The following is a 55,111-nucleotide window of genomic DNA, read 5'->3' as shown; positions in this document are numbered from 1 at the left end:
CGCAGCGCATAAGTGTTTGCCGTCGTTTTCTTGTGATCCAGCCGCTGGGCCGATACCACGAGATTGGCACCGTGATGCATGATGATCTGTTGAGCCCGGACCATAGCCCAGGTCTCCAAGTCTGCTTGCCGTTCCATGTCCGCCACCTCAGCTAAATCATTTAGCCTGCGAGACTTTCTCGAATCAGTCTCTATTGGGCAGAGTATTCGATTATGCGCATTTGATAAATCGCCGACCAAAAAAGGTCAGGCAAGAACCGAGCCAGTTCCGCTTGTTCTAGTCGTCAACGGGCCAAAGGGCCAATGGGTCAGCGGGTCGCCGCGTCGCCTCGGCCGCCGCCGAGCACCGTCTGGAACAGCAGCTTGATGTCGCCGGTCAAAGTCTGGCTTTCGACGTAGCTTCGGTCTGCGGCGGCAAGGCGCGTTGGCTCCGACATGTCGATGCCGGCAACCTGGGCGGGGCCTGTTATGCCGGGGCGAACCGAAAATACGCTCTGGGCGCGGCGTGCGGCAATCACATCCGCCTGATTTGGAAGACAGGGTCTTGGGCCGACAAGGCTCATTTCACCTTTCAGCACATTGAAAAGCTGCGGCAGTTCGTCGAGCTTATAGGCGCGCAGCCATCGGCCGGTCGGGGTGATCCAGCTTGTCGACGCGGCATGCGAGGCAACGTCAGGTGTGCCGGTCGCCATGGTCCGAAACTTCAGGCAGGTGAACGGTTCTTCGTTGCGCCCAACGCGCGTCTGGGCAAAGAGCGCCGGGCCTGGAGATGTTCGACGGATCACGATGGCGAGGATCGCCATGATCGGGCTTGCGATGATCAATCCAAGCAGTGCGGCGATAATGTCGAAGAGACGCTTCAGCATGGGTTCACGCGGTGATTGTTGGCGCGGATGATCTGGCATCGGCGCGGAGCATGATGGAAATGGCAAAGACGGCAGCACCGGCCAGCAGGAAGAAACTTTCGCCGATGGCAAGGCGATTGTTCGAATTTGAAGCCATGGTGATGAAGAAAAACAGGCTCATGCTGAACAGATAAAGCATGAGACTGGAAGGGATAATGCCGCGCTTCCATGCTTGCCTGATACGGTAAAATGCAGTGCCGACAAAGACCAGTAGCATCGCCATTCCGAACAGACCATGGCGTACCAGGATTTCGAGATAACCATTGTGGATCAAGGTGTAGTTTACGTCCGCGTATTTTGCTTCTCGCCACTTTGCCAGCCAGAGATTGCCTGACCCGATGATGGGCGATTCCAAGAAAATATCCAGGGCATTGGTCCAGAGCATCAATCGCTCGCGCATCGATTCCGGCGTGTCTGCCTTGCTCACGGTGTTTTCCATGGCCTTTTCAATCTCCTCCTCGCTCACAGCCTGTTCGGAGAGATGCAGGGCGGCTGCGATGGTGGGGCCGGCATAATGTTTTACGTTATCGAGGGCGACGAAGGCGCCAACCCCGCAGAGCAACAGGGCGATTGCGCCCGGGACAAGCATATGACGGCGACCATAATGTACGACAGCCGTGATGCTCATGAAGCAAAAGACAAGTGAAAAGGCGAGCCAGACGCCTTTTGATTTTGCGCCGAAGATGCCGACGAGACAGAGAACGGCGGTTGCAATCGCCGTGGCCGCGAGCACTTTTCCGCCGATGGTCTTCAGGATGGCGGTTTCTGCGGCAAAGGCGAGCCAGTAGACACTGCTGATGAACAGCAATCCGCAGCCGACGGCAGCGTGGATCGGATTGTGATGGTACAAGGGGCTGAACCGTTCGCCGTGCACGAGTGCCGAGACATCAAGTGTCAGCAGAAGGCCAATGAAACCGGCAACCATCAGGAATGTGACTGCGGCGAACAGACGATCACGCGTGGCATAGAGGCAAGCTCCAAGCCAGGGTATCAGCAGCGGGAAGACATAGAGCCATTCGGACGCGCCTTTTTCTCCGTGGACTGCCATGCCCCAGACAAAGCGGAGAAACGCATAAAGAGCCCAAAGGAGACACAACCAGGCGAGCCAGTCACCCCCGATGCGCTTGAAATCGTCGCGATGGGCTATCCAGCAGAAGACCAAGAGAGCAATAGCCGCGTAACGGTAAACGTCGCTTTCCAGCAGCATTGCGGATGCCAAAAACGCCCATGCTAGAGAGACGATAAGGGGCAGATACGGCGCCTGTTGCAGGCTCATCGGTCGGCGAATGCGTTTCAAGATAGACAATATCGTATCCTGCGGATGTAATCCAAGGCGCGGAGCAGATGGGTAATCGTGCGGCGAGGCCCGCGGAACTTGCCCTTTCGATAGTCGTCGCGTGTGGCGATTTCGGTCGTCTTGCTTGCCGGGCTCAGGTTCAGCACGTTGTCGCGGACGGTAAAAACAGCAAGGCCGCTATGCCAGCCGCGCTCGAGTGCCACATCCACCGGATAACACATGACTTCAAGCGTCTTGAGGATCTTGTCGGCGCCCGAGCGTGTAATCAGATAACATGCGGCTGATCCCTGGGGCCCGTGGACGCTGCGTCCGATTTCGTCGCCCAGGCGGCTTGTTGCCCGTGGGCGGAACCATTTTGTCCGATGATTGAGCAGCTTGACCAGTTCGGCGTCCGGGACCGCCTCGAGAATGGCCGCAGCCCTCTCGACAAGATCTGCCGCCAATTCTACATCGTCTTCCAGAATGAGTGCTGCATCATAGTCACTTGATCGGAACGTCGAGACTGCGAGCATGTGGCTGCGATAACAGCCATATTCGCCCGATAGGACAATCCGGCCGTTCTCGCGCAGGAAGCGTTTCATGTCGAGATCGGTGCGGGTTCCCGTTGCGAGTGCGGCGCCATCGACACCTTCGACCCGCTCCAGCGCGATGCCGAGTTCGCCAGCTTTCTGGCTCAGGCCATCCCAGCGTGCGCGCGATCTCGCGAGATTAATGACGTAGACGCCGATCTTCATGTTTTCCGCTCGGTTGGTGTCCGGCCTTTCGGCCCAGGCCAGCATTTCCATAATGTCCGCTGCTTGTTTTAGCAATCGATTGCGGTTGTAGTGCCCGCGTAATGGCGTTGCAACGCCTCGTTGTCCTGTTTCAACCGGACATTTCCGTCAGGCCCTGGTCGATGGTGTAAGGCGGCGTCCAGTTCAGGAGCGCCTTGGTCTTCGACAGATCCGCTTCAAGATATCCCGCCAGGCGTTGGTACATCTCTTCCCGGCCAAGAATACGTGCTGCGCTGTGCAGGAGTACAGAAGGGACGGGCAGCAGAGCGCTTGTTCGGCCCTCCAGCCTGCGAATGCGCCGAACCAGTTCAGCGACGGAGACGTCCTCACCGTCGCTGGCGAGAAAGGTCTGGCCCGCAGCCATGGGATGATCGAGGCAAACGGCGATGAGGTTGCTGAGGTTGCCGACATACAGCAATGAACGACGGCCTTCCAGCCTGCCAAACGGCAGCGGGAGGCGGGTGCGTGCCAGACGGTGGAGCGCTGCGAAGTTGGCCTTGACGCCCAGGCCATAGACAAGGGGCGGCCGAATTATGACGGTCTCCATGCCTGTGTCGCGGCCGATTTCGGCCAGTCCCTGTTCGGCCTCCCATTTGGAGATCGCGTATGCGTCTTCCGGGTGGGGCGTGTCGTCTGCCCGGAAAGCATGGCCTGGACGGGTTTCCTCACCGTTGACCTTCAGTGTGCTGATGAAGACAAAACGGCGAACCCCGGCTGCGGCTGCCTCGCGGGCCAGATTGAGCGTTCCGTCGCGGTTGACGGCGCGGAATGCTTCCAGCGGGTCCGATGCGCTATCCTTCATCATATGGACGCGGGCGGCCAGATGCACGACCGTGTCGATCCCGTCGAGGGCTGCGGACCAATTCGTGCGACCGTCGAGCGCATCGATGACGATATCCGTCGAATGCGGTGTCCGGCCGACCGTCCGGATGATCCGGCCCTGTGCACGCAAATCTGCGGCCAGGCGATGGCCAACGAAGCCATTGGCTCCCGTGACGAGGATCATCACAGGCGCCCGTAGCTGGTGTTATCCGGATTGGGGAGCTGTATCGAATCCTCCACCTGCTCGGCATTGCGCAGCACGACAAGATCGACCACGTCGGCACTTGGCCTGTAGCCGGTGACCAGCGATGCCAGAATTGCCCGGCTTGCTGCCACGTCGCCCGCATCCATTGTCTGTTCCAGTTGCCGCAACTTTTCCTCAAGCGTTTTCCAGGGGAGGAACTCGTCGCGCGCCTTCATGATCAGGGGATGCGACGTGGGCCCGGGGTTTTCGCCGATCAGCAGTTCTTCATAGAGCTTTTCCGCCGGACGAAGACCCGTCATAACGAATGCGATGTCGCCATCGGTGTTTTCAGCGTCCTGAACCGTCAGGCCGGACAGTTCGACCATTCGCCGTGCAAGGTCGATGATCTTGACGGGTTCGCCCATGTCGAGCACGAAGACATCGCCACCTTCCGCCATTGCTCCGGCCTGGATTACCAGCTGCGAGGCTTCCGGGATGGTCATGAAAAAACGGGTAATGTCAGGGTGAGTGAGGGTGATCGGACCACCGTCACGGATCTGCTGGCGGAAAAGCGGGACGACGGACCCGGACGAGCCCAGCACATTGCCGAACCGCACCATGCAGAATGTCGTAGTCCGGCTATTTTCGGTCAGGGCCTGAAGCAGCATTTCGGCTATGCGTTTGCTCGCCCCCATGATGTTGGTCGGGCGCACGGCCTTGTCGGTGCTGATCAGGACGAATTGCGGTACGCCCATTTCGATTGCCGCTTCGGCCATGACCTCTGTGCCAAAGACATTGTTCTTGATGCCTTCGATCGGATTGTGTTCGACCAGCGGCACATGTTTGTAGGCAGCGGCGTGATAGATCGTGTCGACCGGCCAGGTTTGAAGGATCTCGCGGATGCGACGGCGGTCGCGCACGGAGCCCAACAAGGGCAGGATTGCCTCGGCCTTTTCGCCAAAGTCGCGTGTCAGTTCGGCGTGGATGGTGTAGAGGGCGTATTCATTCTGCTCGACAAGCAGCAACCGGTCGGGCCCGACAGCCATGATCTGCCGACAGAGTTCGCTGCCGATCGAGCCGCCCGCACCGGTCACCATCACTGTCTTGCCGGCAATATTGCGGCTGAGAAGTTCCGGGTTCGGGGCAACTGCGTCGCGCCCAAGAAGATCCTTGATGTCCAGCTCGTGAAAGTCCGACAGATTGACCCTGCCTTGCGCGATTTCGCTGACGCTGGGCACCAGCCGGACTGCGACATGACCGCCACGCAGGCTTTCAATGATCGCGTTGCGTCTGGCGGCCGATATGTTCGGAATGGCCAAGAGCACGGTTCGAACATCCAGCTTTTCCACGATCGCGTTCAAATGGGCCGGATCGTACACCCTTGCGCTGCCGATCATCGAACCATGGAGGCTCTTGTCGTCGTCCAGAAATCCCTTCACCTTCAAGTCTGCGCCATTGTCGAGCGCGCTCGCCAGTTGGCGGCCCATCGTGCCGGCCCCATAGATCAGAACATGGGAGCGGTTCCCTTGCCGCAACAGGCGGCGGTAGGAATCGCCGAGCATATAACGGGTCACGAGACGCGAAAGCCCGACCGCAAGCAGAAGCAAGAGCGGTTGAAGAATGCCGACGGTGCGGGGAATTCCGGGAAAGCTGATCATCGTGAAGATGGTCATGTAGATCAGGCCATACAGGGAAATCGCTTTCAGGATCGACAGGAAGGCTGCCCAGCCGATGAAACGGAAAATCGCGCGATAAAGTCCAAGCCTGATGAAGATCGGGATAGCGATGGCGATCGAGACCGGAATGGTCAGCCATTGGATGCCCGACAGGACCACCCATTGGTCCAGGCGAAAACAAAACGCAAACCAGACCGTCAGCGCACAGAGCGCCATGTCGACCACAAGCGCTAGCGAGCGCTTCAGCCAGCGCGGCAAACGCAAGATCTGACCTATCAATTCGTCCGGCATCATACCCAATACCAACTGCCTTCCGCGCGATCATGCCGCAGAGGGCAACACTTGCAAGGATCCCATCATATCCCTGCCACCTGCACCACCGCAATGCAACGGTTGGGCGGGTTTTTCCCAAGCATCGTTCGTGGTTTTTGCCGTCGTTTTTCCGCGGCTAGGCCGAGGGTGCAATCAAGCAGGTAACCCCCGCTGATTCCAGTGCTCCGGTGATATCTGCGGGCGGCGGACCGTCGGTGACGAGATGGGTCAGGTCGCTGAAGTCGCAGACCTTGACCAGGCCACTGCGGCCGAACTTGCTCTGGTCGGTGACGGCGACCCGCCTTTCGCCGCGGGTCAGCAGGATGCGGGCGAATTCGGCTTCCTCGAAGTCGAAGTCCAGAATGCCCGAATGGGCGCTGACTGCGCCCACCGAGATTATCGCATGCAGGACGTGGAAACGGCTGATGAAGTCGATCGCGGTCGAGCCAAAGGCGGCGCCGTTGTCCGGGCGCAGTTCGCCGCCTGCCATGTAGACACGGTTCTCATTGCTGGTTGCCAATGTTCTGGCGATGTCGGACGAGTTGGTAATGACCGTCAGTCGGCGATGCCCCAGCAGTTCGCGTGCCAGAATACTCGTCGTTGTTCCTGTGTCGAGCATGACGGAATCGCCGTCGCGGATGGTAGATGCGAGTTCCCTGGCAATGGCTTTCTTTGCCTCGGGGTTGTCGCGCAGGCGTCGTTCAAAAGGTGCCTCCCCGAGCATCGAGGGCAGGGCGACGGCACCGTGCATCCGGACAATCGCGTGGCTGTCGGCGAGCGGGCGCAAGTCGCGACGCACGGTTTCGAACGATACACCAAGACGACCCGCCAGCTCAGCGATCGAAAGGGTGCCGTTCTGCTGCAGGAGGGTGAGTATGTCCCGATGTCGTTTTGATTCCGCCATGCTGAAATCCCGGTGCTGTTGCGTGCTAGCGATGCAATCGGGTGCGTCAAAAGTAAAGTCACAAAATCGGTCAAGTAGCCACAAATATCCACATAGTCGATTGACAGCTTGATCTGGCTGCACGAAGCTTGGTCATCCTCCGGGTCTCCAAGAAAAACACATGGGAACGGATCCCGAGGTTGGACTGAAACCGTTTGAACCGCTGGGAGGTTTGGCGTGCTGTATCCGAACAAGGCGTCTCGCCAATGAGCGTGACGGACACTATGGCGGGCCAGGGTGACGACGTCGTTGCCAACAGGGACCGGATCCCGCTGTTGCCGTGCTGGCAAGGTCCGATCCAGATCGCTCTTCTCAAGGGTGGCATCAGCAATGAAAGTTATGTCGTGACGGATGCGGCCGGTCGGCATGCTGTGCGTTTCGGGGTGGATTATCCTTTTCATCATGTCTCGCGGCAGCGCGAGTTGATGGTGGCGCGCAGTGCCCATGCTGCCGGTTTCGGGCCGGAGGTGCGCTATGCCGAGCCGGGCGTGATGGTCACGGCGTTTCTCGGAGCCAAGACCTATGGTCCCGAAGACGTCGTCGCCAATGCGGATGCTGTTGCTCGGCTGCTGCAGCAATTCCACGCAACAATGGCGCGCCATGTCAGCGGCAGCGCCTACCTGTTCTGGCCGTTCCATGTGGTGCGTGACTATGCGCAGACCCTTGCCGCCGGCGGGAGCCGTATGGTGGCGCTTCTTCCGGACTATGTGGCGCTTGCCGAGGAGTTGGAGCAGGCTCAGGTGCCGCTGCCGATCATCTTCGGCCACAACGATCTCCTGCCTGCCAATATTCTCGACGATGGCGAAAGGCTCTGGCTGATCGATTTCGAATATGCCGGCTATTCGACGGCGATGTTCGATCTTGCCGGTGCAACCTCGAATGCCGGCTTCTCCGATCCGGCAAGCGTCGATTTTCTGGGCCACTATCTTGGCAGGACGCCCGATCCTGATTTTCTGAAGGCGTTCGCCGCCATGCAGTGCGCGTCGCTGCTGCGCGAAGCGATGTGGAGCATGGTGTCGGAGCTTCATCTCAATGCGCCGGGTGCCGACTATTTCAGCTACACCGATGAAAATCTCGTCCGCCTTGAGACGGCGCTTGATCGCTATAGATCCCTCTATGGAAAGACATCCCGATGACCACGCTTCCTTCCCATGCCCAGATCGTCGTCATCGGCGGCGGCATCATCGGCTGCTCGACGGCCTATCATCTGGCGCGAGACCACAAGGCCGACGTGATCCTGCTGGAGCAGGGCACGCTGACATCGGGCTCGACCTGGCATGCCGCTGGTCTGGTCGGCCAACTGCGCTCGTCGGCCTCGATCACCCGGGTGCTCAAATATTCCGTCGATCTCTACAAGGGGCTCGAGGCCGAAACGGGTCTTGCCACCGGCTGGAAGATGACGGGTTGCCTGCGGCTGGCGACCAATCAGGACCGCTGGACGGAGTTCCGGCGGCTGGCGACGACCGCCGGCAGTTTCGGCATGGAGATGCATCTTGTGTCGCCGGAGGAGGTGAAGCGGATGTGGCCGCTGATGAATGTTGACGATCTGGTCGGCGCGAGCTGGTTGCCGACCGATGGACAGGCGAGCCCGTCCGACATCACCCAGTCACTTGCCCGCGGCGCGCGTATGCATGGTGCAAAAATCGTCGAGAATGTCCGGGTCACCGGCTTCGAGATGCAGGATGGCCGCATTCTCAAGGTCAAGACGACGCTCGGCGACATCGCTTGCGAAAAGGTGGTCAATTGCGCGGGTCAATGGGCGCGACAGGTTGGCGATATGGCGGGCATCAACGTGCCGCTGCAGCCGGTCAAGCATCAGTATATCGTCACCGAGACGCTGGATGGCCTGTCGACCGATGCGCCGACGATCCGCGATCCGGACCGGCTAACCTATTTCAAGGAAGAAGTCGGCGGTCTGGTGATGGGCGGCTATGAGCCTAACCCGCAAGCCTGGACGACGGGCGACGTGCCGGACGAATGGGCGTTCCGGCTGTTCGACGACGATTTCGATCATTTCGAGCAGCATATGGTGCAGGCGATCGAGCGCATTCCGGCGCTGGAGCATGCCGGCGTCAAGCAGATGATCAACGGCCCGGAGAGCTTCACGCCCGATGGCAATTTCATTCTCGGCGTGGCGCCGGAATGCAAGAACATGTTCGTCGGTGCCGGTTTCAACGCATTCGGCATTGCGTCGGGCGGCGGGGCCGGCTGGGTGCTGGCGCAATGGGTCATTGACGGCGAGGCGCCGCTAGATCTCTGGGTGGTCGATATCCGTCGTTTTGCCGGCATGCACCGGGATCGGCAATGGGTGCTCGATCGCACGCTGGAGGCCTATGGCAAGCACTACACGATCGGCTTTCCGCATGAGGAATACCAGAGCGGCCGGCCAAGGCTTGTTTCGCCGCTCTATGATCGGCTGAAGGGACAGGGTGCCGTCTTCGGCTCCAAACTCGGCTGGGAGCGGCCAAACTGGTTTGCTCCGCCCGGCGTCGAGGGCAAGGACGTCTATTCCATGGGCCGGCAGAACTGGTTCGACGCGGTCGGCCAGGAGCATCATCATGTGCGCGAGGCTGTCGGCATATTCGACCAGTCCTCGTTTGCCAAATATGAGATGCGCGGACCGGATGCGGCCAAGGTGCTCGATCTCATCTGCGCCAATGACGTGACAAAACCGGTAGGGCGGCTGACCTATACACAGTTACTCAACACCCGCGGCGGCATCGAGGCCGACCTGACCGTCGCCCGCATTGCAGAAGACACGTTCTACTTGGTCACCGGTACGGGTTTCCGGACCCATGATTTCGGCTGGATTGCGGATCATATTCCCGCGGGTTCAAAAGTAAGCTTCACGGACGTCACCGAGGAATGGGGCACGTTGTCCTTGATGGGGCCGCGGGCACGTGATGTGCTCTCGGCGGTCACCAAGGCCGATGTCACCAATGCAGCGTTTCCATTCGGGCACGTCCGTCAAATCGACATCGCCGGCAATCCGGTCAGGGCCTTGCGCATTACCTATGTCGGCGAACTTGGCTGGGAACTGCATGTACCGATCGCTGCGATCGGTGACATATTCGATGCGCTGATGGCAGCAGGCGCTGCGCATGGGGTGAAACCTGTGGGTTACCGTGCGCTGGAATCCCTGCGGCTGGAAAAAGGATATCGCGCCTGGGGCTCCGATATCACGCCCAACGATACGCCGTTCGAAGCCGGGCTTGGCTTTGCCGTCAAAATGAAAGGTCATGCCGATTTCATCGGTCGATCGGCATTGTCAGCGGTTGCGGACCAGCCGCTCAAAAAGCGCCTGATCGGTTTTACCGCCGGACCGGACGTTGTTCTGCTCGGACGCGAGACCATTTTGCGCAATGGCGAACCCGTGGGTTACCTGACCAGCGGCGGCTACGGCTATACGCTCGGCAAGGCGATTGGCTATGGCTATGTGCGCAATTTAGAGGGTGTCTCGGACAACTACCTGACGGGCGCGCGCTATGAACTCGTGGTCGCCCTGGAAAAGGTTCCGGCGCAACTGCATCTCGGCCCGATGTTCGATCCGGCGATGGTTCGCATAAAGGGATAAAGGTGCCGGGAGGCGCGTTCTCCCGGCGCGCGTGGCTTCAGGCAACTGCCTTCTTGCCCGGGCGGAAGCTGACCAGTCGCGATGGGTCGGTGCATTGCGGCATTCCGGCTTCGGTGGCGGCGGCAATGAAAGCCGCCCGCGCCAATTCTGTCGTTTTCGGGCTGCGTAACGTGTTGCGGCACAGCAGCACAGCGTGCTGATAGGCAAGGCCCCGGCGCGTCGGCCACTCCGCCTCGAGAAAATCGAGGGCGTCATACGCATTTGTAAAGCGTCTCGTCAGGCCGCTATGCAGTTCCAGTTCGACGGGTGTGGCCCAGGTGAAATCGGCTTCGGTCATGCAATCCTCCATATCGATCCCACGAACTCGCGAGTTGGCTTGGAGGTTCCCGAGCCGGGCGCAAATAATCCTGCTATTGATTTGAAATTTCTGTGAACATCGCCTCACGCTGCAACAGCCATTCTGCGGTGGAACGGCTGGCATCCAGGGTCGCTGACGTGATTTCGCGGCCTTTGAGGAGACCATCGAGCAAGGCGCCGCTAAAGGTGTCTCCAGCGCCGATCGTGTCTCTCACGTTGACATGTAAGGGCACCGGAATGCGCTGCTCCGTCTCGCCGTCAAAGATCGAGGTGGGGTCGGGCCCGTCGGTCATGACCAGATGGCGAAGCCGCACCCCGGCAAGGGCCTTGGCCTCCTCCCAGATCACGCTCAGGGCTTTGCCCGGCATATCCGCCTTGGAGCCAACGATGACATCGGCGGCACGCGGTCCGCCGTCGCGCAGCGGCAGTTGCGAGATGACCAGAGGCGCGGCATCGAGAGACTGGCGGACTGTATCGGAGAGATGCGGGCCGTTGATGTAGAATGCATCGGCTGTGGCGGGCTCGGCCAGCGCGAAGGTCCGGGCAAGGCGCCGCTCATTGGAGAGGATGGTACGTTCACCCGTGGGATCGAGCAGGATATCGGCAAAATCCGTTTCGCCTTCGCGCTCGGTAATCAGGCTCGTGTCGAAACCCGTATCCGCCAGCGAAATCATTGCCTTTCTGCCCGCGTCGTCGGCCATGAGATTGGACAGGATCCGGACACGGTGACCAAAATCAAGCAGTCGCCGGGCGGTAAAATAGCCGCCGCCGCCAAGCCTCGCTTCGCGTGCGCGCCAAGCGATGCGCCCGCCGGCCCGCAGCGGCTCGGTCAGATGCCAGATTCGGTCGTGGTTGATGTGTCCGATGACGATGATGGTCTTGGCCGTCGCGTTGGTGATCATGCAGACATATCTCGTGGTACCGGCTTGGTGGAGTCTCTGAGGATCAGTTCGACCGGCCACAACTCCCGGATCTCGATCGGGTCGCCGTCGGACAGGATGTGTAGCAGCAGGTCGGCGATGCGGGCGCCGGCTGAGCGGATCGACGACCGTGTCGTCGAAAGGGATGGTGCCATGTTATCGGCGGTCAGATAGGGAAAGACGTCGTCATGCGCGATCACCGACAGATCCTTGCCGACAGCAAGGTTCATCGCGCGCGCAGCCCGGTAGACGCCTAGAGCTGTCATCATCGAGCCGGCGACCATTGCCGTCGGTCGCGGGTGCTGTTCCAGCGACGCGCGGGCAAGGCGGAATCCGACCTCGTCGGTAAAATTACCATGGCCGACAATGCCGGCGTCGTATGGGATGTCCCGTGCCTGCAGCGCCGATCGATAACCGAGATCGCGATGGGTGGTGAAGGTCAGGCCCTCCAGGCCGTTGATAAGCGCGATGCGCCTGTGGCCGAGGTCGAGCAAATGCTCTGTGCTGCGGCGAATAGCACCCTCGTTGTCGATGTCGAGCCAGGCATGCGGGACTTCCGTTTCAGACCGGCCATGCACGATGAAGGGCATCTTCAACTGGTGGAGCAGGGCGATGCGGGGGTCCTTCGGTCGGGGAGAGTGAATGACGATGGCGTCGACCCTGCGGCTTTCGGCCAGCCTCCTGTATATCTGAAGTTCGTCGCGGGGATCCTCTTCGGCCATGGGCGTGACGAGAATATCGATGTCTTCGCGACCCAGTCGCTCTGCCATCCCGCTCATGAATTCGGAGAACTGATATTCTCCGGCCCGGCTCATCACCACACCGATTGCGCCGGCCCTGCCGGTCGCCAACCGCACGGCGTTGATGTTCGGTCGATACCCCAGACGGTTGGCCTCCTCCAGCACCCGCGCACGCGTCACTTCGCTCACCTCGGCATAGCCGCCCAAGGCGCGGCTGACAGTGGTCGGGGACAGGCCGATCCTGAGGGCAAATTCCTTGAGCTTCATCGCCTCTTTCATCGTTTGATCTGGACGGTTGCCGATTCATGATTTGCAAGATTTTGACCGGGGAGCAAGGAAAAAGACTGACCGAAAACGCTTTCAAATTTTGCTGGCATCAATTTTTACTGCAATGCAGCTTTTAGGTTTTTTGTCGTGATAAAGTCAAAATTACGAGGTTCTTCTTTTGACAGATATCGATCGATTTGGCAGGTTGCCGACATCCAAAGCGGTTTCAATTCTTAACGTGAATGGACCTGTTGTCCGGGTGGAACATTGGTAGAATCGTCAGATGCAGCAGATTTGCGGCATGCCGAAAAGAGGAGAATGTTAGGTGCCTATCAGAACAGTTGTCTGGGGAGAGAATATCCACGAGAGGGAAAACGCCGTCGTTCGTGGCATTTATCCCGATGGCATGCATGCGACGATTGCCGCTAGTCTCAATGTCGATGGCGATATCGAGGCGACGACCGCGACGTTGCAGGAACCGGAGCACGGACTTTCGGCCGAGCGGCTGGCGGAGACCGACGTGCTGGTCTGGTGGGGTCACAAGGCCCATGGTGACGTCTCCGACGACATCGTCGAGCGTGTGGCCAAGCGCGTTTGGGAGGGCATGGGTCTGCTTGTCCTGCATTCGGGACATTTTTCCAAGCCGTTCAAGCGGCTTATGGGCACGCCCTGCGCGTTGAAATGGCGCGAGGCCGGTGAGCGCGAGCGGCTATGGACGGTCAATCCCGGGCATCCGATCGCTGCCGGTATTCCGGAAAATTTCGTGCTTGAGAACGAAGAGATGTATGGCGAGTTCTTTTCCGTTCCCGAACCGTTGGAAACCGTGTTCATCTCCTGGTTCGCGGGTGGCGAAGTCTTCCGCTCAGGCCTGACCTGGCGGCGTGGCGCCGGCAATATCTTCTACTTCCGCCCCGGTCACGAGACCTATCCCACCTATCATGACGCCAATGTGCAGCAGGTCATCCGCAACGGGGTGAAGTGGGCCTATAATCCGATGCCAAGTTACGGCGCTGTGCATGATGCGCCGAACGTGCCGGTTGAACATGCGCTGGAGCCGATCACCGAACGCGGGCCCCGTCTGCATCAGGCCGGTGAGGAAGGTTACAAATGATGAAGCCGATCCGTCTTCTGGTGCTTGGCACTGGCGGCATGGCCAACAACCATGTGATGCATTTTTCGACGATCAGCGACGTGCAAGTCGTCGCCGCAGTCGACGTCGACATAGCCACGGTGCGTGCCTTTGCGACACGTCACGGCATTCCCAACACATTCACCTCCCTGGACGAAGCCATCGCCTGGGGCGAGTTCGATGCCGTCACCAATGTAACACCAGACCGCATCCATTATCCGACAACGCTGCAGCTTCTGGCGGCGGGCAAGCATGTGATGTGCGAAAAGCCATTGGCGGAAAGCTATGCGAAGGCTGATGAAATGGCGACGGTGGCGGAAGCCTCCGGGCTCGTCAACATGGTCAACCTGACTTACCGCAATGTGGCGGAGGTGCAGAAGGCACGGCAGATGGTGATCGGCGGAGATATTGGCCGCGTGCGCCATATCGAAGCGTCTTATCTGCAAAGCTGGCTGGTGTCCAAGGCCTGGGGTGACTGGGCGACGGAGAGCCAGTGGCTGTGGCGCCTGTCGACCAAGCACGGTTCGAATGGTGTACTGGGCGACGTCGGCATTCATATCCTGGACTTTGCCGGCTATGGCGCGGCGACCGATATCGATCATATCTTCGCGCGGCTGAAAACCTTCGAAAAGGCACCGGGCAACAAGATTGGCGAATATGACCTCGACGCCAATGACAGCTTCACCATGACGACCGAGTTTACCAATGGCGCCATGGGGGTCATCCATGCGAGCCGTTGGGCGACCGGGCATCTGAATGAGCTCAGATTGCGCGTGCATGGGGACAAGGGTGCGCTCGAAGTGATCCACACGCTGGAGGATTCATCGCTTCGCGTCTGCCTGAACGAGGATGTGGAAACGGGGCTCTGGCGCGAGATCGAGGTTGATCCGGTCGAGACGAACTACCAGAAGTTCATCGCGGCAATCCGGTCGGGCAACACGCTGCAGGAACCGGGCTTCCGTCATGCCGCCAATCTGCAGAAAATCCTCGATCTTGCCATGATCACGGAAGTCGAACGCCGCGAACTGGCTGTCTGATTGCATGAGGTCCTGCCGATGACAAAAACGCCGCCCGAGGAGGTTCGGGCGGCGTTTCTGTTTGGCGCGGTCGAAATGTCCGCACCAGATTTGCGGATGTTCGAGATCAGTAGGCGACGGTGATTGCCGTCTTTTCCTTGGCGGCCTTGATGGCTGCGTCGGCGAGCGCCAATGCGATCAGGCCGTCTTCGGCTGACGGCGCCATCGGGGTTCCCTGTTCGAGGCTGTCGATGAAGGCCGAGATCTCAGCGGCGTAGGCCGCCGTGTAGCGGGTCATGAAGAAATCGTGCAGCGGCGGACGGGTGTAACCGTCCTTGTTGGCAACCTCGATCGAGACCGGGCGCTGGTTTTCGGCCGAGACCGAGCCGAGCGAGCCGTGTACTTCGATGCGCTGATCGTAGCCGTAGGAAGCACGGCGCGAATTCGAGATGATCGCCTGGCGGCCGCTTTTCGTCGTCAGGATCAGCGATGCGCTGTCATAGTCGCCGAGTTCGCCGATCTTCGGGTCGACGAGCACGGAAGCCGAGGCCTGGACCGTCTCGATTTCCTCACCGAGCAGGAAGCGGGCCATGTCGAAGTCATGGATGGTCATGTCGCGGAAGATGCCGCCGGAGACCTTGATATATTCGGCCGGCGGCGCGCCCGGGTCGCGGCTGGTGATCGTCACCATCTCGACCTTGCCGATCGAGCCCTTGTCGATTTCCTTGCGCACGGCCTGGAAATGCGGGTCGAAACGGCGGTTGAAGCCGAGCATGACCTTGCCGCCGACGGCGCGCACGGTTTCCAGGCAGGCCTTGGCGCGGGCCACATCCAGATCGATCGGCTTTTCGCAGAAGATCGCCTTGCCGGCCTTGGCGAAACGCTCGATCAGGTCGGCATGGGTGTTGGTCGGCGTGCAGATAATGACCGCGTCGATGTCCTTGTCCGCCTCGATCTCCTCGATCGTCATCACCGCGCAGCCGGTCTGGGCGGCAATGGCGTTGGCAGCGTCGGCAAAGGCGTCGGCGACGGCAACCAGCTTGGCGCGCTTGTCTTCCGCAATGGCTTTCGCATGTACCTTGCCGATGCGGCCTGCGCCCAGAAGGGCCAATCTCGTGACCATGTCATTTCCTCCCATGCTCGCTCTGCCGAGTTCCATCGGCGGCGGCCTCGTTGTTGCAGCGGACCCGGTTTTCGGCAGGGCCCTCCTCGTGGCTGGTCCCGACGTTCATCTCCTCGATGACTATCCCAGATCCGTATTTGGAATATACGTTCTATTTTGCTAGATTGTGATACGGTTTGTGTCAAGCGTGGTTCGCGGAAAGGAACTGAATGGAAGAGATCGGCGGGCCGGCAACGGTGAAGGCGTTCGAGGAGCGGTTGCTGGAGGTTTCCGGCAGCCTGCCGAAACGGCTTCGGCAATGCGCAGATTATGTCGCGGCCAATCAGGATCGCATTGCTGTGTCCACCGTCGCCGAGATGGCGGACGGGGCAGGCGTGCAGCCCTCGGCCTTTATGCGGTTCTGCCAGATCATGGGTTTTTCGGGTTTTTCAGAGATGCAGCGGCTGTTTCGCGACAGCTTTGTCGGCGGATGGCCGGACTATTCGACGCGGCTCGATCACCTGCGCGAAAAAGCCGAAGGCAGCCCCTCGGCACTGCTCGGCGAATTTGTCGAGGCGGGCCGGCTATCGCTGGAAAATCTGCTGAAAACCGTTGATCCGCAGGCCCTGGACAAGGCTGTCGCAACGCTTTCCTCCGCGCATATGATCCATATCGTCGGTCTTCGGCGATCCTTCCCGGTGGCAAGCTACATGGCATACGCCTTCGAAAAGATGGGTGTGCCTGCCATGTTGCACAGCGTGGTCGGGCGGTTGGAAAATCATCATGCGATCCGGGAAGGCGATGCGCTGCTGGCGATCACCTTTGCTCCCTATTCGGCCGAGACGATCGATCTGGTCGAGCAGGTTTCCGGGCGTGGCATTCCGGTGGTTGCGGTAACCGACACGGCGGTCAGTCCTTTGCGTCGGTTCGATGCGATTGCGCTCTCGGTTTCCGAGGTCGATTTCGGCGCCTTCCGGTCGCTGTCTGCCACGCTGTGTCTGGCGATCACGCTATCCGTTGCTGTCGGAACGGCGCGACAAGATGGCTGAATATTTGTGTTGAAAGGACTAAAAATAGAATTTATAGTCCATTTCGGAAGAGGATTTTGATCGGCGTTCCATGTGAGCGCGATCGACAGCGGCAGGCGAGGCTTTGAGACCTCGCGACCGTCAGGGAGGTTTCAGCGTGGCATCACTCGATCTCATCACGATCGGCCGATCATCCGTGGACTTGTACGGCGCCCAGGTCGGCGGCCGTCTGGAAGACATGGCCTCGTTCAACAAATATATCGGCGGTTCTCCGACCAATATCGCGGCCGGCACCGCGCGGCTGGGGTTGAAGTCCGGTCTGATCACCCGCGTCGGCAACGAGCACATGGGGCGGTTCATTCGCGAGCAGCTGGTGCGCGAGGGGGTCGATGTGCGCGGCGTCGTGACGGACCCTGAGCGACTGACGGCGCTGGTACTGCTCGGCATACGGGACGAACACCAGTTCCCGCTGATCTTCTACCGCGAAAACTGTGCCGACATGGCGCTCTGCGAAGACGATATTGATGTCGACTTTGTTTCCGAGGCGCGCTGCGTCTGCGTGACCGGCACGCATCTGTCCAATCCGCGCACCGAGCAGGCGGTGCTGAAGGCGCTGGAGATTTCGCGCCAGCACGGTGGGCTGACTGCGCTCGACATCGACTATCGCCCCAATCTCTGGGGCTTGGCAGGCCATGGCGACGGCGAGAGCCGCTTTATCGAATCCGCCAAGGTCACGGCCAAGCTGCAGTCGACCCTGCATCTGTTCAACCTGATCGTCGGCACGGAGGAGGAATTCCATATTGCCGGTGGCTCGACCGATACAATCGAGGCGCTCAGGGCCGTTCGCCAGGTCTCGCCCGCGACTTTGGTCTGCAAGCGCGGTCCGATGGGTGCCGTCGTGTTCGAAGATGCCATCCCCGACAGTCTCGACGAGGGGCAGACCGGGGAGGGGTTCCCGATCGAGGTGTTCAACGTGCTCGGCGCCGGCGACGGTTTTATGTCGGGTCTGCTGAAGGGCTGGCTGACGGGCGAGGACTGGCCGACGTCGTTGAAATTCGCCAATGCCTGCGGTGCCTTCGCGGTGTCGCGCCACGGCTGCACGCCAGCCTATCCGAGCTGGGAGGAGCTGCAATATTTCTTCCGGACCGGCATCCAGAACAAGGCGCTGCGCAAGGACAAAGCGTTGGAGCAGGTGCACTGGTCGACAAACCGCAAGGGCGACTGGTCGAAGATGCGGGTTTTCGCCTTCGATCACCGCATGCAGCTCGAAGCCATGGCCAAGGAGGCCGGTGTCTCCGACAGCCGGATCGGCGATTTCAAGAAACTGTGCCTGAAGGCGGCGCTTAGTGTTGCCGATGGCAAGCCCGGCTATGGCATTCTCTGCGACAGCCGTGTCGGGCGCGAGGCGCTTTATGCGGCAAGTGGCACAGGTCTGTGGATCGGTCGTCCGGTCGAATGGCCGGGTTCGCGGCCTTTGACCGTGGAACCGGAAATCGGTCCGGATTTCGGTGGGCTCAACGAGTGGCCGGTCGAAAACGTCGTCAAGGTTCTGTGCTTCTACCATCCCGACGATACGGCCGAAATGCGCGCCGATCAGGAGCAGACGGTCGTCCGTCTCTTCCATGCGGCGCGGCGCAACAATCTGGAATTCCTGCTCGAGATCATTCCGTCCAAGGTCGGGCCGGTCGATGACCATACTGCCGCCAAGATCATCGAGCGTTTCTACGAGCTCGACATCTATCCGGACTGGTGGAAGCTCGAGCCGATGAAGACGAAGGCGTCCTGGGCGAATGCCTGTTCCGCCATCGAGCGCCACGATGCCTATACGCGCGGCATCGTCGTGCTCGGCCTCGATGCGCCGCAGGCGGAGCTGGAGGAGAGTTTTGCGCTGGCGGCCGGCTTCGATCTGGTCAAGGGCTTTGCCGTCGGCCGGACGATCTTCGGCGATGCGGCCCGCAAATGGTTGTCCGGTGCGATCAGCGACCAGGACGCTATTGAGGATATGGTGAAGCGCTATCGCAGTCTGTGCGAGGTCTGGGACAAGGCTCGTGCAGGGGCTCGCAGCGGAGCACGCGCCGCCAAGGGAGAGAAGGCATGAAGACGGTCAGACTGACGGCGGCGCAGGCGCTGGTGCGCTATCTCGCCAACCAATATAACGAGCATGGCGAGACCTATATCGCCGGCGTCTGGGCGATCTTCGGTCACGGCAATGTCGCCGGCATCGGCGAGGCGTTGCATGGCATCCGCAACGAATTGCAGACCTATCGCGGCCAGAACGAGCAGTCGATGGCCCATGCGGCGATCGCCTATAGCAAGCAGATCGGCCGTCGCCGAGCGATGGCGGTGACCTCGTCGATCGGTCCTGGCGCGCTCAACATGGTGACGGCGGCGGCACTCGCGCATGTCAACCGCCTGCCGGTGCTGTTCATTCCGGGCGATGTGTTTGCCAATCGCGGCCCCGATCCGGTTTTGCAGCAGATCGAGGATTTCGGCGATGGCACGATGTCGGCCAATGATTGCTTCAAGCCAGTCAGCCGCTATTTCGACCGGATCATGCGCCCCGAGCAATTGCTGACGGCGCTGCCGCGCGCGTTGCGCACGATGACCGATCCGGCCGATTGCGGTCCTGTCACGCTTGCCTTCTGCCAGGACGTGCAGGCGGAAGCCTATGACTATCCGGAAAGCTTCTTTGCCAAAAAGGTCTGGCACCAGCGCCGTCCGGAGCCGGATGCGCAGGAATTCGAGGCGGCAGTCGCAGCGATCAAGGCGGCGAAGAACCCGGTTATCGTTGCCGGTGGCGGCGTGCATTTTTCCGGAGCGACCGAGACGCTGAAGGCTTTTGTCGACAAACATCAGATCCCTGTCGTCGAGACGCAGGCCGGCAAGTCGGCACTGGCCTGGGATCATGGTCTCAACTTCGGCCCGGTTGGCGTCACCGGTGCCGAGAGCGCCAATGCGGTTTCGGAAAATGCCGATCTGGTGATCGGCGTCGGCACCCGTTTCCAGGATTTCACCACCGGCTCCTGGGCGCTGTTCAAGAACCCGGCGCGCAAGATCCTAGCCCTCAATGTGCAGCCCTATGACAGCGCCAAGCACGAGGCGATCCCGCTGACGGCCGATGCCAAGGTCGGTCTTGAAAAGCTCAGCAAGGCGCTCGGCGACCATCGCTTCGGCGCGCCGGATGCTGGATTGAAGGCGCAGTGGTTCGCCAAGGCCGATGCGGTGACCGCTGCGCCGAAAGACGGCAATGCGCTGCCGACCGACATGCAGGTGATCGGTGCAGTCCAGCGCGCCTCGCGCGACAATACCGTCGTGATGTGCGCCGCCGGCACGATGCCGGGGGAGTTGCACCAGTTGTGGAAGGCCAAGCTGCCGCTGTCCTATCACATGGAATACGGCTTCTCCTGCATGGGCTATGAAGTGGCCGGTGGCCTCGGCATCAAGATGGCCGAGCCCGATCGTGACGTGATCGTCATGGTCGGCGACGGTTCCTATATGATGATGAATTCGGAACTGGCGACGGCGGTCGGCATGGGGTTGAAGATCACCCTGGTGATCACCGACAACCGTGGCTACGGCTGCATCAACCGGCTGCAGATGGGCACCGGCGGCGCCGAGTTCAACAATCTCTACGCCCATAGCAACGTCAACCCGATCAGTATCGATTTTGCCGCCCATGCGGCGTCGATGGGGGCCGTGTCGCACAAGGTCGCGTCGATCGCGGAGCTGGAAAAGGCGCTCGATGCGGCGCGCGAAAGCACGGCCACGACGGTCATCGTCATCGACACCGATCCTTATCCAACGCCCGATGCCGGTGGTTACTGGTGGGATGTCGCGGTGCCGGAAGTCTCGGTCCGTCCGGAAGTCAACACGGCGCGCGCCGCCTATGAATCCGCGCTCAAGGAAAGAACCTGATCATGATCCTGTTTGGTACCAATCCGATTGCCTGGACGAATGACGATGATCGCTCGCTCGGCGCCCATATCAGCCTCGACCAATGCCTGGACGAGACCGGCAAGATCGGTTTCGACGGCATCGAGAAGGGCCACAAGTTTCCGCAGGATCCCGATGGCCTCAAGGCTGTTCTCGAGCCACGCGGCCTGCGCTACGTCTCCGGCTGGCATTCGCTCAACCTGCTGACACATTCGATCGAGGACGAGAAGGCCGCGATGCAGCCGGCGCTCGATCTTTTGAAGGCCATGGGTTCGAAGGTGATCATCGTCTGCGAGACGTCGAATGCCATTCACGGTGCCGACGATACGGCGGTGAATGATCGCCCGAAGCTCGCAGACGCCGACTGGAAGGCCTTCGGTGCCGGTGTCGAGGCGCTGGCCGACTATGCGGCAGCCCAGGGCATAACACTGGTCTACCATCACCACATGGGCACGATCGTCGAAAGCCCCGAAGAGATCGACAAGCTGATGGCCCATACCGGTCCGCATGCGAAACTGCTGCTCGATACCGGCCATTGCCTGTTCGGCGGCGGTAATCCGGAAGAACTGGCCAAGAAGCACATGGGCCGCGTCGGCCATATCCATGCGAAGAATGTCCGTCCGGTCATCGCAAAGCAGGTTCGCGACGAAAACCTCTCCTTCCTCGAAGGCGTGCGCCGCGGCGTGTTCACGGTCCCCGGCGACAGCGAAGGCGGCGTCGATTTCCCGCCGGTCCTCAAGCTGGCGGCTGAAAACGGCTATCAGGGCTGGATCGTCATCGAGGCGGAACAGGATCCGGATGTCCGCAATCCGTTCGAATACCAGAGCCTTGGCCTGAAATCGCTGAAGGCAATGGCCAAGGATGCCGGCCTGACCTGACCGACGCAATCGACGAAGGCGGTGCCGATGGACTGCCTTCGCCTTTGACACAGTGCAGGTTTGCGGACTACTGCAGATCAGTTTTCCGCGACCTCCAGGAGCCGCCGTGCAGATTCTCGACCCGAAACATCCGTTTTTCAAGCCTCTCTGGCGGCGCATTCTGACCGTTCTTCTGCCGGCAGCCTGGGGCGGTGTCGAGCTTTACAACAATGCCATGGGCTGGGCCGTCGTGTTTTTCGGCGCGTCCGCCTACGCGGCCTACGAATTGCTGTTCATGTACGGCCACACAATTGCGAAAGCCAAGGCGGCTGAGGATGCCGCCAAGGCTCGACAGGAAGACGAGGGAGATGACGATGACGGATCTGCTCCGCAAGCCGGTGGCCAGGACCGGTAAAGTCCACGACATCACGCCGGCCAGTGCCAATTGGGGCTATGTCGGCTTCGGGCTCTATCACTTGAAACCGGGTGAAAACGCGTTTGAACAGACCGGCGAGACGGAGGTCATTCTAGTGCTTGTCGAGGGCAAGGCGACGGTGTCCGGCGGCGGCAAGAGTTTCGGCGAACTCGGCGACCGCATGTCGGTCTTTGAGAAGAAGCCGCCGCATTGCGTCTATGTGCCGGCCGGCTCCGAGTGGTCGGCGACGGCGACCACCGACTGCGTGCTTGCGGTCTGCACAGCACCGGCCATGCCCGGCCGCGAAGCCCAGCAGATCGGGCCGGAGGGCATTGCCTATGTCCAGCGCGGCAAGGATGCCAATACCCGCTATATCTATCCGATCGCCATGGAGGACCGTGACGTTGCCGACAGCCTGCTGGTGACGGAAGTGTTCACGCCGTCGGGCAACTGGTCGTCCTATCCGCCGCATCGCCACGACGAAGACAATTATCCCGAGATGACCTATCTCGAGGAGACCTATTATCACCGGCTGAACCCGGCGCAGGGCTTCGGCTTCCAGCGGGTGTTTACCGAGGATGGTTCGCTGGACGAGACCATGGCGGTGTCGGATGGCGACGTGGTTCTGGTGCCGAAGGGGCACCATCCCTGCGGCGCACCCTATGGCTACGAGATGTATTATCTCAACGTCATGGCAGGCCCCTTGCGCAAGTGGCGCTTCGAGAACCATCCGGATCATGACTGGATCTATCAGCGCGACAATCCGCCGTCCTGACAGGTGACCGGTCGGCGCGATGATATTTTGATCGCGCCACGACAAACCGGGCGATGGCCGTCTGCGTACTGGATGCACACTGCACCAGTCATGGAGACGTTCAATGTCCAAGGTCGGATTTGCCCTGTTCGGGCTAGCGCTGAGTTTGATGTCGTCCGCAGGCAATGCCGCGGACAAATTCACCTTCGAAGATTATTTCACCGGACGCACGGAGGCTGTTGGATCGTTCCGGGCGATCAACGGCGTCAAGCGCAGCTTCACCGTCGATCTGACCGGCAAATGGGATGGCCGGACGTTGACGCTGCGCGAGGATTTCGTCTTCGATGACGGCACGAAGGATCGCAAGACGTGGCGGTTCGTGAAGACGGGTCCGGCGACCTATTCCGGCACCCGGGAGGATGTGATCGGCGAGACAAAAGTGACGCTCAATGGGCCGGTCGCGAAGTTCAACTATCTGGTCTATCTCGATTCCGCCAAACAGGCGAACAAGGTGCATTTCTACGACAAGATGGTCTTGCGCGCCGATGGCACGGTGTTGAACACCGCGCTGGTGACAAAATTCGGTTTTCCAGTGGCCAAGACCACGGTCGAGTTTCGCAAGCCGGGGTCGAGCGCAAAGTCGGCGTCCCGGTAAGGCCGAGCGACGCTCAATTGGGCTCGAGCCAGGTTGCGATGCCTTCGGCGGCTGCCTTGCCGGTGGCAAAACAGGCCGTCAGCAGATAGCCGCCGGTTGGCGCCTCCCAATCGAGCATCTCGCCGGCGACAAAGGTGCCGGGCCGTGTTTTCAACATGAAATGGGGATCGACGGCCTCAAAGGCGACGCCGCCGGCAGATGAAATGGCCTCGCCGATCGGCCGTGGCCGGGTAACCCTTAGCGGCAGGGCCTTGATCAGGCTTGCCAAGGCCTCTGGCGGCAACCGGTTCGCATCGGGTTCGACCTCACGCAGCAGCGCTACCTTTACGCCGTCGAGGCCGGTTGCCTTCTTCAATCGCGTCGCAAAACTTGCCTTGGCATCCTGCCTTGCCAGATCGCGGGCAAGGCGGGCCTGATCCCGACCGGGTGCCAGATCGAGCGACAGAGCGGCTTGCCCGGTGTCGATCAGCGCATCCCGTAGCGCGGCCGCATGGGCATAGATCAGGCTGCCCTCGATGCCGCCGCGGCTGATGACGAATTCGCCCTGGGTGGTTCCGGCTGCCGAGGTCGCCTTGACGGATTTGACCGGCACGCCGGAAAATCGGCTGTTGAACATTGCGCTGAAATCGCAGTCAAAGCCGCAGTTTGCCGGCAGGAGATCGCGGATGGCAACACCTTCTGCGCGCAGGGGTGCTACCCAGGCCGCATCCGATCCCAGTTTCGGCCAGCTGGCGCCGCCGAGGGCAAACAGCGTCGCGTCGGGCTCGATCTGCACAGGGCCATCCGGCGTTTCGAATGTCAGGGCCTTGCCGGCAAAGCCGGTCCAGCGATGACGGGTGAGAATGCGAACGCCTTGTGCCTCGAGCCGCTTCAGCCAGGCGCGCAGGAGGGGGGATGCCTTCATGGCTTTCGGGAAGACACGTCCCGAAGTGCCGATGAAGGTCTCCGTGCCGAGTGCTGCAGCCCAGGCTCGGATATCATCCGGTGTCATCAGGTCCAGTGCGTTGCTTAGCCAATCGTTGGCCTTGCCAAAGCGCGTGACGAAGCGGGCATAGTCCTCGGCGTGGGTGATGTTGAGACCTGATTTTCCGGCGAGCAGAAACTTGCGCGCGACCGTCGGCATGGCGTCGTAGACGGTCACGGCATGGCCTTTGCGGTTGAGCGTTTCCGCCGCTATCAGGCCCGCCGGTCCGCCGCCGACAATCGCGATCTGCCGTCTGCTCATCCTCAATCTCACTCCAAGGTGAAATTGGCGAGACGGGAGGTCAGGCCGCGGATCGTTTCGCTATCGGCATTGGCAAAGGCGAAACGCAGATAGGCCTGCTGACCCTCGCCGAAATAGGCGCCGGGAATGCAGAGAATGCCGGCGCGTTTTGCCAGCTGTTCCGCCACCAGTGCCGAAGGCTGTCCTTCGAAAGGATGGCGGATGAAGGCGAAATAGGCGCCGAGCGAATCCATCTTCCATGCCGGAAGCTCGGCCATCACGCCCTTTAGTGTTTCTGCCCGGGCGAGGATTTCCGCCCGGTTGACCGCGCGCCAATCGCGAAGCGCCGGAATAGCCTTGGCCACGGCCGCCTGCGGCGCGCGCGGTGCGCAGATCTGCAGATTGTCCATGACCTTGGCGATTTCGGCCACGGCGCGCGGGCCGGCGGTGATGGCGCCGAGGCGATGTCCGGGAATGCAGAAGGACTTGGAGAAGGAGTAGAGCAGGATCAGATTGTCTTCCCAGCCGGGGACGGACAGAAGGTTGTGCGGGTGTTCGTGACCGGGCAGGAAATCGCGATAGGTCTCGTCGAGAATGAGGAAGGCGCCGGCGTCCCGGCAGGCCTCGAAGATGTCGCGCAGCAGATCTGCCGGATAGATCGCGCCGGTGGGATTGTTGGGCGAGACAAGGGCTACCGCTTTCACGCCTTTGGCCAGGACAGCCTCTACCGCCTCGATGGTCGGCACGAAGCCGGTTGCCGGATCAAGCGGCAGAAGCTCGCGACGAATGCCCAGCATGCCGAGCGTCGTTTCCTGGTTGAAGTAGAAGGGTTCGGTCAGGCCGATGCTGTCGCCGCTGCCGGCAAGGGTCATGGCTGCGGCGATGAAGGCCTGATTGCAGCCGGCGGTGATGTGGATGTTTTCGAGCGTGACCTCGGCACCATAGATCACCTGCTGTTCGTTGGCATAGGCGGTGCGCAATTCGCTCTCGCCTTCGATCGGACCATAACCGGCATAGATGCGTGATCCCGCAGTTTCCGCAAGCCATGCCAGCATGTCGGGATGTGGCGGATAGCCGGGAACGGCCTGCGACAGGTCGATCAGGGGGCCATTTTTGCCGCCATAAGCCCGTCCCCAGGCAAAGACCGAAGGCACTGGTGGAGGCGAAAGCTGAGAGACGAGGGGGTTAAAGGAAGCAGCAGGCATGGTTTCGATCCTTATGCGGTCATTCCCCGTCTTCTACAGACTGGGGGCTGGTTGCGCGGCGGCGTGGTGTCGGGACGATGGTGCGGGCGGTCTGGCGGGCGATCGGTCGTGGCTGTACGGCGCGTTCTGTTTCAAGTGTGTCGAAAAGCCAGTCGATGAAGACCTTGGCGATCGGTGCGCCGCGGACTTCGTTGCGGGCCGCGACATAAAAAGCGTCGGCTGCGGGGACAGCGAGATCAAAGGGAATGATCAGTTCGCCGGCGGCAATCAGGCTGGAGGCGGTGATGCTGTCGCCAAGGGCCACGCCCTGGCCATGGCGGGCAGCCTCGGTCGACAGCCTTGCATCCCCCATGAAATGTTCGCGCGGATGCGGCATGTCCAACTGGTCGGCGGCGGCCAGCCAGCTGCGCCATTCGCGGCCGTCATCGCCATGCAGCAGCACATGATCCTGCAGGTCGCGCACCGAACGCAGAGGTCTTGTGTTCAGCAGCGTCGGGCTGACGACCGGAAAAAGATCGAACGTGCTCCACAACCGTGTCCAGCAATCGCGCCAGCCGCCGGCGCCATACAGGATGGCGATATCGATTTCCGGCGAGTAGATCAGCTCGGCGTCATTGCTGGAGGTCAGTGTCAGGCTGATTTCCGGGTAGCGATCGGTGAAGGATCCCATGCGCGGCACCAGCCACAGTGCCAAGAGGGCCGGCACGCAGCTGATGCGCAGATTGCCGCTCGTCGAGGGGCGGTCGAGCAGAGCGGTCGCGGCCGCTATGCCGTCGAACGCCTGGCTGACGGCAGGCAGGAGCAGCGCACCTTGCGGGGTGAGCTTCAGGCGTTTGCCACCACGTTCGAAGAGCGTGGTCTTCAGCGTTTCCTCTAGGCTCTTGATCTGATGCGAGATGGCGCCGTGCGTGACGTTGAGCTCGCGCGCCGCGGCCGAAATCGAGCCGCGACGGGCGGCGGCCTCGAATGCGCGCAAGGGATTCAGCGGTGGCAGGCGGTTGGCCATGGGGGTCAATCGTTGTGAATTTTTCTCATATATAATGCTATAACATCGTGAATTGATTTTCCAAGAGGCTTGCGGATTAATGCTCACAATAAAGGCAGCGAAAACAGCTGCCGCAAAAACAGCCTAGGTGGCGGCGTCTGTTGCCACTCCAAAGCAGGGAACAGTTTCATGGCATTCGACGCGGAAAAGCTTGCGGCATTGCGGGCAAAATACGGTGAGAGCCGCAATGGCGAGATTTTCGATGCCGACTTCAGCAAGGTCGGCGACAAGATCTTTTCCAAGGGCACGCGTGCTGCACCTTTCTCGGGCCTGCCGACCTTTCTCTCTGCACCTTACCGCGAGGTGGCTGCACAGGCGCCGGATTTAGGCGATCTGCAGGTGGCAATCACCGGCGTGCCGATGGACCTCGGCGTCACCAATCGGCCGGGATCACGCTTCGGGCCGCGCGCCTTGCGGGCAATCGACCGGATCGGGCCTTATAACCACGTTCTCGGCTGCGCGCCGGTGCATGAACTGAAGGTTGCCGATATCGGCGACGTGCCGCTGCGCAGCCGCTACCGGCTGGAAACGGCCCATGAAGATATCGAGCGCCGCTTCAACCAGATCGTCGATGCCGGCGTCACACCGCTTGCCGTCGGCGGCGACCACTCGATCACCTATTCCATCCTGAAGGCGGTCGGCAAAACGGCGCCGGTTGGCATGATCCATATCGACGCGCATTGCGATACCAGCGCGCCGTTCGAAGATACCAAGTTCCATCACGGTGGCCCGTTCCGCCAGGCAGTGCTCGACGGTGTTCTCGATCCGACGCGGACTATCCAGATCGGTATCCGGGGATCGGCCGAATATCTCTGGGAATTCACCTACGAGTCCGGCATGACCGTCATCCACGCCGAAGAGGTGACCGGTCTCGGCATGCCGGCGATCATTGAAAAGGCGAAGGCCATTGTCGGCGATGGCCCGACCTATGTTTCGTTCGATATCGATAGCCTCGACCCAAGTTTTGCGCCGGGTACCGGCACGCCGGAAGTGGGTGGTCTCACCACCCGCGAGGTGCTGGAACTGCTGCGCGGTCTGAAGGGTATCAACATCGTCGGTGGCGATGTCGTCGAAGTCGCGCCACAGTATGACGCGACCGCGAATACAGCCCATGCCGGTGCGCAGGTGCTGTTTGAAATCCTCAGCCTGATGGTCTTCAGCCCGCATGTAACGGCGGTGCGTTGATCTTGCATTCCCGTCGACCGAAAAGGTCGGTGGTTGGCGGCCGGATTGCCCGCATCACCCAAAGCAATGTCCGATAAAGGGGAACAAAAATGAACATCAAAACCGCAATGAAATCGACGACGTTCGCCATGCTTATGCTCGGCGGTGCCGTTCTTGGCTTCGCATCCTCCGCGCATGCAGATGCGATCGATGACATCACCAAGGCTGGCGTGCTGAATGTCGGCGTGTTTGCCGACTTCCCGCCGTTTTCCTCGGCCAGCGCCGACATGAGCCTCAAGGGCTATGACATCGATGTGGCGCAGTACATTGCCGATGCGCTGAAGGTGAAGCTGGTTCCCGTGCCGATCACCGGCCAGAACCGCATTCCTTACCTCACCGAAAAGCGTGTCGATATGCTGGTCAGCGTCGGCTACTCGAAAGAGCGCGCCGAAGTCATCGATTTTGCCGCAGCTTACGCACCTTACTACATCGCGGTGATCGGTCCGGCCGCCATGGAGGTCAAAGACAAGGAAGACCTCGCCGACAAGAGCATTGCCGTCAATCGCGGCACGCTGGAAGACACCTCGCTGACGGAAGCGGCACCCAAATCTGCCGACATCAAGCGTTTCGACAACTACAATTCCGTCATCCAGGCCTTCATTTCCGGCCAGACGGACCTGATGGTGGTTGGCAACGACGTCGGCGCGCAGGTTCTGGCCCGCCAGGAAGCCCTTAAGCCGGAGCAGAAGTTCCAGCTTCTAACCTCGCCATCGCATATTGCCCTCAACAAGGGTGAGGAGCGTCTGAAGACGGCGATCAACGATGCGGTTGCCAAGATGCTGGCCGACGGCAAGCTGAACGAAAGCTCGGAAATGTGGCTGAAGACGCCGCTCAATCCTGAAAACCTGAAGGATTGATCCTTTGGGCTATCAGCTCGATTTCGGCTGGCTCACCGACGCGATCCACCTGATCGCGCAGGGTGCAGCCATGACGATCTTCCTGATTGCGGTGTCGGCGGTTGCCGGCATCGTTCTCAGCGTGCTGGGCGCGGCCGCCCGGCGCAGCCGGTATGCGGTGCTGCGCCGGATGATCGGCGCCTATGTCGAGCTGATTCGCAATACGCCGTTTCTGGTGCAGTTGTTCTTCATCTTCTTCGGTCTTCCAAGCCTTGGCATTCGCCTCGACCCAGTGGTCGCGGCAATCCTCGCGATGACGCTGAACATGACGGCATACACGACCGAGATTGTGGGTGCCGGTCTCGATGCCGTGCCGAAGGGGCAGAAGGAAGCGGCCTTGTCGCTCGGGCTTCGCCCGCGTCAGGTCTTCTTCAAGATCGTACTGCCGCAGGGGCTGAAAGTGATCTTTCCGGCGCTGACCAGCCAGATCGTCATCATGATGCTGGAATCGGCCGTCGTCTCACAGATTGCCGTACGCGAACTGACCTATGAGGCGGATATGCTCCAGGCGCGGACCTTTCGCGCCTTCGAGACCTATTTCGTCGTGACGCTGGTTTATCTGGCTTTGAGCATCGGGCTGCGCCGGCTGCTGGTTGCGGGTGGCAACCGAATGCTGGCGGGAGGTGTCACGTGATCGAATTCACCTTCTGGGACATCGTTCGCAATCTTTTGCTCGCAGCACGCTGGACCATACTCCTGTCGGTCGTTGCCTTTATCGGCGGCACTCTGGTCGGTGTGTTGATCCTGCTGATGCGGATTTCCGAGCGCCGCCCGCTCCGGCGGTTCGCCGAATACTACATCGGCCTGTTCCAGGGCACGCCACTCTTGATGCAGCTGTTCCTGCTGTTCTTCGGGCTGCCGCTGATCGGCTTTCGCATCGAGGCCTGGACGGCGGCCGTGATCGGATTGACGCTGTTTGCCAGCGCGTATCTGGCGGAGATCTGGCGAGGTGGTGTTCAGGCGCTGCCGCTCGGCCAATGGGATGCCGCCAGCAGTCTGGGACTGCATTACATTGCGAAATTGCGCCTGGTCGTCTTGCCGCAGGCCTTTTCCATGACCCGTGCGCCAACCGTCGGATTTCTCGTCCAGCTGATCAAGAGTACCGCATTGACGTCGATCATCGGCTTCGAGGAACTGGTGCGAACCTCGAACGCGATCAACAATGCGACCTTCGAGCCATTCAAGGTTTATGGCATGGTCGCATTGATCTATTTTGCCCTCTGTTTTCCGCTGACGCGGTATGCGCGGGCCCTCGAACTTCGTGCCGCCAAATACGCATGAGCGCAGCACGCAGCCTCTCTTAAAAACGGGAACCGGCCTTTGGCCGAAAACAAGGAGAAACGAAATGAAGGATCTCATCAACAAACCGGTCAGCCGCCGCAGCGTGCTTGCGGGTTCGGTGGTCGCAGCCGGCACATTTGCCATGCCGTCGATCCTGCGCGCGCAGGACAAGTCGCTGAAGGTCGGTGTCTATGGCGGCTACTTCAAGGATTCGTTCGACAAGAACATCTTTCCGGACTTCACCAAGGCGACCGGGATCGCAGTGGAATCGATCGCCGAACCGACTGGCGAAGCCTGGCTCGTGCAGCTCGAACAGGCAGCCAAGGCCGGCCAGGCTCCGGCCGACCTCTCGATGATGTCGCAGGTGTCGATGCTCAAGGGCCAGGCGACCGAGCTGTGGGCGCCGATCGACATGGCAAAGCTCAAGAACGCTTCCGGCCTGATCGATCGCTTCGTCAACAAATATCCGGACGGCCGTGTCGCCGGCGTCGGCGCCGTTGCCTGGTACATCACCCTGGTCACCAACACGGATGTCTTCAAGGAAGCGCCGACCTCCTGGGAAGCGCTGTGGGATCCGGCAAATGCCGACAAGCTCGGCCTGCTTGCCTTGGTGTCGAATTCCTTCCTGCTGGAAGTCACGGCGAAAACCTTCTTCGGCGGTACCAACGCGCTCGATACCGAGGAAGGCATCCTCAAGGCCTTCGACAAGCTCGCCGAAGTGAAGCCGAATGTACGTCTGTGGTACCGCGACGAAGCACAGTTCGAGCAGTCGCTGAAGTCGGGCGAAATCCCGATGGGCCAGTACTACCACGACGTTACCGGTCTGGCGGCTGCCGATGGCCAACCGGTCCGCTCGACCTTCCCGAAGGAAGGCGGCATCCAGGACAGCGGTTGCTGGGCGCTGTCGCGGGCTTCGACCAAGACGGACGAGGCGCATATCTTCATGGACTACATGTGCCAGCCGGCGATCCAGGCGACCCTGTCGCGCAAGGTCGGCACGGCGCCGACCGTTAAGCGCGAGCTGCTCGACCTGACCGATGCGGAATTTGCTTCCGTTTCGTCCGACATCGAGCCGATCACCCCGCGTTACGATCTCTACCAGACCAAGTCGGATTGGCTGAACCAGAAGTGGACGGAGCTGATCGTCGGCTGATGGTTGGGGGCTTGCCCCTCATCCGCCCTGCCGGGCACCTTCTCCCCGCTCGCGGGGAGAAGGACACAAGCTGAACGCTCGGCGTCCTCTTACCCTCTCCCCGCTTGCGGGGAGAGGGTAGGGTGAGGGGCAGATTATGACAGGCTTTGTGGCATCCCAAGGCACATGCTAGGATCACAAAAGGCAGCTACACGGAGACGAGATCATGACGACGGTCAGCGTGCGCGATGTAAACACTGATCTTTCGGAACTGGTGGATGAGGTGATCAAGGGCGGTAGCGTCACGATCACGCGAGACGGCAAGCCGGTGGCGACGCTGGTGCCGGTCGAACAAACTGCAAAGACCCCGGTTGAGCCTAAAACGAAGCGCAATTTCCTTGAGCATCTGATGGCTTTCCCGGAACCCGGTATGGTTTTTGAACGCAATCCCTCACGCGGGCGAGACGTCGATCTTTGAGTGGCTATCTTATTGACACGAATGCGATTTCCCTCCTCTCTGCCAGCAGGGCCTCGGCCTCATTCGTGGGCTGGTTGAAAGAGCAACAGCAACGGAACTCGTTGTATGTTTCGTCGATAACGCTGCAGGAAACTGAAAAAGGCATCGTGAAACTGGAGCTTGTGAAGGCGGGAAATCCGGCAAAGGCGAAGCGCCTGAGGCTATGGCTGGAGACGGTGATGTCTGATTTTCAGGATCGTTTCCTGCCGGTTGACACCACGGTAGCTTTGGCTGCAGGACGTCTCGAAGGCGCTGCGCTCGCCCGTGGGCAAAATTTCGAACTCGCCGACATCCTTATCGCCGCAACGGCTGTCACGCACCACCTCACGGTCGTGACTGCCAATGTCAAAGACTTCGAACCTTTAGGCGTCGAGTGTCTTGCACCCTTTTGAACAATCTTGTCTGTGATTGGAAACCAACAGCCCATGTCTGGACTATCTCTCAACGCCGTTACCAAGCAATTCGGCCCGTTTACCGCCGTCGATCAGGTGCAACTGACCGTACCGCATGGCACTTTCGTCTGCATGCTTGGTCCGTCCGGCTGCGGCAAGACCACGCTGCTCAGGATGATCGCCGGGCTGGACCTGCCGACGGGCGGCGAGATCGTGCTCGATGGGCAGGACATTACCCGCATGCCGACGCACAAGCGCAATCTCGGCATGGTTTTCCAGTCGCTGGCGCTGTTTCCGCATCTGACCGTCGGTGAAAATATCGCCTATCCCTTGCGCATTCGCGGCGTCGGCCGCGAGGAGCAGATGAAGCGCGTGCAGGAACTGCTGGCGATGATCCATCTGACGGGTTACGCCGACCGGCCGGTCAACAAGCTGTCCGGCGGACAGCGGCAGCGCGTGGCGATCGCCCGGGCGCTGGCGATTTCGCCGAAACTTTTCCTGCTCGACGAACCGCTTTCGGCGCTCGACGCCAAGCTGCGCGAGGCGATGCAGGTCGAGCTGCGCAAGCTGCAGCAGCAGCTCGGGATCACCACCATCGTCGTCACCCATGACCAGCGCGAGGCGATGACCATGGCCGATACCGTCGTGGTGATGAACGGCGGCAAGATCCGCCAGGCGGCAAGCCCGATCGAGATCTATCGCCGTCCGGCCGATCGCTTCGTTGCCGACTTCATCGGTTCGACCAATCTCCTGCCGCTGAGCGTGCAGGGGGGCAGGACGCTGGTGCTCGGTCAACCGGTTTCCGGCATCGCGGCCCCTGCCGGCCAATCGTCCTGCAGCCTTTCGGTACGTCCGGAAGACATTACCCTATTGGCTCCCGGCGAAGGCCGGTTGACCGGACGCGTGACTTTCATTCGCGATCTTGGCGGCATGATCGAGACCTTCCTTGATGTCGCCGGCACCGAGGTGATCGCGGTGTCGACGCCGCGCGAGCGACCGGTCGTCTCCGTCGGCCAGGAGGTCGGCGTGGCGATCGATCCGGAAAGTGCCGTGGTGCTTGCCCGATGAGACGCGAACCACCCAAAACCGCACTCGATTTTGCGCCGCTGGTCTTCCCGGCAGGCATGCTGATCCTGTTCTTCGTCGTGCCGTTCGCGACGATGATCGCCGTGTCCTTCTTCAAGCGCGATCCGGCCGGTTTCTATTCGACCGCCTTCGTCTTCGACAACTATGCCCGGTTTATCTCCACTTTCTTTGCCGGCGTGCTCGGTTTTTCGCTGATGCTGGCGATTGCCGTTGCCATCGTCTGCGTGGTGCTCGGTCTGCCATTCACTTATCTCCTGGCGCGCATGTCGCGCAAAGCGCAGGTGATCTGGCTGGTGGCGCTGCTGTCGGTCCTGTCGCTGTCGGAAGTCATCATCGGCTTTGCCTGGTCGACGCTGTTTTCACGCACGGCGGGCATCACCAATCTGCTGGTGATGATCGGGCTGATGGCAAAGCCGGTCGCGCTGATGCCGAATTTCGGCGCGGTGCTGACCGGCATGGTCTACCAGGCTCTGCCCTATACGGTTCTGGTGCTCTATCCTGCCCTGGTCCGGCTTGATCCGACATTGACGGAGGCGGCCCGCACGCTCGGTGCCTCGCCGATTAAGGCCTTCTTCACCGTCGTCGTGCCGGCGCTGCGCAATACGCTGATCGCCACCCTGATCATGGTGTTCATCTTCGCGCTCGGCTCTTACCTTTTGCCGCAGATCCTCGGCCGGCCGCAACACTGGACGTTGTCGGTGCTGATCACGGACCAGGCGATCTACCAGTCGAACATGCCGTTCGCCGCTGCCATGGCGGTCTTTCTCGTTCTCGTCACGCTCGGCATGGTGGCTTTGACGCTGCTTATTGGCCGCAAGGGAGAAGCCGCATGAACAAGCTTCTCATCCGCGTCTATTTTACCCTGATCGCGATCTTCCTGGCTGCCCCGATCGTCGTCGTCGCCGGCGTTTCGGTGAATGCGAAACAGAGCCTGAATTTCCCGCCGCAGGGTTTCTCGCTTGCCTGGTATGGGGCGATCTTTACCGATGCCGGCTGGCGTTCGGCGCTGTTTGCGTCGCTGATCCTGGCGCTTTCGGCGGCAGCGCTTGCCGTCGCTATTGCGCTTCCACTCGCCTGGTTCCTGTGGCGCCGGCTGGCGCCTTGGGCGCAGGTCTTCCAGTTGCTCGGCATTGCGCCTTTCACGTTGCCGCCGGTGATCACCGCGCTCGGGCTGCTGACCTTCTGGGCGACGACCGGCTTCTACGGCCAGCCCTGGACGGCGGTGATCAGTCACGCGATCTTCTTCGTCACCCTGCCACTGGTGACGCTGTCGCTCGGCTTTACGGCCATCGACCGCTCGCTGGTCGAGGCCGCATCGACCATGGGTGCCGATGACCGGACGATCTTCCGCACCGTCGTCCTGCCGCTGATCATGCCCTATCTCGTCTCCGGCTATGCCTTCGCCTTCGTCCTGTCGCTCAACGAATACATCGTCGCCTACATGACCGTCGGCTTCACCATGGAGACGTTGCCGATCAAGATCTTCAACGCTCTGCGTTACGGCTATACGCCGGTCATGGCCTCGGTGACGGTGCTGTTCGTCGTGATGGCAGCGCTGATCTTCGGCCTGGTGGCGCGCTTCGGCGACCTGCCGAAACTGCTCGGCGCAAATGCCGCGGACGACAAGTAGGCGGATGCGAGATCAGCTGTTCTTGAGCCTGCCCTCCAGCAGATCAAGAACAGCGCGGGCCGCATCCATGACATTGGTGCCGGGTCCGAAGACCGCAGAGACCCCTTGCTCGATGAGGAAGTCATAATCCTGGCGCGGAATGACACCGCCGACCACGACGATGATGTCGCCGGCGCCTCTTGCCTTCAAGGCTTCGACCAGTTGCGGGGCGAGCGTCTTGTGACCGGCCGCGAGCGACGACATGCCGACGACATTGACCTTCTCCGCGATGGCCAGATCGGCGGCCTCGTCTGGGGTCTGGAAGAGCGGGCCTGCCACGACATCAAAGCCGATGTCGCCGAAGGCCGAGGCGATCACCTTGGCGCCGCGGTCGTGGCCGTCCTGACCGAGCTTGGCGACAAGCACACGTGGCTTGCCGGAGGCCTTGCCGTAGTCGATGAGTCGGATCGACAGCGTCTCCATTTCCGGATCGCCCTCATAGGCCTTGCCGTAGATGTCATGCACCACTTCCGGCGTTGCGACGTGATCGCCGAAGACGGCGCGCATGGCATCCGAAATTTCGCCGACGGTGGCACGCGCCTGCGCGGCGTCGACGGCGGCTTCGAGGATGTTGCCTTGACCGCTCTCGGCGACCTCGGTCAGCCGGGCGAGTGTTTCGCTGACCCGCTTCGGGTCGCGCTGGCGGCGCGTCTGCTCGATGCGCTTGATCTGCGACAGGCGAACGGCAGTGTTGTCGATCTGCAGGATATCGATCGGCTCCTCGTTTTCGAGGCGGTATTTGTTGACCCCGACGATCACTTCCTCGGCGCGGTCGACTGCGGCTTGGCGACGGGTGGCTGCCTCCTCTATCAGGCGCTTCGGCAAGCCGTCATCGACGGCCTTGGTCATGCCGCCCAGCCGCTCGATTTCCTCGATCAAGGCCCAGGCCTTCTCCGCCATGTCGTTGGTCAGGCTCTCGACATAATAAGAGCCGGCGAGCGGATCGACGACCTTGGTCACACCCGTCTCGTGCTGCAGGATCAATTGCGTGTTGCGGGCAATGCGGGCGGAAAATTCCGTCGGCAGGGCAATCGCCTCGTCAAACGAATTGGTGTGCAGCGACTGGGTGCCGCCGAGTACCGCGGACATCGCCTCGAAGGCGGTGCGGACAATGTTGTTGTAGGGGTCCTGTTCGGCAAGCGATACACCCGAGGTCTGGCAATGGGTGCGCAGCATCAGGGAAGATGCCTTCTTTGGCTCGAATTCCTGCATGATGCGGGTCCAGAGCAGGCGGGCGGCGCGCAGCTTGGCCGCCTCCATGAAGAAGTTCATGCCGATCGCAAAGAAGAAGGAGAGGCGGCCGGCGAATTCGTCGACATTGAGGCCCTTGGCGATGGCCGCGCGGACATACTCTCGACCGTCGGCGAGCGTGAAGGCGAGCTCCTGGACCAGCGTCGCACCGGCCTCCTGCATGTGATAGCCGGAGATCGAGATCGAGTTGAATTTCGGCATCTCCTTCGCCGTGTATTCGATGATGTCGGCGATGATCCGCATCGAAGGTTCGGGCGGGTAGATATAGGTATTGCGGACCATGAACTCCTTGAGGATGTCGTTCTGGATCGTGCCTGAAAGCTTGTCGCGCGAGACACCCTGTTCCTCGCCGGTGACGATGAAATTGGCCAGAATCGGGATGACCGCGCCGTTCATCGTCATGGAAACCGAGATTGCTTCCAGCGGAATGCCGTCGAAGAGGATCTTCATGTCCTCGACACTGTCGATCGCCACGCCGGCCTTGCCGACATCACCCTCGACGCGCGGATGGTCACTGTCGTAACCGCGGTGGGTGGCGAGGTCGAAGGCGACCGAGACGCCCTGCTGGCCGGCGAGAAGCGCCTTGCGGTAGAAGGCATTGCTTTCTTCCGCCGTCGAGAAGCCGGCATATTGGCGGATGGTCCAGGGACGGCCGGCATACATGGTAGCACGCGGACCCCGGGTGAAGGGCGCGAAGCCCGGCAGGCTGTCGAGATGCTCGATGCCGGCGATGTCGTCAGCCGTGTAGAGCGGCTTGACCGAAATGCCCTCGGGGGTTTGCCAGGTGAGCGTGTCTGGCGGACGCTTCAGTTCTTTTTCGGCCAGGGCTTGCCAATCGGCGCGTGTCTTCTTGGTCATGGTTGTGATCCTTTTCTCAAGGCAGCGCGTGTCGGCGGTTCGCCGAGGGAAGCCAATTTGACGGGATTTCGGGTCCTGGCTATTCTCGCAAGTCTAACCGGAGTGCCTTGCCATGACCGTGGAAGCCTCTGTCTCGCTCTCGCCCCAGCAGGAAGAATTTGCCCGCAATCTGGTCGAGGACGGCCATTTTCCGAGCCTCGCCGCCGTGGTCGAGCGCGGGGTGGACTTGGTGCGCGAAGAGACGGAGATGCGGCAAGAGGATGTGGAGGCGCTGCGGGCGCTAGTGGAGCGTCGGCGCAAGGGGCCTTTCCTATCTGAGGCTGAAAGCCATGAGCGGATCGAGGCGATGATTGCCGAAGTGAAGGCCGGGTATGGCTTGTGATGGCGGTACCCCCCTCTGTCCTGCCGGACATCTCCCCCTCAAGGGGGGAGATCACAGTGGGGCCGACCTGCCGCCCCGCCATAGAAGACGCTGAATTCGTGAAGTGGTCGCAAAGCCTGCGGCCAATCTCCCCCCTTGATGGGGAGATGTCGGCGTAGCCGACAGAGGGGGGTACCCAAACCGCGATCATCGACGGCGTCCTCACCCCTCGAACTCCATGATCAACTCGTCCACCGCCAGGCTCTGGCCCGGCTTGACGACGATCTTCTTGACCGTACCCCGGCGTTCGGCCTTGAGGATGTTTTCCATCTTCATCGCCTCCACTGTTGCCAAAGGCTGGCCGGCCTCGACGATTTCGCCCTCCTTGACCGCCACGCCGGTGATCACGCCCGGCATCGGGCAGAGCAGCAGTTTTGACGTATCCGGCGGCAGCTTTTCCGGCATCAGCTTGGCGAGCGCGGCGACCCGCGGCGAGCGGACGCGGGCGGTCACATCCATGCCGCGCCAGCGCAGCCGGATGGCGGGGCCCTTGAGGTCCACCTTGACGGCGATGGTTTCGCCGCCGATGTCGAAGTTTGCCAATGTCTGGCCCGGCGTCCAGGTGCTGCCGACCACCAGCTCGCCGCCGTCTGCGAAGGCCACGCGTGTATTGCCCGAGCCTTCGGAGAGGGTCACCGTGTGATCGCTGCCGGCAAGGTTCACCACCCAGTCTGCGCCCATGCTGCGGGCGTGGTTGCCGATCGTGCCGGAAATCTGCGTGGCGCGGGCTTGAAGGCGGTGGTTGATCACGGCGGCGACGGCCGCAAGCTTCTCTGCGGAGGCCGCATCCGGCGTCACTCCGCTAAACCCGTCCTTGAACTCCTCGGCGATATAGGCCGTGGTGATCTTGCCAGAGCGGAAACGATCCTGGTTCATCACCGCCGAAAGGAAGGGCAGGTTGTGACCGATGCCTTCGACCTCGAAGCTATCGAGTGCTTCCGACATCGCGTCAATCGCCTGCAGCCGGTCCGGCGCCCATGTGCAGAGCTTGGCAATCATCGGGTCGTAATACATCGAGATCTCGCCGCCCTCGAAGACGCCGGTGTCATTGCGGATCACGGTGCCGTCAGCCGTCCGTCCTTCCGCCGGCGGGCGGTAGCGCGAGAGGCGGCCGATCGACGGCAGGAAGTTGCGATAGGGATCCTCGGCGTAGAGCCGGCTTTCGATCGCCCAGCCGTTCAGCGTCACGTCGTCCTGGGCAAGGCCAAGCTTTTCGCCCGCGGCGACGCGGATCATCTGCTCGACGAGATCAAGGCCGGTCACCAGTTCGGTCACGGGGTGCTCGACCTGCAGGCGAGTGTTCATCTCAAGGAAGTAGAACTTGTTTTGCTTGCCGTCGACGATGAATTCGACTGTGCCGGCAGAGTGATATCCGACGGCTTTCGCCAGCGCGACCGCCTGTTCGCCCATGGCCTTGCGGGTCGCGGCATCGAGGAAAGGCGAGGGGGCCTCTTCGATGACCTTCTGGTTACGCCTTTGGATCGAGCATTCGCGTTCGCCGAGATAGAGCACCGTGCCGTGTTTGTCGCCGAGCACCTGGATTTCGATATGGCGCGGTTGGTCAACGAATTTCTCGATGAAGATGCGGTCGTCGCCGAAGGAGTTCTTTGCCTCGTTCTTCGACGACTGGAAACCTTCGCGGGCCTCATCGTCATTCCAGGCGATGCGCATGCCCTTGCCGCCGCCGCCGGCAGAGGCCTTGATCATCACGGGATAGCCGATCTCGCCGGAAATCTTCACCGCCTCGTCAGCATCGGCAATCAGGCCCATATGGCCGGGCACGGTCGACACGCCGGCCTCCGCCGCCAGCTTCTTCGAGGTGATCTTGTCGCCCATGGCCTGGATGGCACCCACCGGCGGGCCGATGAAGGTGACGCCCGCCTTTTCCAGCGCTTCGGCAAAGGCGGCATTTTCCGACAGGAAGCCGTAGCCGGGATGCACTGCATCCGCGCCGGTCTGCCTGATCGCCTCAAGGATCTTGTCGATGACGATATAGGACTGGTTCGACGGTGCCGGGCCGATATGGACCGCTTCGTCGGCCATCTCGACATGCAGCGCATCGCGGTCGGCATCGGAATAGATGGCCACCGTCCTGATGCCCATCTTCTTTGCGGTCTTGATGACCCGGCAGGCGATTTCGCCCCGGTTGGCGATGAGGATTTTCTGGATCATGGAGGTCACTCGGCAGCTTCTGCGGGCGGGATTGCGCCAGGAGCGGCGCCCCCGATGATGAGCGCCTTGGCGCCGATATATTTTCCAATGTCCAAAGTCATCGCTCCACTTCCTCCCCCGGCTTCCATGTCCTGCTTCGCCCGCTAGTCCCGCGCCTGCTTCTTCAGCCCCTTGGCCACGCTCTGCTCGCTCTTCACGTCGCCAAACGCTTCCGGAAAATTCTTCCGCGCCAGCGGTTCGTTGAGCTTCAGCTTGGCGAAATAGGACTGCGGGTCGAAGCCGCGTTCGGCGGCGATCAATTCGCGGCCGAACAACCGGCAGAGGCGTTCGCCGTCGAGATTGCCGCGCTCGAAGGGTTCCGTACCGAAGAACTGCCAGAGCGCCTGGACGAAGCCGAGATCGGCCAGCGCCACGGTCGGGTCCATGGTGCGGTGACGCGGCCAGTTGGTCAGCGGTGTCACCTTGGGGTTGGGCCGGCGCAAAGTGTATTGCCATTGCGTTCCGGGCAGGCCGGGCGGAAAACCCTGGTGCTTGGGCATGAGCGATTCTTTGGCCATGGCGTCAAACCTCGAACACGTCTTCAAAGGCATCGGGGAAGCTCTTGCGGCCGACCTTTTCGTCGATCCGGAGCAGGGCTTGATAGGACGTCGGATCAAATGGCGTCTCGGCCGGCACGACTTCCCGGCCGAACAGCAGGTTCAGCCGGCCGGCATCGAGATTGCCACGCTCGAAAGGCTCGTCGCCGAAATGATGCCAGAGCGCATGCAGGAAGGCTGCATCGACCTTCTGCTCGATCGTGTTCGGACGGGCGAGACGCTGCAACACCTTCAGCGGTGTTGCGCCTTTCTCGTTTGCGCGGCGGATGGTGAAGTGATGGCCATGGCCCGGCAGGCCGGAGGGGAAGCCCCTGTGCTTGGTCATTTCGGGTGGTCTGGCCATCCTGGTCTCCTTTACGCCGTCGTCTGGGTGGACGCGGCGATCTTGTCTTGTGTTTTTGTATCGAAGTCGGATGCGTCGTGGCGCTCGTGCAGCTGTTCCGACAGTTCGCCAAAGGACTTGTTGACGATGGAACCGCGCTTGACTGCCGGACGTGCGCCAATCTCGTTGGTCCAGCGCAGAACGTTCTTATAGCTTGCGCCATCGAGGAAGGTTCCGGCGTCGCCATAGGCCTGGCCGAGCACGATCTTGCCATACCAGGGCCATATGGCCATGTCGGCAATCGTATAGTCGGCGCCCGCGATGAACTGGTTGTCGGCAAGACGCCTGTCGAGCACGTCGAGCTGACGCTTCACTTCCATCGCATAGCGGTCGATCGCATACTGGATCTTGATCGGCGCATAGGCATAGAAATGGCCAAAACCGCCGCCGAGGAAGGGGGCGGAGCCCATCTGCCAGAACAGCCAGTTCAGGGTTTCGGCGCGCGCGCGGGTTTCGGATGGCAGGAAGGCGCCGAACTTTTCGGCCAGATAGGTCATGATCGAAGCGGATTCGAACAGCCGGATCGGCTGGCCGCCATCCTTCGGCGCATGGTCCATCAAAGCCGGGATCTTCGAGTTCGGATTGACGTCGACGAAGCCGGAACCGAACTGGTCGCCATCGCCGATCTTGATCAGCCAGGCGTCATATTCCGCACCCGTATGGCCGGCCGCCAGCAGTTCCTCGAGCAGGATCGAGACCTTCTGGCCGTTCGGCGTGGCCAGCGAATAGAGTTGCAGCGGATGTTTGCCGACCGGCAGTGGCTTTTCGGTCTGCGCGCCTGATGTCGGGCGATTGATGCTGGCAAAGGCGCCGCCATTGCCAGGTTCCCAGGTCCAGACCTTCGGGGGCACATAGCCGGCTGGAAAATTGTTTGCGGGCGGAAATTTTTCGTCGGTCATGAAATACTATCCTTGGCGTTCGGGTAAAGCGCTTGCAGGATCAAGCGCGGCGAGTGGGATGTAGGAAGGCAGCAGCGGTGTTTCTGCCCCTTGCCTGTACTTTTGAATGTTGCTTCAAATCAATTGACTCGCTGAATTCCGAAAGCTTGTGCCTCTGTCGTGCCATCATTCCGCCGCCTCGGCCGGTGGTTTTGCGCCGGGTGCGGCACCACCAACGATGAGTGCCTTGGCGCTTATGTATTCGTCGATCTCCTGCCAGCCGACGGCATCGCCGAAGGGCAGGATCTGCCATTTGCCCTGTTGCTCGGGCGATGCTGCGTGCAGGCGTGGATACCACCAAAGCGGTGCTTCAATCCTTCGGCCGTCCGCCATCTTGAAGATGATTGCTTCCGACGTGACAGCGACATCGGATACGCGCAGTTGCTCTTCATTAATGTCCAAAGTAGTCATGCCATGCCTCCTCGAACTGTTCGCGGTGTTTACCAATCACCTTGAGAATATCATTCACCTCGTGGGTTGCGAAACCGGCGTTGCGGGCGACCCGCATGTCCTTCAACCAAACCTTCAACTGCCTGCTGTCTTTCAAAACGTGGATATGCGGCGGTTCGCCGATCTCTTTTGAATAGAAGAAAAACCGATGGCCTTTCCACAGCAATAAGGTCGGCATTTTTCTCGCCTCACAGCGGCATCGTGTCGTGTTTCTTCCAATGGCTGCCGACCTGCTTGTTCCTCAGGCTGGCAAACGCCCGCGCGATCCGGCGGCGTGACGAATGCGGCATGATCACCTCGTCGATGAAGCCGCGTTCGGCGGCCTTGAACGGGTTGGCGAAATTGATCTCGTATTCCTTCGTGCGGGCGGCGATCTTGTCGGCGTCGCCAAGCTCGGAGCGGTAGAGGATCTCGGTCGCACCCTTGGCGCCCATCACGGCGATTTCGGCCGTCGGCCAGGCATAGTTGATATCGGCGCCGATATGTTTCGACGCCATCACGTCATAGGCGCCGCCATAGGCCTTGCGGGTGATCAGCGTGACCATCGGCACGGTCGCCTGGCTATAGGCAAACAAGAGTTTCGCGCCATGCTTGATGACGCCGCCATATTCCTGGGCCGTGCCGGGCAGGAAGCCGGGCACGTCGACCAGGGTCAGGATCGGGATCGAGAAGGCATCGCAGAAGCGGACGAAGCGGGCGGCTTTGCGTGACGCGTCGATATCGAGGCAGCCGGCCAGCACCATCGGCTGGTTGGCGACGATGCCGACGGTCTGGCCCTCGATGCGGATGTATCCGGTGATGATGTTGCGGGCGAAGGCTTCCTGGATCTCGAAGAAATCGCCTTCGTCGGCCAGTGCCAGGATCAGTTCCTTCATGTCGTAGGGCTTGTTCGACGAGTCGGGGATCAGCGTGTCCAACCGCATCTCGATGCGCGCCGGATCGTCATGGAAGGGGCGGACCGGCGGCTTTTCGCGGTTGTTAAGCGGCAGGAAGTCAAAGAGCAGGCGCACATGCTCCAGCGTCTCGATGTCGTTCTCATAGGCGCCGTCGGCGACCGAGGATTTTTTCGTGTGGGTGGATGCGCCGCCGAGTTCTTCCGCCGTGACGATCTCGTTGGTGACGGTTTTCACCACGTCGGGACCGGTGACGAACATGTAGGATGAATCGCGCACCATGAAGATGAAATCGGTCATCGCCGGCGAATAGACGGCACCACCGGCGCAGGGGCCCATGATGACGGAGATCTGCGGGATGACGCCCGAGGCATCGACATTGCGCTTGAAGACGTCGGCATAGCCGGCGAGCGAGGCGACGCCTTCCTGGATGCGGGCGCCGCCCGAGTCGTTCAGGCCGATGACGGGTGCGCCGTTCTTCACCGCCATGTCCATGATCTTGCAGATCTTCTGCGCATGGGTTTCCGACAGCGAGCCGCCGAGCACGGTAAAATCCTGGGAGAAGACATAGACCTGCCGGCCGTTGATCGTGCCCCAGCCGGTGACGACGCCATCGCCGGCGATCTTCTGCTCGGCCATGCCGAAATCGACGGCGCGGTGGGTGATGTACATGTCGTACTCTTCAAACGAGCCCTCATCCAGAAGCACGTCGATGCGCTCGCGGGCGGTCAGCTTGCCTTTCGCATGCTGCGCGGCAATGCGCTTCTCGCCGCCGCCGAGACGGGCTTGCGCGCGGCGGGCTTCGAGCTGGTCCAGGATTGAGTGCATGTATCCCCCCGATGAAGAACTCTGGCTTTGCGCCTGATATCTGAGCCTTAAACTGCATCGCTTGCAAAGAAAATGATTGAACAGGTGCAATTGCGGATTTATGAATTTGCAAAATGAATATTGCGAAGTTGCGAAATGGCCATCGGGAAACTGTTCATCGGCCGCAAGGTCCGCGAAATCCGCCAGACAAGCAGCGCCACCCAGGCGCAGTTTGCCGACATGATCGGCATTTCGACCAGCTATCTCAACCAGATCGAAAACAACCAGCGGCCGGTCTCGGCCACCGTGCTGCTGGCGCTTGCGGAAAAATTCGGCATCGACATCACCGAACTGTCGTCCGGCCAGAGCGACCGGCTGCTATCCGCCCTGACCGAGGCGCTATCCGATCCACTGTTCGAAACCTATAGTCCGGGCCTGCAGGAATTGAAGCTGATCACGCAGAATGCGCCGGGTATGGCGCATGCGTTGATTGCGGCGCATCAGGCCTATCGCCGCGGCAACGAGCAATTGGCGAGTTTCGACGACCGGCTGGGATCGGCATCGGCGCAGGAAGCGACTCCCTATGACGAGGTGCGCGACTTCTTCCATTTCGTCGACAACTACATTCACGAGCTGGATCTCGCTGCCGAAGCGCTGGCGATCGAACTGAAGCTGGGCGAGGGGGAAAATCATGCCGCGCTCACCGGCTGTCTCGAGAGCCGGCATGGCGTGCGCGTGGTGCGCGGCGAGGCGGGCGACGAGGCGATCCGCCGGTTTGATCCGGTCGGGCGCATCCTGACGGTTAGCCGCTACGCATCGGCGCCGACCCGCGATTTCCACATCGCCATCCAGATTGCCCAGTTGCACGCCGCCGAAAAGATTGACGCCGTGTTGAAACAGGCAAGTTTTCGATCCGATGAAGCGATCGAGATCTGTCGCATGGGCCTGCACAACTACTTCGCAGGCGCCCTGATCCTGCCTTATCGCAACTTCCATCAGGCGGCGCGCGAATTGCGCCACGATATCGAGCTGATCGCCGCACGGTTCGGCGCCTCGCTGGAGCAGGTCTGTCACCGGCTCTCGATGCTGCAGCGGCCGGGCCTGAAGGGTGTGCCGATCTTCTTTGCCCGGATCGACCGGGCCGGCAATATCACCAAGCGGCATAGCGCGGCACGCCTGCAATTCGCCCGTTTCGGCGCCGCCTGTCCGCTGTGGAATGCGCATCAGGCCTTCGAGATGCCGGGCCGCATCAACCGCCAGCTCGCCGAGACGCCGGACGGCGTGCGTTATCTCTGTCTTGCCACCCAGGTGTCGAAGGGCTCGGTCGGCTTTCGCGCCGCCCAGCCACGCTACGCCTTGGCGTTCGGCTGCGAGATTTCCTATGCCGACCAGTTCGTCTATGCCGATGATCTCGATCTGAGCAACCGCGCGGCCTACGATCCGATCGGCATCTCCTGCCGCATCTGCGAACGCGTCACCTGCACCAGCCGCGCCGTTCCGCCGCTGAAAAGGAAGCTGGTGGTCGATCATCGGGTCAGGAACCCGATGCCGTATGCGATCGAGTGAGAGCTCCCGACCGAGAAGGTTCCGTCTCTCACTTTCTATTTCAAAAAGCCATCGACAATTTTGGGTTGTAAGCTTCGCGCCAGATTGTGCCTCTACCTCTCGCTCAAGAAGTATGAAGCGGAGCGAGGCGATGCAGATCAGTCAGTCTACGAACACCTATGCGGCAAAATCTGCCGGTTTGAGTTCTGCTTCCGGGGCGACGAGCCCGGGTCAGGGTTTTGGCGCGTTTGTGAACAAGCATGACTATGCCTCCAAGGAGAACGGCCTCTTCAAGACCATGCTTATGGACCCCCGGCTTCAGGACAACTACGTGCTGGGCGCTGATGGCGCGTACGAAATCGTGTTCGATCCGGAGGGGTCGCCCCCGGACGAGAATGTGGGCACTTTGTGGATGCTCATCAGAGCGCAAAACAGCGAAGTCGACGTGGAAGTCGAGGCTTCAATTCGCCCTTTCACCACGAACGAGCTGGCTGCTTTTCGGCAGTTAACCGGTTACAATCTGATCGCGTGGGGACATGGTGCAGGTGCAATTGTCGATGACTACGGACGCTCGCCCCCAGTCGAGGAGGGCGATAGGCTCATGGCTGCCTGGCACACCTTTGAAACGGCGCTAGCCTTTGCAGGGCCTGATGCCGAAATCACGATCGCGGATCTGAAAAGCGCGGCCGGTTTGTCCGCCATGGAAGGATGGCGCGACACATCTCTCTGGACCGATTTGATCGACATGATCGACAGCCTTGGTTCTTCCGACAGCCCGCTCGCATCTGGCGCAAGCAGCAATGCAGTGCAAGAGACCGCGACCGAAACTCCAACCGCTACCTTGCCGTTGGACGCCGCATTCGCCTGATCGAGTAGTGTTGTCTGTCTGCGATGGTGTGCTATATTTGTAGCACAACACGGAGGCGACGATGACTGTGACGACAAAGGTGCGCAAGCAGGGCGGGGCTGCCGTGGTGACTATCCCGCCCGCGCTGCTCAAGCTCATGGCTGTCGAGGTGGGTGACCAGCTATCTCTCGACGTCCAGAACGGCGAGCTGGTGGCAAAGCCGCTCCGGGCCGGCGTCAAGCGCTACACATTGGCGGAACTGCTGGTTGGGGCCGAAGAACTCGCCCAACTCAATGCTTCGCTCTCCGAGACGATGGATGGCGATGCGGTTGGTCGAGAGATCGGCTGATGGTCCGGAGCGGTGTTCCTCGCCGTGGCGATGTCTACTGGATCGATCCCAATCCGGTCGCCGGACGTGAAATGAAGAACCGGCACCGGTTCGTCGTGATTACGCCGCATGAAATCAATGTTTTCGGCGTCTGCATGACCGTCCCGGTGACGACCGGGGGAGCCTTCACACGTGATGTAGGCCTAGCGGTGCCAATCCACGGGCACGATACGACCGGTGTTGCGGTGTGCAATCAGGTGCGGAGCTTCGATATTGCAGCCCGAGTGCAGCAGCGTACCGCAAGCTTCATCGAGACGCTGGACAAGGCGACCGTCGATGAAATTGTTGCCCGCGTCGTCAGCGCCATCGATCCTTTGTCTGGCTCGGCTTGAGTAGCGTTCAACCAAACAACCGCTCATCCCTCGCCGCAAAGAAGGCCTCGACGCTTTCTTGCGCCACGTCCTCCAGCCGCGCCGGCGACCATGTCGGATTGCGGTCCTTGTCGATGATTGCGGCCCTTATGCCCTCGTAGAAATCAGGCACCTTCACCACCTGCAGCGTGCCGGCGAATTCGCGTTCGAGGCAGGTCTCGAGATCCGGTGAGCTACGGGCTTCGCGCAGCATCCTGAGTGTCACCTTGAGGCTGGTCGGCGATTTGGCTCGCATGGTGGTGAGGGTTCGGGTGGCGAGCTCTGTGGTTTCGCGGTCCAGAGCGGCGACAATCTCCTCCACCTGATCAAAGGCAAAGCAGCGGTCGATCAGTTGTCGCCCTTCGCAGAAGAGGCCGGTCGGTCCGTCCACGGTATGGTCGCGGATGGTCGAGGCAATGGTCTGGCCGAGCGCCGGCAGCGGCAGCTTGGCGAGCTTGCCGAGAAGCTCGGCGATCCGCTCCTGCGGCACGAACCAGTCGGCGAAACCGGCGCTGATCGCATCGGCGCCGTTGATCGCCTCGCCGGTCAGGGCCATCCAGGTGCCGAGTTCGCCGGGTGCGCGCGACAGGAGAAAACTGGCGCCGATATCGGGGAAGAAGCCGATGCCGGTTTCGGGCATGGCGAGCTTCGTCGTTTCGGTGACGATGCGGTGGCTGCCGTGGCTCGATATGCCGACGCCGCCGCCCATCGTGATGCCGTCCATCACGACGATATAGGGCTTTGCGTAGCGGGCGATGCGGGCGTTCAGCCGATATTCGGCCCTGAGGAAGGCGGAAGCCTTGCCATCGCCGGCCTTGCCGCTCTCGTAGAACATGCGGATGTCGCCACCGGCGCACAAGCCCCTGTCCCCTTCGCCGGTGACCAGAACCGCGGCCACCTGCGGATCGACCTCGAAGGCATCAAGTGCCTTGCCGAAATCCACCACCATGTCATGGGAAAGGCTGTTGAGCACCCGTGGCCGATTGAGCGCGATCAGGCCGAGCGCGCCTTTCCTTGCCGTCAGGATCTCTTCGCCCTGATAGTCCGCCTCCAGATACCGCATGCCATCCTCCCTTGTCTTTCCAGAGAGTTAGATATGCGTCGTCGCTGAAGAGCAAGTGCGTCTATGGTCGCGTTCACCCGACGAGGTGACGCGGGGTGCCGGCGATAAACAGCTCGATGTTCTCGATCAGCTGGTCGGCCAGCGCCTGGATCGCCTCGCGGCTCGCCCATGCGACATGCGGTGTCAGGATCACATTGTCGCGAGAGGCAATGCGCATCATCGGGCTGTCGGTCGCCGGTGGCTCGCCATCGGTGACATCAAAACCGGCGCCGGCGATCTGGCCCTTGTCGAGCGCCTGTTCCAGCGCCAGTTCATCGACCAGTCCGCCACGGCCGGTGTTGATGATCAGCGGCTTCTTCTCCATCAGGGCGAATTCGCGCGCGCCGATAATGCCGCGTGTCTCGGCATTGAGCGGGCAGTGCAGGGTGATGGCGTCGGCGCGACGCATGACCTCGTCGAAGGCGGTCTGTCCCGGCTTCAGCGCATCCGAACCACGGCGGCCGGCGACCAGGACGGTCATGCCGAAGGCCTCGGCGATCCGGCCGACGGATTGCCCCAGCGTGCCGTGGCCGATGATGCCGAGCGTCGAGCCGCCGAGATCGGCGATCGGATGGTCGAAGAAGCAGAATTGCGCCGCTTCCTGCCAGCGACCGTCCAGCACCGACTGTCGATAGGGGATGATCGACCGGCGCAACGCCAGCAGCAGCGCGAACGTGTGTTCCGGTACCGTGTGTTTGGCGTAGTTGCGGATGTTGCAAACCGATACGCCGTTTGCCTTGGCGGCGGCAAGATCGATGATGTCGGTGCCGGTGGCAGACACCGCGATCAGTTTCAACCGGCTGGCCGAGGCCAGGGCATCGGCGCGCACCGGTGCCTTGTTGGTGATGACGATATCGGCATCTTTGATCCGCTCGGCCACCTGATCGGCGCTGGTGCGATCATGCACGATCATTTCATGCGGGAAACCTGGCGCGCGAACCATGGTTTCCGGAGAGAGCGTGTCGCGGTCGAGAAAAACGATGCGGATCATGTTGGAACCCTTGTGACGATGCGGCGCTCGGTTTCGGCACGCTGGCCTCAGTGATAGTCGGGAATACCCGGCATGGTGATAAAACCATCGAGCTTGCGGAAGCGACGCAGCCAGCGGCGCAGGGCCGGAAATTCGTCATGGTCGAGGCCGAAATCGCGCGACAGGGCAAAGCTTGCGATCAGTGCGACATCGGCAATCGTCGGCTGCTCGGCAATGACGAATTCGAAGCCGCGGATCTGTTGCAACGTCATGTGGTCATCGATGATGCGCAGGGCGCGGCGCGCATCGGATATTGTTTGGGGCTTTGCGCCGTTGGGTGTGAACAGCGCCTGTTGCCGGGCGATCACTGCGGCGAACAGCTGGTGCCCGGCAAAGCCCAGCCATTGCTGAAGCAAACCATAGCGCGCCGGGTCCAATGGCAGCCATTGACCCGATGGGTCGTAGGCGCGGGCCAGATAGGCGAGAATCGCCTCGGCTCCTGAAAGCGTGAGGTCACCATCGGACAGGATTGGGAGGGTGCCTGCCGGATTGATCGCCAGCATGTGCGGCTGTTCCTGTTCGCGCCCCGGCTGCATGTCGATGGCAATCGTCTTGTATTGCAGGCCGAGCAGGGAGAGCAGCAGGCGTACGCGGTAGCAACTGTCGTCGAGATCGTAATTGTAAAGAGTGAGCGAAGACATCAGGCGACCCGGATGTAGGAGTTTTCAAGCGCGAAACGAAGCCCAGTCGCCCAGGTCGCCAGTTGTGCACGGGTCTGGTTGTCGGCAGACGCCGAAACGAGAATGTGCAGCGCCGTCCTGTCGGCGTTCAACGGCTGAAACGCGATGACGAGCGTGCTGCCCGCTGCCGTGCGCTGCAGGCAGAGGGGGGAGAGTTCGGCGACTTCGGCGGGTTCCATGTCCGGCGGGCTGACTTCTGCCAAGCGATCGCGACAAAGAGCGAGCGGGGCGTCGACATAGAGGCTACGGACGGAAAGCAGATCCTCCGGCAGGTCGGGCATGGTCGTACGATCCGTGTCTGGCGAGACGGCGGCCCAGATCAGGCCAGCGGCTTCGACCACGGCAAAGGTCGGGACCTTGATGGTCTTGGGCACATCCAGATCCGGATGGGCCGGGATCAGCCGACACTGGCCGGCGTTGTCGTAGCGCCAGCCGTGATAGAGGCAGGCAATCTGGTCGCCGCGCACGAAGCCGAAGCTCAGGCGCATGCCGCGATGCGGACAGCGATCTTCCCAGACATGGGCCTTGCCCTTGTCGTCGCGCCAGACTACATATTCCGCGCCGTCGATGCTGGTGCCGGCGGACGTTCCGGGCTCGATCGATGTCGACAGGGCGACGGGAACCCAAAGGGTGGTGTCGGTCATCTGAAAAATCTCCGGATCAACCATGCGGGTGATCGCTGCGTTCGATATCGATAATGATGCAATCATAGGGGCCGAGGCTGACGGCCATTTCAAAGGCATCGATCAAAGCATCCGGCCCGCGCACCGTCAGCATGCAGGCTTGGGTGTCGCAGATGCCGACGGTGAGCGTCAGGTCGAGCCTCGCCGCCCGATGGCGGGCGAAATCCAGGAAACTCTCGGACATCAGGCTGCCGCGAAAGATGAAATCGCAGGACATACCTGCGCTGTTGCCGCCGCTCGCCTGGGGAATGTTGTTGCCTGCCAATTGTGCTCGCTCTATTTTCGGGCAATCTAGCGGTGGGTTGCGACGGGGTTCAAGCGGAAATTCAGCGCACCCCCAGATGAAGGATCATGACATGGCGGCAGGTGAAATCGATCGGGCATCGCTTGACCAGTGGTACGTGATCGACACCGAGGCGGTCATTCCGGTCGGGCGCTCGTCAAACCGCCTTCTGGGAACGGACCTCACCGTCGTGAAGGAGCAGAATGGCGAGGTCGCGGTGTTTGCCGAAGGCCGCGAAGGCGCCTTGCCGTTGCGCCACCGCTTCGGCTTTCTCTGGACGACGCTGGGCACACCGGAGCGTGAGATCTTTCCCCTGCCGGAGGCAGACGAGCCTGATCGTCGTTACGTGGCCTGCGGCGTGGTGACGGTGAAAGCATCCGGGCTCCGGATCGTCGAGAACTTTCTCGACATGGCGCATTTTCCCTTCGTGCACACGGATGTTCTCGGCGCCGAACCCCATACCGAGGTCGAGCAATATGATGTCGAGATCCGTCGCGACACTGACGAGGTCTGGGCAACAAACTGCAAGTTCTTCCAGCCGCAGGCGGCGCTGTCGGCGACCGATGGCATCACGACGCAATACATGTACCGGGTGATGACGCCGTTCACCACGATCCTCTACAAGACCTGTCCGAACTCCGAGACGCGCTGGGACGTGATCGGGCTGTTCGTGCAGCCCCTCGATCCCGACCGTTGCCGGGCGCATCCGATCATGTATCTGATCGACGATGTTTCAACGACGACGGAGCTGGTGCATTTCCAGCAATTGATCTTCCTGCAGGACAGGATCATCCTGGAAAACCAGCGTCCCGTTCTGCTGCCGCTCGAACCGCGCAAGGAAATCCCGACGCGGGCGGACGCCTCCTCGATCGCCTACAGGCGCTGGCTGAAGGAAAAGGGCGTCACCTACGGCGCAACGACAGCCGCATAGTCAACAAAAAAACCCGGAGGCGGGTGCCTCCGGGCTTCTTGAGCTCATGACCCGATCGGGCCTCAGTTCTTGCTCATCCAGTCGTCGATCTCGCGATCGGCTTCTTCCTGGGTCTTGCCATAGGCTGCCTGGATCTTGCCGGACAGTTCCTTGCGCTTGCCGGCGACCACGTCGAGATCATCGCCGGTGAGCTTGCCCCACTGGGTCTGGGCCTTCCCCTTGAACTGTTCCCAATTGCCTTCAACCTGATTCCAATTCATCGGAAATCTCCCGTGTCTTGTGTTTGATGAGAGGCTCATGTCCTCGGCAGCTACAACGTCCCGCCGCTTGGGAAGTTCCAAAGGCCGCATTTCAAGAAAGGGCATCGACGACGGGAACCAAAACGGCATTTCTGCGTTATTGCCACGAACTTTAGATCATTGTGAACGCTTACGGAGGCTCCGAACATGGCGCTATCGACGACCAGCAAACGAAAGATCGAAGACACGGCAAATGATATTGCCGATCGCATCGAGGCGCTCGCTTCGACCGATGCCTCCGCGACCACCGGTGATATCCAGGTCGAAATCGACAATCTTCGTCGCGATCTTGCATCGCTGACCAAGACGGTCGCTTCGTTTGGCAGCGGCAAGATCCGCGAAGCTGGTAGCATGGCAAGCCAGTTGGGTGCCGATGCTGCCGAAACCTCCACGCAGTATGTCGAAGCGGCGCGCGATACGCTGGTCGGTGTCGAGCAGGACCTGAAGGCCCAGGTGCAGGCTCACCCCTTCCAGTCGCTGGCGATCGCCGCCGGCGTTGGTTACATCTTCGCCTTGCTCAGCCGGCGCTGATCATGCTGCAGTTGATGCAGAGCCTCAGTGTTCTGGCCTTCGGCAAGGTGCGGCCGACGGCCAGACGCGTTGCGCGGTCCCTGATCGGGGCCGTCGTGGCGGGTCTTTTCGGCTTGACCGCCTATATCGCTCTGCTGATCGCGCTCGGCATCTTCTTGTCACGGGAATTTGGTCCGCTGGCAGCCGCGTTGATTGTTGCTGCAGCGACGGCGTTTGTTGCGATCATGGTCGTGGTCGTTATCGGTGCATTCAACCGCCGTTCGGAACGGCGTATCCTGGCCCGGCAACGGGCAGCGCGGGCGCGCTTGCCGGATCCGGTGACCCTCCAGATTTTGGCGGGTCTGCCGACGATGATGCGTGGCAAATCGCTTCTGGCGACGGCGGCCATAGCGGCGGTTGTTTTCGTCCTTGCGAAAAGCCAGGGATCGGGTTCAGCAAGAGATGACGACGATTGAGCGCTCCGTGGCAATCGACATTGAAAATTTCGCGACGGAGTTCCGTCGCGGGATACCCGATGTAAAATCGGTCCGGGACGGTTTTATTGACCGGGGAGGGCCTGCTTACTTCTTCGCCTTGGTCTCTGCTTCGTGCAGTCGCTCGAGGAGGTCGATCAGATGCGACGGCGTGCCTTCTTCGATGATGGTGTCGTAATATCCCCGCAACTTGGAGGCAATGAGCGCATTGGAATTCTGGCCCTTTGTGTCGTCTGATTTGGCTTTTTCAGGCTTGTCTTGCGGGCTTTTGGCCATCTTAATCCAATTCCGTCGGGTCACTTGGCAGGAGCGAATAGCCTGATAACCTTTTTGATGCAAAAAAGTTCCGCCACGATGGAACTTTTTTTTGAACCGAACGTTTTCAGCCGAGTCCGCACCCGTATTTCCATATGCGATTGGAGAAATGCATGTCCCTTACTGCCCGCGTCGCCGTCCATCTTCCCTATCTGAGGCGGTATGCACGCGCCGTTACCGGTTCCCAGACATCGGGCGATGCCTATGTTGCCGCGGTCCTGGAAGCGCTGATTGCCGATATCTCGATTTTCCCGGATACCGGTGATGATCGCGTGGCGCTGTATAACCTGTTCGTGACGATCTATGATTCCACCAAGGTCGAGCTTCCGGCGATCACCTCACCCTTTGCCTGGGAAAAGCGCGCTGCCGCCAATCTTGCCGCCGTGCCGACCCGCGCCCGCCACGCCTTTCTTCTGGTCACGGTCGAGGGTTTCACCTCCGCCGAGGCTGCGGCCGTGCTCGGTGTCAGCGAAGGAGAATTCAACACATTCTTCAACGAAGCGTCGGCTGAGATTTCTCGCCAGGTCGCAACCGATATCATGATCATCGAGGATGAGCCGCTGATCGCGCTCGATATCGAGCAGATGGTGGAAGATCTCGGCCACCGCGTGACGGGCATCGCCCGGACACACAGCGAGGCAGTCGAACTCTACAAGCGCACCAGCCCGAAGATGGTGCTGGCCGATATCCAGCTTGCCGACGGAAGCTCCGGTATCGACGCTGTGAACGATATCCTGAAGGTTGACAGCATTCCGGTGATCTTCATTACGGCCTTCCCCGAGCGCCTGCTGACCGGCGAACGACCGGAACCCGCCTTCCTGGTCACGAAGCCTTTCAATCCGGACATGGTCAAGGCCCTGATCAGCCAGGCTCTGTTCTTCAACGAACAGGTCGCTGAGCAGGCTTAAAGCGCGAACAAACGCAATAAAACAAGGGCTTAGGAGAAAGTGCCGGCGCGTCGCGCGCCGGCGCTGATCCCAAGAACCGAGCAAGGGCGGAGCAGGACACTTGGTACATCGATTGACATGGTTTGAATCTCAGCGCGGCGAGGATCAGTTGCGCGAGTTCTTCATAACCGCCCTCATCGATATGGGTGCCAGTCTGATCCTGCAAGACAAGGACGGCGCCTACGTCTGTATCACCGCGCTGCCGCCGCAATGGCGCCTCGAAGCCGGTGCGCGGCCAACGGATGAATCCATATTCGGTCCTGACATCGGCGCGCGGCTCACGGAAATCAAATCGACATTGGTCAATGTCGGGGACCGGGCCGACCTCGAGATCGAGGCGGGCGATGACAGCTTTTTCGAGTTTCGCTGCAGACTGGTCGAAATGACGGATGGCGAGCTTCATCTGATCACCGTGGTGATTGATCGAACCGAGGATCGGCGCCGTGAGCGTCTCCTGCGGGCTTTGCTGCGGGAAGTCAGCCATCGATCGAAAAATCTGCTGGCGATCATCCAGAGCATCGCGTCGCAGACGGCCCGTTATGCGGGAACGCTCGACATGTTTTTGGGCAAATTCCGCGGACGTCTGCACGCGCTTTCGCAATCGCAGGACCTGATCACCGACAGCAGCTG

Annotated in this window: 60 protein-coding genes (2 of these 60 cut by a window edge); 31 read left to right on the top strand and 29 right to left on the bottom strand. The window is 60.8% G+C overall.

Going from position 1 to position 55,111, the window contains the following annotated elements:
* The 7 genes from LQ231_RS18305 to LQ231_RS18275 all read right to left on the bottom strand — a co-directional run.
* A protein-coding gene (locus tag LQ231_RS18305; protein ID WP_230172751.1) for a hypothetical protein crosses the window boundary here: on the bottom strand, positions 1-137 show its 5' portion. 100 nt of this gene lie to the left of the window's left edge; only the first 137 of its 237 coding nucleotides appear in the window; it begins with the start codon at positions 135-137; the stop codon falls past the left edge of the window.
* A gap of 170 nt (positions 138-307) precedes the next feature.
* A complete protein-coding gene (locus LQ231_RS18300) occupies positions 308-865 on the bottom strand; it encodes a sugar transferase (RefSeq protein ID WP_230172749.1) in 558 nt (185 codons plus the stop codon).
* Between the two features lie 4 nt (positions 866-869).
* Positions 870-2,210, bottom strand: a complete 1,341-nt coding sequence (locus LQ231_RS18295) for an O-antigen ligase family protein (protein WP_230172748.1) — start codon at positions 2,208-2,210, stop codon at positions 870-872.
* Positions 2,198-2,986, bottom strand: coding sequence for a glycosyltransferase family 25 protein (locus tag LQ231_RS18290; RefSeq protein WP_230172747.1), 789 nt, complete (start codon positions 2,984-2,986; stop codon positions 2,198-2,200). The genes LQ231_RS18295 and LQ231_RS18290 overlap by 13 nt, the downstream gene beginning before the upstream one ends.
* 79 nt (positions 2,987-3,065) lie before the next feature.
* The gene (locus LQ231_RS18285; RefSeq protein WP_230172744.1) at positions 3,066-3,980 is read right to left on the bottom strand and encodes an SDR family oxidoreductase; all 915 of its coding nucleotides are present in this window, start codon (positions 3,978-3,980) and stop codon (positions 3,066-3,068) included.
* Positions 3,980-5,950 carry a nucleoside-diphosphate sugar epimerase/dehydratase gene (locus LQ231_RS18280; RefSeq protein ID WP_230173410.1) on the bottom strand — a complete coding sequence of 657 codons (1,971 nt, stop codon included), beginning with the start codon at positions 5,948-5,950 and terminating at the stop codon, positions 3,980-3,982. Before LQ231_RS18280 ends, LQ231_RS18285 begins: the two co-directional genes overlap by 1 nt.
* A gap of 154 nt (positions 5,951-6,104) precedes the next feature.
* Positions 6,105-6,872, bottom strand: a complete 768-nt coding sequence (locus LQ231_RS18275) for a DeoR/GlpR family DNA-binding transcription regulator (RefSeq protein WP_230172740.1) — start codon at positions 6,870-6,872, stop codon at positions 6,105-6,107.
* Between the two features lie 245 nt (positions 6,873-7,117).
* Here LQ231_RS18275 and LQ231_RS18270 point away from each other — a divergent pair, with 245 nt between their 5' ends.
* Both LQ231_RS18270 and LQ231_RS18265 read left to right on the top strand, forming a co-directional pair.
* Entirely contained in the window at positions 7,118-8,047 is a 930-nt protein-coding gene (locus tag LQ231_RS18270) for a choline/ethanolamine kinase family protein (protein ID WP_230172739.1), read from the top strand.
* Positions 8,044-10,485, top strand: a complete 2,442-nt coding sequence (locus LQ231_RS18265) for an FAD-dependent oxidoreductase (RefSeq protein ID WP_230172738.1) — start codon at positions 8,044-8,046, stop codon at positions 10,483-10,485. The genes LQ231_RS18270 and LQ231_RS18265 overlap by 4 nt, the downstream gene beginning before the upstream one ends.
* A 37-nt stretch (positions 10,486-10,522) precedes the next feature.
* Here LQ231_RS18265 and LQ231_RS18260 read toward each other — a convergent pair whose 3' ends face one another.
* The 3 genes from LQ231_RS18260 to LQ231_RS18250 all read right to left on the bottom strand — a co-directional run bounded on the left by LQ231_RS18260 (position 10,523) and on the right by LQ231_RS18250 (position 12,769).
* Complete coding sequence (locus LQ231_RS18260; RefSeq protein ID WP_230172736.1) at positions 10,523-10,822, bottom strand: DUF982 domain-containing protein; 300 nt, start codon at positions 10,820-10,822, stop codon at positions 10,523-10,525.
* A 73-nt stretch (positions 10,823-10,895) separates the two neighbouring features.
* Positions 10,896-11,744, bottom strand: coding sequence for a PfkB family carbohydrate kinase (locus LQ231_RS18255; RefSeq protein ID WP_230172735.1), 849 nt, complete (start codon positions 11,742-11,744; stop codon positions 10,896-10,898).
* Positions 11,741-12,769 carry a substrate-binding domain-containing protein gene (locus tag LQ231_RS18250; protein WP_230172731.1) on the bottom strand — a complete coding sequence of 343 codons (1,029 nt, stop codon included), beginning with the start codon at positions 12,767-12,769 and terminating at the stop codon, positions 11,741-11,743. The genes LQ231_RS18255 and LQ231_RS18250 overlap by 4 nt, the downstream gene beginning before the upstream one ends.
* Positions 12,770-13,094: 325 nt before the next feature.
* On the opposite strand from LQ231_RS18250, the gene LQ231_RS18245 reads away from it, so the two are divergent.
* Entirely contained in the window at positions 13,095-13,880 is a 786-nt protein-coding gene (locus LQ231_RS18245) for a ThuA domain-containing protein (RefSeq protein ID WP_230172730.1), read from the top strand.
* Positions 13,880-14,935 (top strand): Gfo/Idh/MocA family oxidoreductase, encoded by a 1,056-nt coding sequence (locus tag LQ231_RS18240; protein WP_230173409.1) that lies wholly within the window; start codon positions 13,880-13,882, stop codon positions 14,933-14,935. The genes LQ231_RS18245 and LQ231_RS18240 overlap by 1 nt, the downstream gene beginning before the upstream one ends.
* A 106-nt stretch (positions 14,936-15,041) precedes the next feature.
* Here LQ231_RS18240 and iolG read toward each other — a convergent pair whose 3' ends face one another.
* Positions 15,042-16,037: an inositol 2-dehydrogenase gene (gene iolG, locus LQ231_RS18235; protein WP_230172728.1), complete on the bottom strand. Its 996-nt coding sequence runs from the start codon at positions 16,035-16,037 to the stop codon at positions 15,042-15,044.
* A gap of 209 nt (positions 16,038-16,246) precedes the next feature.
* On the opposite strand from iolG, the gene LQ231_RS18230 reads away from it, so the two are divergent.
* The 7 genes from LQ231_RS18230 (at position 16,247) to LQ231_RS18200 (ending at position 23,658) form a co-directional block, all read left to right on the top strand.
* Positions 16,247-17,065, top strand: a complete 819-nt coding sequence (locus LQ231_RS18230) for a MurR/RpiR family transcriptional regulator (RefSeq protein WP_230172726.1) — start codon at positions 16,247-16,249, stop codon at positions 17,063-17,065.
* 136 nt (positions 17,066-17,201) lie between these two features.
* Positions 17,202-19,142: a 5-dehydro-2-deoxygluconokinase gene (iolC, locus tag LQ231_RS18225; protein ID WP_230172724.1), complete on the top strand. Its 1,941-nt coding sequence runs from the start codon at positions 17,202-17,204 to the stop codon at positions 19,140-19,142.
* Positions 19,139-20,959: a 3D-(3,5/4)-trihydroxycyclohexane-1,2-dione acylhydrolase (decyclizing) gene (iolD, locus tag LQ231_RS18220; protein WP_230172723.1), complete on the top strand. Its 1,821-nt coding sequence runs from the start codon at positions 19,139-19,141 to the stop codon at positions 20,957-20,959. The genes iolC and iolD overlap by 4 nt, the downstream gene beginning before the upstream one ends.
* A 2-nt stretch (positions 20,960-20,961) precedes the next feature.
* Positions 20,962-21,855, top strand: coding sequence for a myo-inosose-2 dehydratase (gene iolE, locus LQ231_RS18215; RefSeq protein WP_230172721.1), 894 nt, complete (start codon positions 20,962-20,964; stop codon positions 21,853-21,855).
* Between the two features lie 106 nt (positions 21,856-21,961).
* Entirely contained in the window at positions 21,962-22,249 is a 288-nt protein-coding gene (locus tag LQ231_RS18210) for a hypothetical protein (RefSeq protein ID WP_230172719.1), read from the top strand.
* On the top strand, positions 22,209-23,024 hold the full coding sequence (gene iolB / locus LQ231_RS18205) for a 5-deoxy-glucuronate isomerase (RefSeq protein WP_230172717.1): 816 nt from the start codon (positions 22,209-22,211) through the stop codon (positions 23,022-23,024). Before LQ231_RS18210 ends, iolB begins: the two co-directional genes overlap by 41 nt.
* 103 nt (positions 23,025-23,127) lie before the next feature.
* A complete protein-coding gene (locus LQ231_RS18200; RefSeq protein WP_230172715.1) occupies positions 23,128-23,658 on the top strand; it encodes a DUF3833 family protein in 531 nt (176 codons plus the stop codon).
* Positions 23,659-23,671: 13 nt separating this feature from the next.
* On the opposite strand, the gene LQ231_RS18195 is transcribed toward LQ231_RS18200, so the two are convergent.
* Genes LQ231_RS18195 through LQ231_RS18185 form a run of 3 tightly spaced genes read right to left on the bottom strand, consistent with a single transcriptional unit; the run spans position 23,672 to position 27,073 of the window.
* A complete protein-coding gene (locus LQ231_RS18195; RefSeq protein ID WP_230172714.1) occupies positions 23,672-24,883 on the bottom strand; it encodes a TIGR03862 family flavoprotein in 1,212 nt (403 codons plus the stop codon).
* Between the two features lie 8 nt (positions 24,884-24,891).
* Positions 24,892-26,067 (bottom strand): aminotransferase, encoded by a 1,176-nt coding sequence (locus LQ231_RS18190; protein ID WP_230172713.1) that lies wholly within the window; start codon positions 26,065-26,067, stop codon positions 24,892-24,894.
* 19 nt (positions 26,068-26,086) lie between these two features.
* Entirely contained in the window at positions 26,087-27,073 is a 987-nt protein-coding gene (locus tag LQ231_RS18185; RefSeq protein ID WP_230172712.1) for a LysR substrate-binding domain-containing protein, read from the bottom strand.
* Positions 27,074-27,241: 168 nt separating this feature from the next.
* Between LQ231_RS18185 and speB the strand changes: the two genes are divergently transcribed.
* The 10 genes from speB to LQ231_RS18135 all read left to right on the top strand — a co-directional run bounded on the left by speB (position 27,242) and on the right by LQ231_RS18135 (position 35,270).
* Positions 27,242-28,297, top strand: a complete 1,056-nt coding sequence (gene speB, locus LQ231_RS18180; RefSeq protein WP_230172711.1) for an agmatinase — start codon at positions 27,242-27,244, stop codon at positions 28,295-28,297.
* Positions 28,298-28,386: 89 nt separating this feature from the next.
* Positions 28,387-29,193 carry a transporter substrate-binding domain-containing protein gene (locus LQ231_RS18175; protein ID WP_230172706.1) on the top strand — a complete coding sequence of 269 codons (807 nt, stop codon included), beginning with the start codon at positions 28,387-28,389 and terminating at the stop codon, positions 29,191-29,193.
* Positions 29,194-29,197: 4 nt separating this feature from the next.
* Positions 29,198-29,866: an amino acid ABC transporter permease gene (locus tag LQ231_RS18170; RefSeq protein ID WP_230172705.1), complete on the top strand. Its 669-nt coding sequence runs from the start codon at positions 29,198-29,200 to the stop codon at positions 29,864-29,866.
* On the top strand, positions 29,863-30,513 hold the full coding sequence (locus LQ231_RS18165; protein ID WP_113142319.1) for an amino acid ABC transporter permease: 651 nt from the start codon (positions 29,863-29,865) through the stop codon (positions 30,511-30,513). The genes LQ231_RS18170 and LQ231_RS18165 overlap by 4 nt, the downstream gene beginning before the upstream one ends.
* 142 nt (positions 30,514-30,655) lie before the next feature.
* The gene (locus LQ231_RS18160) at positions 30,656-31,666 is read left to right on the top strand and encodes an ABC transporter substrate-binding protein (protein WP_230173408.1); all 1,011 of its coding nucleotides are present in this window, start codon (positions 30,656-30,658) and stop codon (positions 31,664-31,666) included.
* Positions 31,667-31,871: 205 nt separating this feature from the next.
* Entirely contained in the window at positions 31,872-32,123 is a 252-nt protein-coding gene (locus LQ231_RS18155) for a type II toxin-antitoxin system prevent-host-death family antitoxin (RefSeq protein WP_113142317.1), read from the top strand.
* A complete protein-coding gene (locus LQ231_RS18150; protein WP_230172703.1) occupies positions 32,120-32,554 on the top strand; it encodes a type II toxin-antitoxin system VapC family toxin in 435 nt (144 codons plus the stop codon). Before LQ231_RS18155 ends, LQ231_RS18150 begins: the two co-directional genes overlap by 4 nt.
* A 33-nt stretch (positions 32,555-32,587) precedes the next feature.
* Positions 32,588-33,622: an ABC transporter ATP-binding protein gene (locus LQ231_RS18145; protein WP_113142315.1), complete on the top strand. Its 1,035-nt coding sequence runs from the start codon at positions 32,588-32,590 to the stop codon at positions 33,620-33,622.
* Entirely contained in the window at positions 33,619-34,473 is an 855-nt protein-coding gene (locus tag LQ231_RS18140; RefSeq protein ID WP_113142314.1) for an ABC transporter permease, read from the top strand. The genes LQ231_RS18145 and LQ231_RS18140 overlap by 4 nt, the downstream gene beginning before the upstream one ends.
* Positions 34,470-35,270 (top strand): ABC transporter permease, encoded by an 801-nt coding sequence (locus LQ231_RS18135; RefSeq protein WP_113142313.1) that lies wholly within the window; start codon positions 34,470-34,472, stop codon positions 35,268-35,270. Before LQ231_RS18140 ends, LQ231_RS18135 begins: the two co-directional genes overlap by 4 nt.
* Before the next feature lie 12 nt (positions 35,271-35,282).
* Here LQ231_RS18135 and scpA read toward each other — a convergent pair whose 3' ends face one another.
* A complete protein-coding gene (scpA, locus tag LQ231_RS18130; RefSeq protein ID WP_230172701.1) occupies positions 35,283-37,418 on the bottom strand; it encodes a methylmalonyl-CoA mutase in 2,136 nt (711 codons plus the stop codon).
* A gap of 112 nt (positions 37,419-37,530) precedes the next feature.
* Here scpA and LQ231_RS18125 point away from each other — a divergent pair, with 112 nt between their 5' ends.
* Positions 37,531-37,800, top strand: coding sequence for a type II toxin-antitoxin system ParD family antitoxin (locus LQ231_RS18125; RefSeq protein ID WP_230172699.1), 270 nt, complete (start codon positions 37,531-37,533; stop codon positions 37,798-37,800).
* A 201-nt stretch (positions 37,801-38,001) separates the two neighbouring features.
* Here the strand turns inward: LQ231_RS18125 and LQ231_RS18120 are convergent, their stop codons facing one another.
* The 7 genes from LQ231_RS18120 to LQ231_RS18090 all read right to left on the bottom strand — a co-directional run bounded on the left by LQ231_RS18120 (position 38,002) and on the right by LQ231_RS18090 (position 44,098).
* Positions 38,002-40,011, bottom strand: coding sequence for an acetyl/propionyl/methylcrotonyl-CoA carboxylase subunit alpha (locus tag LQ231_RS18120; protein WP_230172698.1), 2,010 nt, complete (start codon positions 40,009-40,011; stop codon positions 38,002-38,004).
* A gap of 143 nt (positions 40,012-40,154) precedes the next feature.
* Entirely contained in the window at positions 40,155-40,568 is a 414-nt protein-coding gene (locus LQ231_RS18115) for a hypothetical protein (RefSeq protein ID WP_230172697.1), read from the bottom strand.
* A 4-nt stretch (positions 40,569-40,572) separates the two neighbouring features.
* On the bottom strand, positions 40,573-40,950 hold the full coding sequence (locus LQ231_RS18110; protein ID WP_113142306.1) for a hypothetical protein: 378 nt from the start codon (positions 40,948-40,950) through the stop codon (positions 40,573-40,575).
* Positions 40,951-40,961: 11 nt separating this feature from the next.
* Entirely contained in the window at positions 40,962-41,888 is a 927-nt protein-coding gene (yghU, locus tag LQ231_RS18105) for a glutathione-dependent disulfide-bond oxidoreductase (protein ID WP_230172696.1), read from the bottom strand.
* Positions 41,889-42,053: 165 nt separating this feature from the next.
* Positions 42,054-42,338: a DUF2442 domain-containing protein gene (locus LQ231_RS18100; protein WP_113142304.1), complete on the bottom strand. Its 285-nt coding sequence runs from the start codon at positions 42,336-42,338 to the stop codon at positions 42,054-42,056.
* Entirely contained in the window at positions 42,319-42,555 is a 237-nt protein-coding gene (locus tag LQ231_RS18095) for a DUF4160 domain-containing protein (RefSeq protein WP_230172695.1), read from the bottom strand. Before LQ231_RS18095 ends, LQ231_RS18100 begins: the two co-directional genes overlap by 20 nt.
* A gap of 10 nt (positions 42,556-42,565) precedes the next feature.
* Positions 42,566-44,098 carry an acyl-CoA carboxylase subunit beta gene (locus LQ231_RS18090; protein WP_230172694.1) on the bottom strand — a complete coding sequence of 511 codons (1,533 nt, stop codon included), beginning with the start codon at positions 44,096-44,098 and terminating at the stop codon, positions 42,566-42,568.
* Between the two features lie 135 nt (positions 44,099-44,233).
* Here LQ231_RS18090 and LQ231_RS18085 point away from each other — a divergent pair, with 135 nt between their 5' ends.
* The 4 genes from LQ231_RS18085 (at position 44,234) to LQ231_RS18070 (ending at position 47,189) form a co-directional block, all read left to right on the top strand.
* Positions 44,234-45,643: an XRE family transcriptional regulator gene (locus LQ231_RS18085; protein WP_230172693.1), complete on the top strand. Its 1,410-nt coding sequence runs from the start codon at positions 44,234-44,236 to the stop codon at positions 45,641-45,643.
* A gap of 130 nt (positions 45,644-45,773) precedes the next feature.
* Positions 45,774-46,490 carry a hypothetical protein gene (locus LQ231_RS18080; RefSeq protein ID WP_230172691.1) on the top strand — a complete coding sequence of 239 codons (717 nt, stop codon included), beginning with the start codon at positions 45,774-45,776 and terminating at the stop codon, positions 46,488-46,490.
* A 61-nt stretch (positions 46,491-46,551) separates the two neighbouring features.
* On the top strand, positions 46,552-46,818 hold the full coding sequence (locus tag LQ231_RS18075; protein WP_230172690.1) for a PbsX family transcriptional regulator: 267 nt from the start codon (positions 46,552-46,554) through the stop codon (positions 46,816-46,818).
* Positions 46,818-47,189, top strand: coding sequence for a type II toxin-antitoxin system PemK/MazF family toxin (locus LQ231_RS18070; protein ID WP_230172688.1), 372 nt, complete (start codon positions 46,818-46,820; stop codon positions 47,187-47,189). Before LQ231_RS18075 ends, LQ231_RS18070 begins: the two co-directional genes overlap by 1 nt.
* A gap of 7 nt (positions 47,190-47,196) precedes the next feature.
* Here LQ231_RS18070 and LQ231_RS18065 read toward each other — a convergent pair whose 3' ends face one another.
* From LQ231_RS18065 to LQ231_RS18045, 5 genes are all read right to left on the bottom strand, one after another.
* The gene (locus LQ231_RS18065; RefSeq protein ID WP_230172686.1) at positions 47,197-48,270 is read right to left on the bottom strand and encodes an enoyl-CoA hydratase/isomerase family protein; all 1,074 of its coding nucleotides are present in this window, start codon (positions 48,268-48,270) and stop codon (positions 47,197-47,199) included.
* Between the two features lie 73 nt (positions 48,271-48,343).
* Entirely contained in the window at positions 48,344-49,300 is a 957-nt protein-coding gene (locus tag LQ231_RS18060; protein WP_230172685.1) for a D-2-hydroxyacid dehydrogenase, read from the bottom strand.
* Positions 49,301-49,347: 47 nt separating this feature from the next.
* Positions 49,348-49,980, bottom strand: coding sequence for a glutathione S-transferase family protein (locus LQ231_RS18055; protein WP_230172683.1), 633 nt, complete (start codon positions 49,978-49,980; stop codon positions 49,348-49,350).
* Positions 49,980-50,663 carry a Rieske (2Fe-2S) protein gene (locus LQ231_RS18050; protein ID WP_230172681.1) on the bottom strand — a complete coding sequence of 228 codons (684 nt, stop codon included), beginning with the start codon at positions 50,661-50,663 and terminating at the stop codon, positions 49,980-49,982. The genes LQ231_RS18055 and LQ231_RS18050 overlap by 1 nt, the downstream gene beginning before the upstream one ends.
* Positions 50,664-50,679: 16 nt before the next feature.
* Complete coding sequence (locus LQ231_RS18045) at positions 50,680-50,967, bottom strand: hypothetical protein (protein WP_230172679.1); 288 nt, start codon at positions 50,965-50,967, stop codon at positions 50,680-50,682.
* 91 nt (positions 50,968-51,058) lie between these two features.
* On the opposite strand from LQ231_RS18045, the gene LQ231_RS18040 reads away from it, so the two are divergent.
* Entirely contained in the window at positions 51,059-51,916 is an 858-nt protein-coding gene (locus LQ231_RS18040; RefSeq protein ID WP_230172677.1) for an aromatic ring-hydroxylating dioxygenase subunit alpha, read from the top strand.
* 62 nt (positions 51,917-51,978) lie between these two features.
* Here the strand turns inward: LQ231_RS18040 and LQ231_RS18035 are convergent, their stop codons facing one another.
* Positions 51,979-52,176, bottom strand: coding sequence for a CsbD family protein (locus LQ231_RS18035; RefSeq protein WP_007598265.1), 198 nt, complete (start codon positions 52,174-52,176; stop codon positions 51,979-51,981).
* Positions 52,177-52,362: 186 nt separating this feature from the next.
* Between LQ231_RS18035 and LQ231_RS18030 the strand changes: the two genes are divergently transcribed.
* Positions 52,363-52,746 (top strand): DUF883 family protein, encoded by a 384-nt coding sequence (locus LQ231_RS18030; protein ID WP_113142298.1) that lies wholly within the window; start codon positions 52,363-52,365, stop codon positions 52,744-52,746.
* Positions 52,747-52,748: 2 nt separating this feature from the next.
* A complete protein-coding gene (locus tag LQ231_RS18025; RefSeq protein ID WP_230172675.1) occupies positions 52,749-53,201 on the top strand; it encodes a hypothetical protein in 453 nt (150 codons plus the stop codon).
* A 105-nt stretch (positions 53,202-53,306) separates the two neighbouring features.
* On the opposite strand, the gene LQ231_RS18020 is transcribed toward LQ231_RS18025, so the two are convergent.
* Positions 53,307-53,495, bottom strand: coding sequence for a NepR family anti-sigma factor (locus LQ231_RS18020; protein ID WP_113142296.1), 189 nt, complete (start codon positions 53,493-53,495; stop codon positions 53,307-53,309).
* A 152-nt stretch (positions 53,496-53,647) separates the two neighbouring features.
* Between LQ231_RS18020 and LQ231_RS18015 the strand changes: the two genes are divergently transcribed.
* Together LQ231_RS18015 and LQ231_RS18010 are read left to right on the top strand one after the other, a co-directional pair.
* Positions 53,648-54,442, top strand: a complete 795-nt coding sequence (locus LQ231_RS18015; RefSeq protein WP_113142295.1) for a response regulator — start codon at positions 53,648-53,650, stop codon at positions 54,440-54,442.
* 112 nt (positions 54,443-54,554) lie between these two features.
* Positions 54,555-55,111 carry the 5' portion of a sensor histidine kinase gene (locus tag LQ231_RS18010; protein ID WP_230172673.1) on the top strand. 430 nt of this gene lie beyond the right edge of the window, so 557 of the gene's 987 nt are visible here — the first part of the coding sequence; its start codon is at positions 54,555-54,557; its stop codon lies beyond the right edge, outside the window.

Source organism: Rhizobium sp. CECT 9324 (assembly GCF_918741265.1).
In the GTDB taxonomy this organism is placed as follows: Bacteria; Pseudomonadota; Alphaproteobacteria; order Rhizobiales; family Rhizobiaceae; genus Allorhizobium.
The sequence above is the reverse complement of the archived record's forward strand: the minus strand, read 5'-3'. Positions and strand labels throughout refer to the sequence as shown.

Excerpts from the sequence above, each read along its gene's own strand:
- LQ231_RS18110 (WP_113142306.1), bottom strand. The coding sequence starts at position 40,950 with ATGGCCAGACCACCCGAAATGACCAAGCACAGGGGCTTCCCCTCCGGC.
- LQ231_RS18055 (WP_230172683.1), bottom strand. The coding sequence starts at position 49,980 with ATGTCTTCGCTCACTCTTTACAATTACGATCTCGACGACAGTTGCTAC.
- LQ231_RS18125 (WP_230172699.1), top strand. The coding sequence starts at position 37,531 with ATGACCGTGGAAGCCTCTGTCTCGCTCTCGCCCCAGCAGGAAGAATTT.
- LQ231_RS18255 (WP_230172735.1), bottom strand. The coding sequence starts at position 11,744 with ATGATCACCAACGCGACGGCCAAGACCATCATCGTCATCGGACACATC.
- LQ231_RS18035 (WP_007598265.1), bottom strand. The coding sequence starts at position 52,176 with ATGAATTGGAATCAGGTTGAAGGCAATTGGGAACAGTTCAAGGGGAAG.
- LQ231_RS18090 (WP_230172694.1), bottom strand. The coding sequence starts at position 44,098 with ATGCACTCAATCCTGGACCAGCTCGAAGCCCGCCGCGCGCAAGCCCGT.
- iolG (WP_230172728.1), bottom strand. The coding sequence starts at position 16,037 with ATGGTCACGAGATTGGCCCTTCTGGGCGCAGGCCGCATCGGCAAGGTA.
- LQ231_RS18145 (WP_113142315.1), top strand. The coding sequence starts at position 32,588 with ATGTCTGGACTATCTCTCAACGCCGTTACCAAGCAATTCGGCCCGTTT.
- LQ231_RS18250 (WP_230172731.1), bottom strand. The coding sequence starts at position 12,769 with ATGAAGCTCAAGGAATTTGCCCTCAGGATCGGCCTGTCCCCGACCACT.
- LQ231_RS18025 (WP_230172675.1), top strand. The coding sequence starts at position 52,749 with ATGCTGCAGTTGATGCAGAGCCTCAGTGTTCTGGCCTTCGGCAAGGTG.
- LQ231_RS18070 (WP_230172688.1), top strand. The coding sequence starts at position 46,818 with ATGGTCCGGAGCGGTGTTCCTCGCCGTGGCGATGTCTACTGGATCGAT.
- LQ231_RS18240 (WP_230173409.1), top strand. The coding sequence starts at position 13,880 with ATGAAGCCGATCCGTCTTCTGGTGCTTGGCACTGGCGGCATGGCCAAC.
- LQ231_RS18100 (WP_113142304.1), bottom strand. The coding sequence starts at position 42,338 with ATGACTACTTTGGACATTAATGAAGAGCAACTGCGCGTATCCGATGTC.
- iolE (WP_230172721.1), top strand. The coding sequence starts at position 20,962 with ATGATCCTGTTTGGTACCAATCCGATTGCCTGGACGAATGACGATGAT.
- LQ231_RS18120 (WP_230172698.1), bottom strand. The coding sequence starts at position 40,011 with ATGATCCAGAAAATCCTCATCGCCAACCGGGGCGAAATCGCCTGCCGG.
- iolD (WP_230172723.1), top strand. The coding sequence starts at position 19,139 with ATGAAGACGGTCAGACTGACGGCGGCGCAGGCGCTGGTGCGCTATCTC.
- LQ231_RS18135 (WP_113142313.1), top strand. The coding sequence starts at position 34,470 with ATGAACAAGCTTCTCATCCGCGTCTATTTTACCCTGATCGCGATCTTC.
- LQ231_RS18290 (WP_230172747.1), bottom strand. The coding sequence starts at position 2,986 with ATGGAAATGCTGGCCTGGGCCGAAAGGCCGGACACCAACCGAGCGGAA.
- LQ231_RS18040 (WP_230172677.1), top strand. The coding sequence starts at position 51,059 with ATGGCGGCAGGTGAAATCGATCGGGCATCGCTTGACCAGTGGTACGTG.
- LQ231_RS18080 (WP_230172691.1), top strand. The coding sequence starts at position 45,774 with ATGCAGATCAGTCAGTCTACGAACACCTATGCGGCAAAATCTGCCGGT.
- LQ231_RS18285 (WP_230172744.1), bottom strand. The coding sequence starts at position 3,980 with ATGATCCTCGTCACGGGAGCCAATGGCTTCGTTGGCCATCGCCTGGCC.
- LQ231_RS18075 (WP_230172690.1), top strand. The coding sequence starts at position 46,552 with ATGACTGTGACGACAAAGGTGCGCAAGCAGGGCGGGGCTGCCGTGGTG.
- LQ231_RS18160 (WP_230173408.1), top strand. The coding sequence starts at position 30,656 with ATGCCGTCGATCCTGCGCGCGCAGGACAAGTCGCTGAAGGTCGGTGTC.
- yghU (WP_230172696.1), bottom strand. The coding sequence starts at position 41,888 with ATGACCGACGAAAAATTTCCGCCCGCAAACAATTTTCCAGCCGGCTAT.
- LQ231_RS18270 (WP_230172739.1), top strand. The coding sequence starts at position 7,118 with ATGAGCGTGACGGACACTATGGCGGGCCAGGGTGACGACGTCGTTGCC.
- LQ231_RS18300 (WP_230172749.1), bottom strand. The coding sequence starts at position 865 with ATGCTGAAGCGTCTCTTCGACATTATCGCCGCACTGCTTGGATTGATC.
- LQ231_RS18050 (WP_230172681.1), bottom strand. The coding sequence starts at position 50,663 with ATGACCGACACCACCCTTTGGGTTCCCGTCGCCCTGTCGACATCGATC.
- LQ231_RS18175 (WP_230172706.1), top strand. The coding sequence starts at position 28,387 with ATGAACATCAAAACCGCAATGAAATCGACGACGTTCGCCATGCTTATG.
- LQ231_RS18190 (WP_230172713.1), bottom strand. The coding sequence starts at position 26,067 with ATGCCTGCTGCTTCCTTTAACCCCCTCGTCTCTCAGCTTTCGCCTCCA.
- LQ231_RS18140 (WP_113142314.1), top strand. The coding sequence starts at position 33,619 with ATGAGACGCGAACCACCCAAAACCGCACTCGATTTTGCGCCGCTGGTC.
- LQ231_RS18200 (WP_230172715.1), top strand. The coding sequence starts at position 23,128 with ATGTCCAAGGTCGGATTTGCCCTGTTCGGGCTAGCGCTGAGTTTGATG.
- LQ231_RS18065 (WP_230172686.1), bottom strand. The coding sequence starts at position 48,270 with ATGCGGTATCTGGAGGCGGACTATCAGGGCGAAGAGATCCTGACGGCA.
- LQ231_RS18095 (WP_230172695.1), bottom strand. The coding sequence starts at position 42,555 with ATGCCGACCTTATTGCTGTGGAAAGGCCATCGGTTTTTCTTCTATTCA.
- speB (WP_230172711.1), top strand. The coding sequence starts at position 27,242 with ATGGCATTCGACGCGGAAAAGCTTGCGGCATTGCGGGCAAAATACGGT.
- LQ231_RS18115 (WP_230172697.1), bottom strand. The coding sequence starts at position 40,568 with ATGGCCAAAGAATCGCTCATGCCCAAGCACCAGGGTTTTCCGCCCGGC.
- LQ231_RS18195 (WP_230172714.1), bottom strand. The coding sequence starts at position 24,883 with ATGAGCAGACGGCAGATCGCGATTGTCGGCGGCGGACCGGCGGGCCTG.
- LQ231_RS18265 (WP_230172738.1), top strand. The coding sequence starts at position 8,044 with ATGACCACGCTTCCTTCCCATGCCCAGATCGTCGTCATCGGCGGCGGC.
- LQ231_RS18030 (WP_113142298.1), top strand. The coding sequence starts at position 52,363 with ATGGCGCTATCGACGACCAGCAAACGAAAGATCGAAGACACGGCAAAT.
- LQ231_RS18015 (WP_113142295.1), top strand. The coding sequence starts at position 53,648 with ATGTCCCTTACTGCCCGCGTCGCCGTCCATCTTCCCTATCTGAGGCGG.
- LQ231_RS18230 (WP_230172726.1), top strand. The coding sequence starts at position 16,247 with ATGGAAGAGATCGGCGGGCCGGCAACGGTGAAGGCGTTCGAGGAGCGG.
- LQ231_RS18260 (WP_230172736.1), bottom strand. The coding sequence starts at position 10,822 with ATGACCGAAGCCGATTTCACCTGGGCCACACCCGTCGAACTGGAACTG.
- scpA (WP_230172701.1), bottom strand. The coding sequence starts at position 37,418 with ATGACCAAGAAGACACGCGCCGATTGGCAAGCCCTGGCCGAAAAAGAA.
- LQ231_RS18185 (WP_230172712.1), bottom strand. The coding sequence starts at position 27,073 with ATGGCCAACCGCCTGCCACCGCTGAATCCCTTGCGCGCATTCGAGGCC.
- LQ231_RS18060 (WP_230172685.1), bottom strand. The coding sequence starts at position 49,300 with ATGATCCGCATCGTTTTTCTCGACCGCGACACGCTCTCTCCGGAAACC.
- LQ231_RS18155 (WP_113142317.1), top strand. The coding sequence starts at position 31,872 with ATGACGACGGTCAGCGTGCGCGATGTAAACACTGATCTTTCGGAACTG.
- iolB (WP_230172717.1), top strand. The coding sequence starts at position 22,209 with ATGACGGATCTGCTCCGCAAGCCGGTGGCCAGGACCGGTAAAGTCCAC.
- LQ231_RS18020 (WP_113142296.1), bottom strand. The coding sequence starts at position 53,495 with ATGGCCAAAAGCCCGCAAGACAAGCCTGAAAAAGCCAAATCAGACGAC.
- LQ231_RS18085 (WP_230172693.1), top strand. The coding sequence starts at position 44,234 with ATGGCCATCGGGAAACTGTTCATCGGCCGCAAGGTCCGCGAAATCCGC.
- LQ231_RS18275 (WP_230172740.1), bottom strand. The coding sequence starts at position 6,872 with ATGGCGGAATCAAAACGACATCGGGACATACTCACCCTCCTGCAGCAG.
- LQ231_RS18280 (WP_230173410.1), bottom strand. The coding sequence starts at position 5,950 with ATGATGCCGGACGAATTGATAGGTCAGATCTTGCGTTTGCCGCGCTGG.